Annotated in this window: 42 protein-coding genes; 18 read left to right on the top strand and 24 right to left on the bottom strand. The window is 64.9% G+C overall.

What is annotated here, in order from left to right; translation table 11 throughout:
- A partial coding sequence (locus tag Q0S71_RS02445; RefSeq protein WP_295990806.1) for an aminotransferase class III-fold pyridoxal phosphate-dependent enzyme occupies window positions 1–975 on the bottom strand: 975 nt, incomplete at its 3' end.
- A 200-nt stretch (window positions 976–1,175) separates the two neighbouring features.
- Here Q0S71_RS02445 and Q0S71_RS02440 point away from each other — a divergent pair.
- The 7 genes from Q0S71_RS02440 to Q0S71_RS02410 all read left to right on the top strand — a co-directional run bounded on the left by Q0S71_RS02440 (window position 1,176) and on the right by Q0S71_RS02410 (window position 6,707).
- Entirely contained in the window at window positions 1,176–2,645 is a 1,470-nt protein-coding gene (locus tag Q0S71_RS02440; RefSeq protein WP_295990803.1) for a PLP-dependent aminotransferase family protein, read from the top strand.
- A gap of 10 nt (window positions 2,646–2,655) precedes the next feature.
- Entirely contained in the window at window positions 2,656–3,327 is a 672-nt protein-coding gene (locus Q0S71_RS02435) for a TetR/AcrR family transcriptional regulator (RefSeq protein WP_295990800.1), read from the top strand.
- A 161-nt stretch (window positions 3,328–3,488) separates the two neighbouring features.
- Entirely contained in the window at window positions 3,489–4,052 is a 564-nt protein-coding gene (locus tag Q0S71_RS02430) for a GNAT family protein (RefSeq protein ID WP_295990797.1), read from the top strand.
- 141 nt (window positions 4,053–4,193) lie between these two features.
- Window positions 4,194–4,469, top strand: coding sequence for a hypothetical protein (locus Q0S71_RS02425; RefSeq protein ID WP_295990794.1), 276 nt, complete (start codon window positions 4,194–4,196; stop codon window positions 4,467–4,469).
- On the top strand, window positions 4,466–5,425 hold the full coding sequence (locus Q0S71_RS02420; protein WP_295990792.1) for a sensor histidine kinase: 960 nt from the start codon (window positions 4,466–4,468) through the stop codon (window positions 5,423–5,425). Before Q0S71_RS02425 ends, Q0S71_RS02420 begins: the two co-directional genes overlap by 4 nt.
- On the top strand, window positions 5,422–6,192 hold the full coding sequence (locus Q0S71_RS02415; protein ID WP_295990790.1) for a LytTR family DNA-binding domain-containing protein: 771 nt from the start codon (window positions 5,422–5,424) through the stop codon (window positions 6,190–6,192). The genes Q0S71_RS02420 and Q0S71_RS02415 overlap by 4 nt, the downstream gene beginning before the upstream one ends.
- A gap of 89 nt (window positions 6,193–6,281) precedes the next feature.
- Window positions 6,282–6,707 carry a VOC family protein gene (locus Q0S71_RS02410; protein ID WP_295990788.1) on the top strand — a complete coding sequence of 142 codons (426 nt, stop codon included), beginning with the start codon at window positions 6,282–6,284 and terminating at the stop codon, window positions 6,705–6,707.
- Window positions 6,708–6,779: 72 nt separating this feature from the next.
- On the opposite strand, the gene Q0S71_RS02405 is transcribed toward Q0S71_RS02410, so the two are convergent.
- The 7 genes from Q0S71_RS02405 to xapA form a co-directional block, all read right to left on the bottom strand.
- A complete protein-coding gene (locus Q0S71_RS02405) occupies window positions 6,780–8,012 on the bottom strand; it encodes a nucleoside deaminase (protein ID WP_295990785.1) in 1,233 nt (410 codons plus the stop codon).
- A 3-nt stretch (window positions 8,013–8,015) separates the two neighbouring features.
- On the bottom strand, window positions 8,016–8,423 hold the full coding sequence (locus Q0S71_RS02400) for a cytidine deaminase (protein ID WP_295990783.1): 408 nt from the start codon (window positions 8,421–8,423) through the stop codon (window positions 8,016–8,018).
- 21 nt (window positions 8,424–8,444) lie between these two features.
- Window positions 8,445–9,767, bottom strand: a complete 1,323-nt coding sequence (gene deoA, locus Q0S71_RS02395; RefSeq protein WP_295990780.1) for a thymidine phosphorylase — start codon at window positions 9,765–9,767, stop codon at window positions 8,445–8,447.
- A 144-nt stretch (window positions 9,768–9,911) separates the two neighbouring features.
- On the bottom strand, window positions 9,912–12,269 hold the full coding sequence (locus Q0S71_RS02390) for an aldehyde dehydrogenase family protein (RefSeq protein ID WP_295990808.1): 2,358 nt from the start codon (window positions 12,267–12,269) through the stop codon (window positions 9,912–9,914).
- Between the two features lie 49 nt (window positions 12,270–12,318).
- Window positions 12,319–13,281, bottom strand: a complete 963-nt coding sequence (gene deoC, locus Q0S71_RS02385; RefSeq protein ID WP_295990777.1) for a deoxyribose-phosphate aldolase — start codon at window positions 13,279–13,281, stop codon at window positions 12,319–12,321.
- Window positions 13,278–14,471 carry a phosphopentomutase gene (locus Q0S71_RS02380; RefSeq protein WP_295990776.1) on the bottom strand — a complete coding sequence of 398 codons (1,194 nt, stop codon included), beginning with the start codon at window positions 14,469–14,471 and terminating at the stop codon, window positions 13,278–13,280. Before Q0S71_RS02380 ends, deoC begins: the two co-directional genes overlap by 4 nt.
- An 85-nt stretch (window positions 14,472–14,556) precedes the next feature.
- Window positions 14,557–15,396, bottom strand: coding sequence for a xanthosine phosphorylase (gene xapA, locus Q0S71_RS02375; protein ID WP_295990772.1), 840 nt, complete (start codon window positions 15,394–15,396; stop codon window positions 14,557–14,559).
- A 390-nt stretch (window positions 15,397–15,786) separates the two neighbouring features.
- On the opposite strand from xapA, the gene Q0S71_RS02370 reads away from it, so the two are divergent.
- From Q0S71_RS02370 to Q0S71_RS02360, 3 genes are all read left to right on the top strand, one after another.
- Window positions 15,787–16,917 carry a carbohydrate kinase gene (locus tag Q0S71_RS02370; RefSeq protein ID WP_295990769.1) on the top strand — a complete coding sequence of 377 codons (1,131 nt, stop codon included), beginning with the start codon at window positions 15,787–15,789 and terminating at the stop codon, window positions 16,915–16,917.
- 17 nt (window positions 16,918–16,934) lie between these two features.
- Window positions 16,935–17,858, top strand: coding sequence for a pseudouridine-5'-phosphate glycosidase (locus Q0S71_RS02365; RefSeq protein WP_295990767.1), 924 nt, complete (start codon window positions 16,935–16,937; stop codon window positions 17,856–17,858).
- A gap of 73 nt (window positions 17,859–17,931) precedes the next feature.
- Window positions 17,932–18,840, top strand: coding sequence for a LysR family transcriptional regulator (locus Q0S71_RS02360; RefSeq protein WP_295990764.1), 909 nt, complete (start codon window positions 17,932–17,934; stop codon window positions 18,838–18,840).
- Window positions 18,841–18,903: 63 nt separating this feature from the next.
- Here Q0S71_RS02360 and pcp read toward each other — a convergent pair whose 3' ends face one another.
- The 4 genes from pcp to Q0S71_RS02340 form a co-directional block, all read right to left on the bottom strand.
- Complete coding sequence (gene pcp / locus Q0S71_RS02355) at window positions 18,904–19,572, bottom strand: pyroglutamyl-peptidase I (protein ID WP_295990763.1); 669 nt, start codon at window positions 19,570–19,572, stop codon at window positions 18,904–18,906.
- Window positions 19,573–19,584: 12 nt separating this feature from the next.
- Complete coding sequence (locus Q0S71_RS02350; protein WP_295990761.1) at window positions 19,585–20,541, bottom strand: DUF979 domain-containing protein; 957 nt, start codon at window positions 20,539–20,541, stop codon at window positions 19,585–19,587.
- Window positions 20,538–21,263 carry a DUF969 domain-containing protein gene (locus Q0S71_RS02345; RefSeq protein ID WP_295990760.1) on the bottom strand — a complete coding sequence of 242 codons (726 nt, stop codon included), beginning with the start codon at window positions 21,261–21,263 and terminating at the stop codon, window positions 20,538–20,540. The genes Q0S71_RS02350 and Q0S71_RS02345 overlap by 4 nt, the downstream gene beginning before the upstream one ends.
- A 215-nt stretch (window positions 21,264–21,478) precedes the next feature.
- Window positions 21,479–23,833 carry a TonB-dependent receptor gene (locus Q0S71_RS02340; protein WP_295990757.1) on the bottom strand — a complete coding sequence of 785 codons (2,355 nt, stop codon included), beginning with the start codon at window positions 23,831–23,833 and terminating at the stop codon, window positions 21,479–21,481.
- Between the two features lie 879 nt (window positions 23,834–24,712).
- Between Q0S71_RS02340 and Q0S71_RS02335 the strand changes: the two genes are divergently transcribed.
- The 4 genes from Q0S71_RS02335 (at window position 24,713) to Q0S71_RS02320 (ending at window position 29,401) form a co-directional block, all read left to right on the top strand.
- Window positions 24,713–25,708 (top strand): BMP family ABC transporter substrate-binding protein, encoded by a 996-nt coding sequence (locus Q0S71_RS02335; protein ID WP_295990753.1) that lies wholly within the window; start codon window positions 24,713–24,715, stop codon window positions 25,706–25,708.
- Between the two features lie 96 nt (window positions 25,709–25,804).
- Window positions 25,805–27,346 carry an ABC transporter ATP-binding protein gene (locus Q0S71_RS02330; protein ID WP_295990752.1) on the top strand — a complete coding sequence of 514 codons (1,542 nt, stop codon included), beginning with the start codon at window positions 25,805–25,807 and terminating at the stop codon, window positions 27,344–27,346.
- A complete protein-coding gene (locus Q0S71_RS02325) occupies window positions 27,343–28,425 on the top strand; it encodes an ABC transporter permease (RefSeq protein ID WP_295990749.1) in 1,083 nt (360 codons plus the stop codon). The genes Q0S71_RS02330 and Q0S71_RS02325 overlap by 4 nt, the downstream gene beginning before the upstream one ends.
- 4 nt (window positions 28,426–28,429) lie before the next feature.
- Entirely contained in the window at window positions 28,430–29,401 is a 972-nt protein-coding gene (locus Q0S71_RS02320) for an ABC transporter permease (protein WP_295990746.1), read from the top strand.
- Between the two features lie 45 nt (window positions 29,402–29,446).
- Here Q0S71_RS02320 and Q0S71_RS02315 read toward each other — a convergent pair whose 3' ends face one another.
- From Q0S71_RS02315 to Q0S71_RS02305, 3 genes are all read right to left on the bottom strand, one after another.
- Window positions 29,447–29,887: a hypothetical protein gene (locus tag Q0S71_RS02315; protein WP_295990742.1), complete on the bottom strand. Its 441-nt coding sequence runs from the start codon at window positions 29,885–29,887 to the stop codon at window positions 29,447–29,449.
- Window positions 29,887–30,192, bottom strand: coding sequence for a type II toxin-antitoxin system HigB family toxin (locus tag Q0S71_RS02310; protein WP_295990740.1), 306 nt, complete (start codon window positions 30,190–30,192; stop codon window positions 29,887–29,889). The genes Q0S71_RS02315 and Q0S71_RS02310 overlap by 1 nt, the downstream gene beginning before the upstream one ends.
- A gap of 143 nt (window positions 30,193–30,335) precedes the next feature.
- A complete protein-coding gene (locus Q0S71_RS02305; protein ID WP_295990737.1) occupies window positions 30,336–30,941 on the bottom strand; it encodes a LysE/ArgO family amino acid transporter in 606 nt (201 codons plus the stop codon).
- Window positions 30,942–31,027: 86 nt separating this feature from the next.
- On the opposite strand from Q0S71_RS02305, the gene Q0S71_RS02300 reads away from it, so the two are divergent.
- The 4 genes from Q0S71_RS02300 (at window position 31,028) to Q0S71_RS02285 (ending at window position 33,907) form a co-directional block, all read left to right on the top strand.
- Window positions 31,028–31,936, top strand: coding sequence for a LysR family transcriptional regulator ArgP (locus Q0S71_RS02300; protein ID WP_295990734.1), 909 nt, complete (start codon window positions 31,028–31,030; stop codon window positions 31,934–31,936).
- Between the two features lie 123 nt (window positions 31,937–32,059).
- Window positions 32,060–32,293: a hypothetical protein gene (locus tag Q0S71_RS02295; protein WP_295990732.1), complete on the top strand. Its 234-nt coding sequence runs from the start codon at window positions 32,060–32,062 to the stop codon at window positions 32,291–32,293.
- A 78-nt stretch (window positions 32,294–32,371) separates the two neighbouring features.
- Entirely contained in the window at window positions 32,372–32,614 is a 243-nt protein-coding gene (locus tag Q0S71_RS02290; RefSeq protein WP_295990729.1) for a hypothetical protein, read from the top strand.
- A 111-nt stretch (window positions 32,615–32,725) separates the two neighbouring features.
- Complete coding sequence (locus Q0S71_RS02285) at window positions 32,726–33,907, top strand: M28 family peptidase (RefSeq protein ID WP_295990726.1); 1,182 nt, start codon at window positions 32,726–32,728, stop codon at window positions 33,905–33,907.
- A gap of 39 nt (window positions 33,908–33,946) precedes the next feature.
- Here the strand turns inward: Q0S71_RS02285 and Q0S71_RS02280 are convergent, their stop codons facing one another.
- The 9 genes from Q0S71_RS02280 to xdhA form a co-directional block, all read right to left on the bottom strand.
- Entirely contained in the window at window positions 33,947–35,020 is a 1,074-nt protein-coding gene (locus tag Q0S71_RS02280; protein ID WP_295990723.1) for a S1/P1 nuclease, read from the bottom strand.
- Window positions 35,017–36,231 (bottom strand): phospholipase D-like domain-containing protein, encoded by a 1,215-nt coding sequence (locus Q0S71_RS02275; RefSeq protein ID WP_295990720.1) that lies wholly within the window; start codon window positions 36,229–36,231, stop codon window positions 35,017–35,019. The genes Q0S71_RS02280 and Q0S71_RS02275 overlap by 4 nt, the downstream gene beginning before the upstream one ends.
- A 7-nt stretch (window positions 36,232–36,238) precedes the next feature.
- Window positions 36,239–37,951: a bifunctional metallophosphatase/5'-nucleotidase gene (locus tag Q0S71_RS02270; RefSeq protein ID WP_295990717.1), complete on the bottom strand. Its 1,713-nt coding sequence runs from the start codon at window positions 37,949–37,951 to the stop codon at window positions 36,239–36,241.
- A 211-nt stretch (window positions 37,952–38,162) separates the two neighbouring features.
- A complete protein-coding gene (locus tag Q0S71_RS02265) occupies window positions 38,163–40,604 on the bottom strand; it encodes a TonB-dependent receptor (protein ID WP_295990710.1) in 2,442 nt (813 codons plus the stop codon).
- A 559-nt stretch (window positions 40,605–41,163) separates the two neighbouring features.
- A complete protein-coding gene (locus Q0S71_RS02260) occupies window positions 41,164–42,588 on the bottom strand; it encodes an adenosine deaminase (protein WP_295990706.1) in 1,425 nt (474 codons plus the stop codon).
- A 37-nt stretch (window positions 42,589–42,625) separates the two neighbouring features.
- The gene (gene guaD / locus Q0S71_RS02255; RefSeq protein WP_295990704.1) at window positions 42,626–43,933 is read right to left on the bottom strand and encodes a guanine deaminase; all 1,308 of its coding nucleotides are present in this window, start codon (window positions 43,931–43,933) and stop codon (window positions 42,626–42,628) included.
- Between the two features lie 64 nt (window positions 43,934–43,997).
- Window positions 43,998–45,044 carry a xanthine dehydrogenase accessory protein XdhC gene (xdhC, locus tag Q0S71_RS02250; RefSeq protein WP_295990701.1) on the bottom strand — a complete coding sequence of 349 codons (1,047 nt, stop codon included), beginning with the start codon at window positions 45,042–45,044 and terminating at the stop codon, window positions 43,998–44,000.
- Window positions 45,045–45,054: 10 nt separating this feature from the next.
- Entirely contained in the window at window positions 45,055–47,409 is a 2,355-nt protein-coding gene (xdhB, locus tag Q0S71_RS02245) for a xanthine dehydrogenase molybdopterin binding subunit (RefSeq protein ID WP_295990699.1), read from the bottom strand.
- A gap of 10 nt (window positions 47,410–47,419) precedes the next feature.
- The gene (xdhA, locus tag Q0S71_RS02240) at window positions 47,420–48,886 is read right to left on the bottom strand and encodes a xanthine dehydrogenase small subunit (protein WP_295990697.1); all 1,467 of its coding nucleotides are present in this window, start codon (window positions 48,884–48,886) and stop codon (window positions 47,420–47,422) included.
- Window positions 48,887–49,091 lie beyond the last annotated feature (205 nt).

Here is a 49,091-nt window from a genome sequence, read left to right as displayed (position 1 = left end):
GCAGGCCAGCGGGTGGCCGGAGTAGGTGTAGCCGTGGAATAGCTCGATGCCCGGCGGCGCGTCCATGAAGGCGTCGTGGATGAATTTTTTCGAGAACACGGCGCCCATCGGCACGGTGCCGTTGGTCAGGCCCTTGGCGGTCGTCATCAGGTCCGGCTCGACGTCGAAATAGTCGGCCGCGAACGGCGTCGTCAACCGTCCGAAGCCGGTGATGACTTCATCGAAGATCAGCAGGATGCCGTGCTTGGTGCACAACTCGCGCAGCCGTTTCAGATAGCCTTTCGGCGGGATCAGCACCCCGGTCGATCCGGCCACCGGTTCGACGATGACGGCGGCGATGGTCGAGGCGTCGTGCAGCGCGACGATGCGTTCCAGTTCGTCGGCCAGGTGGCTGCCGTATTCCGGCTCGCCGCGCGTGTAGGCGTTCTTTTCCAGGTTGTGCGTGTGCGGCAGGTGGTCGACGCCGGGCAGCATCACGCCGTAGGGCTTGCGGTTGCCGGCGATGCCGCCGACCGAAATGCCGCCGAAGCCGACGCCGTGGTAACCGCGCTCGCGGCCGATGAAGCGGGTGCGCGCCGCCTCGCCGCGCGCCTTGTGGTAGGCCAGCGCCATCTTCAGCGCCGTGTCGACCGACTCGGAACCGGAGTTGGTGTAGAAGACGTGGCCGAATTTGTGGCCGGTGTAGTCCATCAGTTTTTCGGCCAGGTCGAAGGCGGCCGGATGGCCCATCTGGAAGGTCGGCGCGAAGTCGAGCTGGCCGACCATTTCGCGCACGGCGGCGACGATCTTCGGCTGCGCATGGCCGCAGGGGACGCACCACAGGCCGGCCGTGCCGTCCAAAATAGCGTTGCCGTCGACGTCCTTGTAGTACATGCCTTCGGCCGAAACGAGCAGCCGTGGATGCATCTTGAAGTCGCGGTTATTCGTGAAGGGCATCCAAAACGCGGACATCGATGCTGGTCGGGATTGGTTCATGCGTCGCTCCTGTGATGTGGCTACAACGGCCTCTATCGCTTTTTTGACGGACCGTCAAATAATTTACCAGTTGGCAAAATGATGATGCAATAATAGACAGCGCATCAACTATGGCACAGATACACAAATATCAAAACCAGCCAACCGTACAGGCGGCAAAAACGATACAGTTAGTTTCAGACAGCGTGGAGAGCGTGCAGATGGAGCGAGGCAATCCGGCACCCGAATTGAGCGACTGCGCCGCTTCCGGCGTGGGCTGGCCGGTGCTGGCCATCGAGCGCGCCAAAAAGGGCAGCCTGGTCGAACAGATCGTCGCCGCCATCAGCGCCATGGTGGCCGCGCGCGAGTTGCGCGTCGGCACCAGGATGCCCTCGGTGCGCCAGTTCGCGAAGTGTAATGGCGTGAGCACCTTTACAGTTGTCGAGTCCTACGACAGGCTGGTGACGCTGGGATTGCTGTCCTCGCGGCGCGGCTCGGGCTATTTCGTGGCGCGCCAGGACCTGCCGGCGGCGGCGCTGGCGCCGGCCACGCAGGCGGCGGCCAGCGCCATCGACGCGCTCACGCCGGAGCTGTATTCGGGCGTGTCCGACGCGCTACCGGTGGGCGCCGGCTGGCTGCCGCCCGAGTGGTATGGCGAGGACACCATCCTCGACGCCGTGCGCCAGGCCATGCGCATTCCGGCCAACCGCCTGCGCGGCTACGGCCACCCGCTCGGCTTCCCGACGCTGCGCCAGCACCTGGCGGCGACGCTGTCGGACGATTTGTTCCCGGTCGAGGCGGAGCAGATCCTGCTGACCCACGGCGCCACCCACGCCTTCGACCTGATCCTGCGCACGCTGACCAAGCCGGGCGACACGGTGCTGGTGGAAGATCCCGGCTACAGCAATCTGCTGTCGCTGATACGCCACCACGGCTGCGTCGCCGTCGGCATCGCGCGCGGCGAGAACGGCCTCGATATGGAGGCGCTGGCGGCGGCCGCGAAAGCGAGCCAGCCCAAGCTCATGTTCGTCAACACGGTGCTGCAAAATCCGCTCGGCACCTCGCTGTCGCAGGCGCAGGCGCACCGGCTGCTGGGCCTCGCCGAGCAGTTCGATTTCTGGCTGGTGGAGGACGATATCTACCGCGAACTGGCGCCGCGCGGCGACGCCTCGCTGGCGGCGATGGATGGATTGCGGCGCGTGATCCGGGTCGGCAGTTTCTCGAAGACGCTGTCGCCGGTGCTGCGGGTCGGCTCGATCTGCGCCTCGGCCTCGCTGCTGCCCGAGCTGCTGCGCGTGAAGATGCTGGCCGGCCTGACCACGTCCGAAATCAACGAGCGCGCCGTCTACCACGCGATCACCGCGCGGCCCTACCGGCGCATGGTCGACAAGCTGGTGGCGCAGCTCGACGGCGGCCGCGAACGCACCATCGACCGCCTGCGCGAAGCGGGCCTGGCGCCGGTGGCGCGGCCGCGCGGCGGCATGTTCGTCAGCGCCGGCTGGGCCGACGCCCCCACGCCCGAATGGAACGGCAAGGTCATCGCCGACCTGGCGCTGAAGGCCGGCATGCTGCTGTCCCCGAATGATTTTTTCATGCTGCGCGCGCCGGAGTCGGTCTGGTTCCGCTTCAACGTCGCCTACACCGACCACCCGCTGCTGCTGCAGTTCCTGCAATCGATACGACCACGCTGAAAGAGACCACATGAGCACCATCGCCAGAGCAAGCGCGGAACCCGTCGCCAAGATCAGCCGGCGCGTACTCAATCGCGACAAGCTCGAAGCGGATATCGCCGCCGTCGCCGTGCGCGTGTTCGCCGAATGCGGCTACGAAGGCACGTCCATCGCCGACGTCGCCGAACGGGCCGGATTGTCGAAGCAGAATCTGATGTACTACTATCCGAGCAAGCAGGCCCTGTACCAGCGCGTGCTCGATGAAGTGCTCGACGAGTGGCTGGCGCGCATGGAGAGCCTGGCCGACGCCACCCAGGAGCCGGCCGACATGCTGCGCGCCTATGTGCAGGCCAAGCTGCGCTTTTCGCGCGAGCAGCCGTGGGCTTCGCGCGTGTATGCGATGGAGGTCATCAGCGGCGCGCAGCTGTACGGCGCCCAGATCCAGAGCCGCGTGGTGCCGCTGCTGCGCAAGGATATCGAGGTGTTCGAGCAGTGGATCGCTGCCGGCAAGGTGGCGCCGATCAACGCCACCCATCTGCTGTTCGCGATCTGGGCGATGACGCAGTCGTATGCCGATTTTTCGACCCAGATGGTGCTGGTGTTGAACCGCAAGCAGCTGACCAAAAAGGATTTCGACGACGCCGAAAAAGTCATCGTCAACATGGTGCTGGCGGCGATACAGGTGCCGCAGCCATGCCCGTGACGGCGCGCCGGAGTCGCCGCGCGTGACATCGGGGTCAGATCCCGCTACAGTGCGGTGGCCGCAGTCGACGCCGTCCACGGCGGGGCCAGCCCCAGGTCCCGGTACGTGGATGAGCAGGCGCGATTGCCATCGCTTACTTAACTTAACCGCACGCCCCCACCATGCCCGCCTTTGAACCCACCCACCTGAACACCGAGCGCCTGGCGCTGCGCCCCATCATCGCGGCCGACGCGCCGGCGCTGCTGGCCATCTTCTCCGACCCGCAGGCGATGCGCTACTGGAGCAGCGAGCCGTGGACCGTCCTGCTCCAGGCCGAGGCCTACGTCGACTACATCACGCTCGGCCGCCAGGACGGCAGCGCGCTATGCTTCGGCGTGACGCTGGCCGCCGGCGGCGCCCTGATCGGCACCTGCACGCTGTACGCCTTCGACCACCGCAACCGCCGCTGCGAAATGGGTTATATGCTGTCGCGCGCGCACTGGGGCCACGGCTACATGCCCGAAGCGCTGGCCGCGATGCTGGACCACGGCTTCGACACGCTGGACCTGCACCGCGTCGAAGCCGACATCCACCCCGACAACGCCGCCTCCGAACGCGTGCTCGAACGCCTGCGCTTCCAGCGCGAAGGCCGGCTGCGTGAGCGCTGGTTCGTCGGCGGCGAGTTGTCCGACAGCGTCATCTACGGCCTGCTGCGGGCCGACTGGCACGCCGCCCGGCCGCGCTGAAAGCGCCGCCGGGCGCGCCATTCATCGCCCATCGCGACAGGTGATCCCGCCAAAACGGCAATTGATCGCAATCCCCTACCGCCGCCGCCGCGCGCTTGCTAAAGTGATGCCATCAACCAGATCATCCGACGGAGACGCGCCATGAAAAACCTCAACAGCCAGACCGTGCTCGACCTGCTCGAAGACGTCGCGCAGGCGCTGATGCAGACCTTGCGCGCCGGCGCCCGCACGCTGCGGCGCATGTCGTGGCCGGCGCTGATGCTGGCTTGCGTGCTGCTGGCCTTCGTGCTGACGATACTGCCGCTGGCGCTGTTCCTGTTCGCTTGCTTCCTGCTGCTCAAAGTGATCGTCGGCGTGACCGTCGTCGGCAAGCAGCGCGACCGCCGCGACCAGGAACCGTCGGAGCGCGAACAATGACGCGCGAGCGCAGCGACCGGAATTTCGACAACCTGCGCGGCCAAGTGCGCGACGCCGGCGCCACCAGCGGCAACCGGCTGCTCGGCTTTGTGCGCGAAGTGGGCGACACCGCCAGCACGCTGTGGTGGCGCTTCTTCGACTGGCTGGCCCAGGTCCCTTGGCGCAAGCTGTTCGTGATCTGGTTCCTGCTGCTGCTCCTGAGCGCGACGCCGTTCGGCATGCACAAGCAGGCCGTCGCCTTCATCCTGATGTCCTTCGGCCTGAAGGTGCTGGCCGGCGGCAAGCGCAAGGCCGAAATCGAAGCGCACCAGGCGTCGGCGCAGGCCGGCGAAGAGAGCCTGGAACGGCGCCTGGTCGAAGCGCAGATGGCGGCCCTGCAAGCCCAGGTCGAGCCGCATTTTTTATTCAACACGCTGGCCCTGATCGGCCAGTTGATCGAAACCGACCCGCCCCAGGCGGCCCGCATCCACACCCATTTGATCGAGTACCTGCGCGCCACGCTGCCGCAGATGCGCGCGCGCAGCAGCGGCACGCTGGGACGCCAGCTCGACATGTCGCGCGCCTACCTGGCTATCATGCAGGCGCGCATGCGCTCGCGGCTGGCCGTGTCGATCGACGTGCCGCACGAAATGCTGAGCGCGACCTTCCCGCCGATGATGCTGCAGATCCTGATCGAGAACGCCATCAAGCACGGGCTGGAACCGAAAATCGAGGGCGGCCGCATCGACATCCACGCCCGCGTCGAAGGCCAGACGCTGGTGGTCGAAGTGCACGACGACGGCGTCGGTTTCAATGTGCACGCCGGCGACGGCGTGGGCCTCAACAATGTGCGCGAACGGCTGCGCATCCTGTACGGCAATCGGGCCCAGTTGCTGATCGAGGCGCCGCTCGACGGCGGCGCCCGCGCCACCATCCGGCTGCCCTACGCGCCCGACATCTTCGCGGGCACGCCATGAGCGCGGCCCCGTGCGCCCGCGCCCTGATCGCCGACGACGAGGACGCGATGCGCGCCCAGCTGCGCAGCCGCCTGCGCGAAGCGTGGCCGGAGCTCGACATCGTCGCCGAGGCGGCCAACGGCATCGAGGCCGTCGCGCTGGCCGGCCAGCACCAGCCCGACATCGTCTTCCTCGACATCCGCATGCCCGGCCTGTCCGGCATCGAGGCGGCGCGCATGTTGTTCAACCGCTGCCACCTGGTGTTCGTCACCGCCTACGACCAGTATGCGATCGAAGCGTTCGAACAGGGCGCGCTCGATTACCTGCTCAAGCCGGCCAGCGCCGAGCGCCTGAAAACCACCTGCGCGCGGCTGCAATCGCTGATCGGCAAGGCGCCGGCCAATATCGAGCGCCAGCTCAGCGCCCTGCTGCTGGGCCAACCCGGCGCCGGCGCCAAGCGGGAATACCTGCGCTGGATCCAGGCCGTGGTGGGCAACAGCCTGCGCATGATCAGCACGCGCGAAGTGCTGTTCTTCCGCGCCGATGAAAAATATACGCGGGTGCAGACGGAGCAATCCGAAGTCCTGATCCGCAAGACGCTCAAGGAACTGGCCGACGAACTCGATCCCGACGAGTTCTGGCGCATCCACCGCTCGACGCTGGTGCGGGTGGACGCCATCGCCGAAGTCACGCGCGACCTGCGCGGCCGGCAAATGGTCAGCATCCGCAATTTCGGCGAGCAATTGGAAGTGAGCCGTGGCCACGCCCATCTGTTCCAGCAGATGTAGGCCGGCGCGCGCGCACGCGCCAGCGGCCGCTTGCACGCGCCGCGGCGCTGGACTATATTAACTCCACGCTTATCTTCAGGGAGAACACCATGTCCGGCATACCCAAGAACACGCGCGCCACCATCATCCCTTGCATGCGCTACCGCGATGCGCCGGCCGCCATCGAGTGGCTGTGCTCCACCTTCGGCTTCGAGCGGCAGCTGGTGGTGCCGAACGAGGACGGCACCATCGCCCACGCCCAGCTCTCCTACGGCAACGGCATGATTATGCTGGGGTCCATCTTCGACACGGAATTCGGCCGACTGATGAAACAGCCCGGCGACATCGGCAAGGCCGTCACGCAGAGCGCCTACCTGGTCGTCAACGACGCCGACAAGGTCTACGGCCGCGCGCTCGAAGCGGGCGCCCAGATCGTGCTGGAGATTAAAGACGAGGATTACGGCGGGCGCGGTTTCACCTGCCGCGATCCCGAGGGACATATCTGGAGCATCGGCACTTACGATCCGTGGCAGTGATGCGATGCGGTGATGGGTGATGGGGAAGCGGCGCCAAACTAAATCGGGGTCAGGCCGACGCCAAGCCCGACTTCATCCCTCGCCGCCCGCCATCGCCTCGGCCAGCGCGCGGTCGGCCACCAGCACCGGGCGGATCTGGATCACGTCGCGGTACAGCGGCGGCAGCTGCGCGCACAAGCGCGCCAACGCCTCCGGTTCCAGGCGCGGCTGCACATACTGCAACTGCGCCGGATTATTCGGCGGCAGCGGTCCTTCCATCGTCGAGCCGTAGGCGCCGAGGTTCATGAAGCTGAGCGCATCGTCGGACGGCCCGCGCGCGAACACGAAGGTGCCGTCCTTGGGATGGCCCAGATACCGCCGCAATTGGGCCTGCTGCGCGGCGTCGGCGCCGGCCATCAGCTGATAGCGCAGCTGCGCGTAGGCGCGCGTGACTTCCATGAACGCGGTGCGGATGCCCGACTGCGCCAGCCGGCCCGGCATGCAGAGCAGCAGGTTGCCGAAGAAGTCCAGCAGCGCCACCGCGTCGCCCTCGCCGCCGCCGGCCACGTCTCGCTCCACCGCCAGCTTCAGGAACGGCGCCAGGCCGACGTCGGGCCGCTGCGGCGCGCAGCGATACGTCAGCGCGGCGGGGTAGAATTTTTTCAGCGCCAGCACGATGGCATGGTCGGGCGCCAGCGTGGCGATATCCTGCAATTGCGGCTGCGGCAGGTCGGTGCTGAACAGCTCCATCACATTGCCGGACGTGGCCTCGAACACCAGCGAACATAAGGCCTGCGTCGGTTCGGCGATCGTTTTACCGATGAAGAAAGACTTCGGCGCCGCGCCGCTGCCGGCCCGCGCATACGATGAGGAACCCAGCACCGCCGGGTAGCTGAAGCTGGCGCCGGCGCGCGGCCGCAAGGCCGGCGGCAGCGCGGAAAAGCTCGCGCTGGCGTCGTAATTGATGCCGGCGTTGCGGTCCGGCGCCGCCGCCACCACATTGAAACCGGCCGCCAGGATCGCGCCGCTGCACATGCAGCAGGGATCGAGCGAGGTGACGATGGTGATGTCCTCCGGCGCCGGCAGCGCCATGCCCTTGGCCCGTTCGGCGAAATACCAGTCGATCAGCTGGCGCTCGCCGTGCGCGGTCGGATCGAAAATCAGGCCGTTTTTGACGACGTTGTTGTGCAGCGATTGCAGCACCGTGCCATGCTGGTCCAGCATCACGCCGCCGACGCCGAAGGTGCCCTGCGTTTTGGCGGCGATGGCTTCGCCGGCCGCGATCGCAACGGCGGCCTGCACGTCGATGGTTTTCTTGAAGACCAAGGCTTACTTCTTTTTCAGGTCGGCGCCGCCGAAGGCGTTCGGCAACTGCGCGCTGGCGGTGGTCTCGTAGATGTCGCCGTTCAGGTTCGTCAGCAGCACCGGCAGCTCGTTGCCGCCCAATTCCAGGATCACCTGGCGGCAGGCGCCGCACGGCGCGATCGGGCCATCGGTCTCGCCGATGACGACCAGCTGCGCAAAGTCGCCCGGCTGGTAGCCGTGCGCGACGGCGCTGAAGAAGGCGGTGCGCTCGGCGCAGTTGCACAAGCCGTAGGACGCGTTTTCCACGTTACAGCCGTGGAAGACCCGGCCGTCGTTGCACAGCAGCGCGGCGCCGACCTTGAAGTTGGAGTAAGGAGTGTAAGCCTTCAGGCGCGCGGCGGCGGCTTCGGCGATCAGCTGGTCTTTGTTCATGGGATTCCCTGGATTGGTTTTTTAAGGACGGATCGAGCGGTAGACGACTGGATTGATGACCGGCGCGATGTCGCTGATCTGGTACGCGGCCTGGATTTCGCGCACCGCCTGCTGCGCCGCTTCCTGCGTGCGCGCGTGGACCATCGCCAGCGGCTGGCCGACGGCGACCTGCTCGCCCAGACCCACCAGCTCCGTCAGTCCGACCGCGAAATCGATCGCGTCGGCCGGACGGCGACGGCCGCCACCGAGGCTGACCACGGCCAGTCCCACGCCACGGCAATCGCAGCCGGCCGCGTACCCGGCCTTCAACGCCGGCGCCGGCACCACGACCGGCGCGCGCTCCAGGTGACGATCCGGCTGCTCCATCAAATCGGCCGGACCGCCCAGCGCCGCCACCATGCGCGAGAAGCGCTCCGCGGCCTGGCCCGAATCCAGCGCCGTTTGCAGCTTGGCGCGCGCCTCGGTTTCGGTCGCGGCCAGTTTGCCGAGAACCAGCATTTCGGCGCACAGCGCCATCGTCACTTCGTGCAAACGCGCCGGACGCGAACGGCCGCTCAGGTAATCCATCGCGCCGCGCACTTCCAGCGCATTGCCGGCGTACGGCGCCAGCGATTCGTTCATGTCGGTCAGGATGGCCGACGTCATCATGCCCGCGCCGTTGCCGACGCCGACGATGCTCTCGGCCAGCTCCACCGATTTATCGTAGGTCGGCATGAAGGCGCCGGTGCCGACTTTCACGTCCATCACCAGCGCATCGAGGCCGGCCGACAGCTTCTTCGACAGGATGGAACCGGTAATCATGGCCACCGATTCCACCGTCGCCGTGGTGTCGCGGATGCTGTAGAAGCGCTTGTCCGACGGCGCCAGCGACGCGGTCTGGCCGATGATGGCGACGCCCACTTCCCGCACCACCTTGCGGAACAAGGCATTGTCCGGCGTGGTGACGTAACCGGGAATGGCGTCGAATTTATCGAGCGTGCCGCCGGTGTGGCCGAGGCCACGGCCGGAGATCATCGGCACGAAACCGCCGCAGGCCGCGATCATCGGCCCAAGCAGCAGCGAGACGACATCGCCGACGCCGCCGGTGGAGTGCTTGTCGACGACGGGGCCGGGCAGGTTGAGCGAGCGCCAGTCCAGCACTTCGCCAGAATCGCGCATCGCCAGCGTGAAGGCGACGCGTTCATCCATCGTCATGTCGTTGAAGAAGACGGCCATCGCGAAGGCGGCGATCTGGCCTTCGGTGACGCTGTTGTCGGTGATGCCGTGCACGAAGAACTGGATCTCTTCGGCGGTCATGACGCCGCCGTCGCGTTTTTTACGGATGATCTCTTGAGGTAAAAACATGGATGGCTCCCGCTTTGAATGAGGTATTGAAGTGATGCGGGCCGAAGCTCCGCGAGGAGCTCCGGCCCTGATGTTCTGGTCAGCCGCGCTGAAATCGGAATTGCACCAGCGCCGCCGCAATCGGGGTCAGACCCCGACCGTTGATCACACGCCGTAAGGTATCCACACGTTCTTCACTTGCGTGGCGTGCGCCAGCACCGCGCGGCCGCCGCTTTGCGCCGTACTATACCAGTCGCGTCCCTTGGCGCCGCCGACCCAGGTGCGCTTGAGCGAACCGGCCGACAGCCGCTCGACTTCCGCGCAGCCCTCCGCCGAGCCGTCGTGGCGCCACACCGCGTCGATGTCCGAGTGCGTCGCCAGCGTGCGCGCCAGTTCGTCCGCGCCGCCGGTGATGATGTTGACCACCCCGCCCGGCAAATCCGACGTGTCGAGCACCTGATACAGATCGGTCGCCGAGAACGGATGCGCTTCCGACGGCACCACCACCACGCGGTTGCCCATCGCGATGGCCGGCGCCACCAGCGAAATAAAGCCCAGCAGCGGCGCCTCGTTCGGGCACACGATGCCGATCACGCCCACCGGTTCGTTGAGCGCCACGGTGATGCCGTGCATCGGCGGCTGGTGCACCTGGCCGTCGTACTTGTCGGCCCAGGCGGCGTAGTAGAACAGGCGTTCGATGGACGCCTGCACTTCTTTTTCCGCGTTCTTGGAACCGGTCATAGCGGCGATGCGCGCGGCGAATTCGTCGGCGCGCGCCGCCAGATTCTCGGCGATGTAGTACAGCACCTGCGCCCGATTGTGCGACGTGGCCTTGGCCCAGCCGCCAGCCTTGTGCGCCGCTTCGACGGCGTTGCGGATATCCTTGCGGCTGCCCTCGCCGATCTCGCCGATGAAGGCGCCGGAAGCGCCATGGATCGCGCGGCTATAACCGCTGTCCGGGCGCGCCTGCTTGCCGCCGACGTACAGCTTGGCCGTGCGGTCGATGGCGAAGGGGTCGCCGCTGCCGCCGGCCATCGCCAATTTCGGCTGGGCCTTCGCTTCCATCACCGGCGCGGCCGGACGCGCGTCCTCCGACAGCGCGGTCATATATTCATACATGCCTTCGCGCCCGCCTTCGCGGCCGTAGCCCGATTCGCGGTAACCGCCGAAGCCGCAGGCGGCGTCGAACTGGTTGGCGGTGTTAATCCACACCACGCCGGCCTTGATCTGCGGCGCGACGTCCAGCGCGAGGCTGATGTTTTCGCTCCACACGCAGGCCGCCAGTCCGTACACGGTGTTGTTCGCCAGTTGCACCGCTTCGGGCGGCGTGCGGAAGCTCATCGCCACCAGCACCGGTCCGAAGATTTCGGCCTGCGCGACGGCGGCCGAGGTGGAGGCGCCGGTAATGAGCGTCGGTGGGAACCACGAGCCCTCGGCCGGCAGTTCGCACGCGCTCTGGTACACGGTGCAGCCTTCGGCGCGCGCCGATTCCACCAGCGCGGCGATGCGCTGCCGCTGCACTGGATCGACCAGCGCGCCGATGTCGACCGACTTGTCGAGCGGCGAGCCGAGGGTCAGCTTGTCCATGCGGGCGCGCAGCTTGGCGAGGAATTTTTCCTCAACCGATTCCTGCACCAGCAAGCGCGAACCGGCGCAGCAGACCTGCCCTTGGTTGAACCAGATCGAATCGACCAGGCCTTCGACGGCGGCGTCGAGGTCGGCGTCCTCAAACACGATGAACGGCGATTTTCCGCCCAATTCCAGCGACAACTTCTTGCCGCTGCCGGCGGTGGCCACGCGGATCAAACGACCGACTTCGGTCGAGCCGGTGAAGGCCAGCTTGTCGATGCCCGCATGGTTGACGATGGCTTCGCCGACGCGGCCATCGCCGGTGACGATGTTGACGACGCCGGCCGGCACGCCGGCCTGCACGCAGATTTCGGCGAACAGCATGGCCGTCAGCGACGTGAATTCGGCCGGCTTGAAGACGACCGTGTTACCGGCGGCCAGCGCCGGCGCGATTTTCCAGGACAGCATCAGCAGCGGGAAATTCCACGGCACGATCTGGCCGACCACGCCGACGGCGCGGTAGTCGGCGAATTCCTCGGCCTGCAATTGGGCCCAGCCGGCGTGGTAGTAGAAGTGGCGCGCCGCCAGCGGCATGTCGATGTCGCGCGTTTCGCGGATGGTCTTGCCGTTGTCCAGCGTCTCGAGCACGGCGAACAGGCGCGCATGCTTTTGCAGCAGGCGCGCCAGCGCGTACAGCACGCGCGCGCGTCCGTGGCCGCCCAGCGCCTGCCAGCCCGGCTGCGCGCGGCGCGCCGCTTCGACGGCGCGGTCGACGTCGGCGCCGCTCGCCTGCGTCAGGTCGGCCAGCTTCGATGCGTCAGCCGGATTGGTCGAGGCGAACAACTCGCCCGGCGCGCTCCACGCATTGTCGATGAACAGGCCGAAGGCGCGGTCGTGGCGCTCCAGCCAGGCCTGCGCTTCTTTTTGACTTTCGGGTGCTGGGCCGTAGTCCATGGTCGTGAGGATCTCTTTAATTGTTGGCATGACGTGTCCGATTTTTTCTTTAGGGTTGAGCGTGACGGTGCGCGGCCGAGTAATTGCCGGTGACGTAGTGCTCAAGCTGACGCTCGATGTCGGTCAGCAGGCTCGATGCGCCGATGCGGAACAGGTGCGGCTCCAGCCACTCGTTGCCCAGTTCCTCCTTCATCAGCGACAGGTATTGCAGCGCCGCCTTGGCCGTGCCGACGCCGCCGGCCGGCTTGTAGCCGATCTTGAAACCGGTCTGCTCGTGATATTCGCGGATCGCGCGCACCATCGTCAGCGACACGGGAATCGTCGCGTTGACCGGCTCCTTGCCGGTCGAGGTCTTGATGAAATCGGCGCCCGCCATCATGCAGACCCACGAAGCCTTGGCCACGTTTTCCAGCGTGACCAGTTCACCGGTGGCCAGAATGGCCTTCACGTGGGCCTCGCCGCAAGCCTTGCGGTAGGCGACCATTTCGTCGTACAGCGCCTGCCAGTTACCGGTCAACACATGCTGGCGCGTGATGACGATGTCGATTTCGGAGGCGCCGGCGGCGACCGACAATTCGATCTCGCGCACCTTCGTTTCCATGCTGGTCAAGCCGGCCGGGAAGCCGGTCGACACGGCCGCTATCGGCAAACGCCCTTGCAGCACGCGGGTGGCCGGCGCGATCATCTCGTGGTACACGCAGACCGCGCCGGTGGTCAGCACATGGCCATCGAGGCCGAGCGCCGAGACCAAATCCGAACGCAGCGGACGCATGGCCTTCATGCACAGGCGCTCGACGCGGCCCGGCGTGTCGTCGCCCGACAGTGTGGTCAGGTCGATCAGGCCGATGGCCTTCACCAGCCACGCGGCCTGGTATTCTTTTTTCACCGTGCGGCGGTTCGCCAGGCTGGCGGCGCGGCGGTCGGCGGCGGCCTTGTTGACGTGGATATGGTTGATCCAGCCCAGGTCCAGCGGGACTGCTTCGTTGCGTTTGAAATCAGTGATGATGCTCATAACAGATTGCTTCCGTTCGAGAGGGGTTTGACGCCGAGGTGGTGGGCCAGCGTCTGGCCGATGTCGGAGAAGGTGTCGGAGATGCCGAGCGCCTGCGGCTTCACGCCGGGGCCGAAGAAGATCATCGGGATATGCTCGCGCGTGTGGTCGGAGCCGGGCCAGGTCGGGTCGCAGCCGTGATCGGCGGTGATGACCACCAGGTCGCCCTCTTTCAATTTGGCGATGAACTCGGGCAGGCGCGCGTCCATCTCGTGCAGCGCGTTCGAGTAGCCGGCCACGTTGCGGCGGTGGCCGAAGGCCTGGTCGAAGTCGACGAAGTTGACGAACGTGAGCGAGCCGTCGCCGGCTTCTTCTTCGGTCTTCATCAGCGCGTCGAACAGCGCCATGTTGTCGACGCCCTTGACCATGCGCGACACGCCCTGGGTGGCGAAGATGTCGCTGATCTTACCGAGCGCGATCACTTCGCCGCCGCCGTTCTTGACATGGTCCAGCAGCGTCGGCGCCGGCGGCGCGACGGCGTAGTCGTGGCGGTTGGTGGTGCGGGTGTACTTGCCGTTGGCGCCCTTGAACGGGCGGGCGATGACGCGGCCGATGTTGTACGGCGCGACCAGCTTGAAGGCCATCTCGCACACTTCATACAGGCGCTCAAGGCCGAACGATTCCTCGTGCGCGGCGATCTGCATGACCGAGTCGCCGGAGGTGTAGATAATCAGCTTGCCGCTGGCGACATGCTCGTCGCCGTGCTTGTCGATGATGTCCGTGCCGGAGGCGTGGCAGTCGCCGAGGAAGCCGGGCACGCCGGCCAGTTCCTGCAATTTGGCGGTCAGCTCGGCGGGGAACGACGGCGTCGTCTTGGGGAAGTAACCCCAGTCGAAATCGACCGGCACACCGGCGATTTCCCAGTGGCCGCTCTGGGTGTCCTTGCCGGTCGAGCGCTCGCGCGCGGCGCCGTAGGCGCCCGTGAAGCCGTCGCGCTGCGAGAAGCCTTCGGCCCACTCGCCGCTGGCGGTGTGGGCGGCGGCGGCCAGGCCCAGTTTTTCCATCGTCGGCAGCGCCATCGGCGTGCCGCTCCTGGCGGCCCACGCGGCGATGTGGCCGAAGGTGTTGGCGCCGACGTCGTTGTATTTGGCGGCGTCCGGCGTGGCACCGAGGCCGAAGGAATCCAGCAGGAGAATAAATGCGCGTTTCATGTTTGCTCCGATCAGGCCCGGACCACGATGCGATCGCGGCCCGACCCTCAAATGACTGAAGGGCGGACCAGCCGCCCCTCCGGGATTACGCCTGCGGCGTTTTGGCCACGGTGGCGAGGAAGCCGAGTATCAGTTCGATCAGCGACGTGGCGCCGATGGCGGCGTACTTCAGCGTCTGTTCGTGCGACAGCGGGAACGGCGACAGGCCCTCGGCCAGGTTGGTGATGACGGACACGCCGACCACCTTCAAACCGCAGTGGCGGGCCGACACCACTTCCGGCACCACCGACATGCCGACGGTGTCGGCGCCGAGGCGGCCAAAGGCGCGGATTTCGGCCGGGGTCTCGAAGTTCGGGCCGGCGTAGGCGATGAAGACGCCTTCGTGCAGCGTGATGCTTTTGGCGGCGGCCGTTTCCATGACCAGCTTGCGCAGGTCGGCGTCGTAGGCGTTGGCCATGCTGAAGAAGCGCGGGCCGAAGCGGTCGTCGTTGGGGCCGACCATCGGCGTCCCCGGCAGGAAGTTGATATGGTCGGTGATCGCCACCAGCGCGCCGGCGTCCACTTCGGGGCGCAGCGAGCCGGCGGCGTTGGTCACGAACAGCATCTCGCAGCCGAGCAGCTTCATGGTGCGCACGGCCGACGTCATCACGCCCATGCCGTAGCCTTCGTAGAAGTGGCCGCGGCCCTTCATGCACACCACCGACACGCCCGACAGGGTGCCGATCACCAGTTCGCCGGCGTGGCCGTGCACGGTGCTGATCGGGAAGCCCGGCAATTCGTCGAAGCCGATGGTGACGGCGTCGCTCATCTGCTCGGCCAGCACGCCCAGGCCGGAGCCGAGGATCATCGCGATACGCGGTTTGAAATCGGCCGGCAGGCGGGCGCGGATCAGGGCGGCGGCTTGGAATGGGGAATTGTTAGACATGGTTATCCTCGTTTTTATAAGTAATTTTAGACGATGCTGGTGTTGACTATGCTGGTTCGATGGCCGCGCATCGTAGCGACGGCGGCCCGGCGCGCTGCGCCAAAAATCGTGAAAAGCTTGAAAAATAGTGTGACTGCGTGGAAGCTGAATGTGCGTAAAACTGTCTGACCGTCACTATGCATCATCCTCTATATGTATGGCAAATACCATTTTTCTTCCGCATTTATACAAAACCCATATAAATATCGCCTATTATAAAACATGGCGCTAGCCCCGCAAACCGTGGCCGCCGCGAATGTGGCGATGAAATTGACAGGAAATTGACACGCGATTGACAATATGTCGAACATAAGTTTATCATCAGAGACAAATGTTTATACGGACCTCGCCGTGACCGACACTTCCAAAAAAGATCAGCTTTACGAGCTGATCCGCGCCAACCCCTTCATATCCCAGCAAGACCTGGCGATCGAGCTGCGCCTGTCGCGCTCCGCCGTGGCCGGCCACATCGCCGGCCTGATACGCGAACGCCGCCTGCTGGGCCGCGCCTATGTGCTGCCCGACAAGCGCCCCGTGATGTGCATAGGCGCCGCCAACCTGGACCGCAAGCTGCGCACGCTGGCGCCGCTGCAAATGGGCACCTCGAATCCGGCCGGCGCCGAAGAAGTCTATGGCGGCGTGGCCCGTAACATCGCCGAAAACCTGGCGCGCCTGAACCTGCCGGCCGCGCTGCTCACGGCCCTGGGCGACGACGCCGCCGGCCGCGCGCTGCAAGACCACGCCGAATCGGCCGGCATCGACACGCGCGGCTCGCTGCGCCTGTTTGAAACGGCCAGCGGCACCTACACGGCGGTGCTCGACGACCTCGGCGAACTGGTGTTGGCCCTGGCCGACATGGCGCTGTACGAGCAGCTCACGCCGGCCTTCCTCGGCAACCGCGCGCCGCAACGGGCGGCGGCCGCGCTCACCGTGGCCGACCTGAACCTGCCGCTGGCCAGCGTGGCCCAGCTGCTGGCCGACGCGCGGCGCGATGCCATCCCGCTGGTGATCGTCGCCGTGTCGCAGCCGAAGATGGACCGCCTGCCGCAGGATTTGAACGGCCTGCGCCTGCTGATCCTCAATCGCGGCGAACTCGAAACGCGCGCCGGCCGCAAGCTGCCGACCCAGGCCGACGTGCGCGCCGCCTGCCGCGACGTGCGGGCCCAGGGCGCGCAGGACGTCATCGTCACCTGCGGCGGCGAAGGCGTGTTCCACACCCAGGCCGACGTGCTGGCCTGGCTGCCGGCGCGGCGCGTGGACGTGGTCGACGTCACCGGCGCCGGCGACGCCTTCGCGGCCGCCGTCTGCTGGTCGCTATACCAGGGCAGCGACGACTTGACGCTGGCCTGCCGCCGCGGCCTGAAGGTGGCCGCGATGACGCTCGAAAGCCCGGACACGGTGTCGCCGATGCTGGCCGCCGACGTCCTCGACGAAATCCATAACTTCGACATGAACGCGCCGCTGTTCACCGCTCCGGCTTAAACAAAAGGACGCCCACCATGCACCAATTCCTCCTCTACTCGGCCGAAGTGGCCGCCGCGCGCGCCGCCGGCAAAGCCATCGTCGCCCTCGAATCGACCATCATCTCGCACGGCATGCCGTATCCACAGAACGTGCGGATGGCGAACGAAGTCGAACAGATCATCCGCGACGCCGGCGCCGTGCCGGCCACCATCGCCGTCATGGACGGCAAAATCTGCATCGGCCTGTCGCCGCGCCAGCTCGAACTGCTGGCGACGTCGCCGGACGCGATGAAGGTCAGCCGGCGCGACCTGCCCTACGTGCTGTCGCAGTCCAAACTGGGCGCGACCACGGTGGCGGCGACCATGATCTGCGCCGAACTGGCCGGCATCAGCGTGTTCGTCACCGGCGGCATCGGCGGCGTCCATCGCGGCGCCGCCACCAGCTTCGACATCTCGGCCGACTTGCAGGAACTGGCGCGGACCTCGGTGGCGGTGGTGTGCGCGGGCGTCAAGTCCATCCTCGACATCGGCCTGACGCTGGAATACCTGGAAACGCACGGCGTGCCCGTGGTGAGCATGGGCCAGCGCGGCTTCCCGGCCTTCTTCACGCGCGAGAGCGGCTACAACGCCGACTTCCAGCTCGACACGGCGGCCGAACAGGCGGCCTTCATCCAGACCAAATGGCAGCTCGGCCTGAAGGGCGGCATCGTCATCAGCAACCCGGTGCCGGCCGTCGACGCCATGCCGCAGGTGGAAATCGACATGATTACCGCGCAGGCCTTGCAGGAAGCGGCCGACGACGCCATCGCCGGCAAGCAGGTCACGCCCTTCCTGCTGGCGCGCATCAAGCAGCTGACCGAGGGCCGCAGCCTGGCCACCAATATCGCGCTGGTGAAGAACAACGCCCGCGCCGGCGCCGCGCTGGCGCGCGCCATGCTCGATCACAAGGCGATCCAGTAGGCGCGGATATTGTTTATATTGTTTATGTCGTTTCCGATTTGCGCCGTCCCTTTTTGAAGAGCCACCGAACGCCATGTCCATCGACCTGAAACAGTTAAAGTATTTTCTCGCCGTCGCCGAAGAGAAAAGCTTCAGCCGCGCGGCCGAGCGCCTGCACATCTCGCAGCCGCCGCTCAGCCAGCAGATCATGAAACTGGAAAGCGAACTCGGAGTGCGCCTGTTCGCGCGCACCACGCGCACCTTCGAGCTGACGGTGGCCGGCAAGGCGCTGATGACGGAAGCGGCCGACCTGCTGGGCAAGATGCGCATGACGATAGACACCATTCGCCAGATCGACCGTGGCGAAGTGGGACGGCTGCGGGTCGGCATCGTCGGCTCGGCGATGTGGGGCCCGATACCGAGTTTGCTCGAAGAGTTCCAGACCAAGTATCCGCGCGTGACGTGGACGCTGCACGAATTCGGCCCCACGGTGCAGTACGAGGCGCTGCGCGCCAAGCAGATCGACGTCGGCTTCTGGCGCGAACCCAAGCTCGATAACGACGACCTGCGCAACGACAATCTGCGCCAGGAGCTGTGCTTCCGCGAAAACGTGTGCGTGGCCGTCAACGAGCACCATCGGCTGGCCAAGCAGGACGCGATCGAATTGATCGACATCGCGCAGGAACCGATGCTGACGCTGGCGCTCGACAAGTCGGCCTTCCCGCGCTATCTGATTCAATGCTGCGTGAAGGCCGGTTTTCAGCCGGAGATATTCCAGGAAGCGACCGAGCCGCAGACCTTGCTGGCCATGGTGGGCGCGGGCCTGGGCGTGGCGCTGCTGCCGGAGACGACCAGCCGCATCGGCTGGCCGGGCGTGGTGTTCCTGCCGATCCGCAGCAATCCGCCGTCGGCCAACCTCTACATCACCTACACCGTGCTCGATGACGCGCCGGTGGTGCGGGCCTTCCTGAACATACTGAACCCGCCGGCGCACGCGGATTGATTTTCAGCGGGCGGCCGGCAAAGCACGGCGGGACGACTGCGCCACGCTATCGAACAGCCAATCCTAGTGCGTGCGGCCGCCCGCTACGCTGACATCGACGTCCACCGTCAGCGCGGTGCGCACGGCGATGCGCAGCCCTTCGATCATGTCCGCCAGCGACATGCTGGCCGCGCCCGGATGCGCCGCCGCCTGCTGTGGCAGATAGGGGATGTGGATAAAGCCGGCGCGCATGGTCGCCGCCGCCTGCGACGCCTGCGCGTTTTTGGCCGCGTGATGCATCAAGCCATAGAACACGTGATTGCACACGAACGTCCCCGCCGTCTGCGACACCGACGCCGGCAAGCCGCCGGCCCGCAGGTCCCGCACGATGGCCTTGATCGGCAGCGTAGAAAAATACGCGGCCGGACCGCCGGCGACGATGGGCTGGTCCAGCAGCTGTCGCTGATCGTTGTCGGGTATCGGCGCATCGTCGACGTTGATGGCCACGCGCTCGATCGATAAATCATTGCGCCCGCCGGCCTGGCCCACCGCGATCACGAGCGCCGGACCCAGTTCATCGACGGCGGCGACGATGGCGGCGATGGCGGCGCCGAACACGCAGGGCAGCTGGCGCACCCGCACCGTACAATCCTCCACGCTCCAGCCATCGAGCGCGCGCACCGCTTCCCACGCCGGGTTGATGGTCTCTTGGTTGAACGGCTCGAAGCCGGTTAACAATACTGTCCTGGCCATGCTAAAAATCCTTCACCGGTACATCAAAAAATACAGCAGCGCGATATTCACCGCCAGCAGCGGCAGCGCGGTCGGAATCTGCGCCTTGATGACGCCGTTCTTGTCCGGCAGTTCCAGCAGCGCCGCCGGCACGATGTTGAAATTGGCCGCCATCGGCGTCATCAAGGTGCCGCAATAGGCGCTGAACATGCCGATGGCCGCCATCATGGCCGGATTCGCATGGTACACCCCGATCAGCACCGGGATGCCGACGCCGCCCGTCATCACCGGGAAGGCGGCGAAGCCGTTGCCCATGATGACGGTGAACAGCGCCATGCCGGCGCAGTAGACGACGACGGCCACCAGCCGCGTGTCCATGTCGATGTAGGAGGTGGCCAGATAGGCGACCGCCTTGCCGACGCCGACTTCGGAAAACAATAAGCCCAGCACCGCCAGCAAGTGCGGCAACACCACCGACCAGCCCAGGTAGTCGATCAGGCGGCGGCCTTCGCGGATCGCTTGCAGCGGCGAGGCGCGTGTCAGCCGGCACGCCGCGATCACGGCCAGCACGCAGCCGCAACCCAGGCTGACCAGCGTGGTGTTTTTCGGGTCGAGTAAAAACAGGCCGTCGATCTTGACGTCCTTGAGCAGCGTCGAACCTATCATCGTCGTGAAGGGAATCAGCAGCGCGGGGATCAGCAGGCGGTGACCGAGCTTGCCCGCGCTGGCGCGCCGTTCGTCCGGCGTGCGGCTGCCGTAGCGGCCCAGCGTGACGCCGCCGAAGCCGGCGATCAGCGCCATCGCCACCATCAGCACGCCGGCGGCGACCGCCGGCATCCGTTCGCCGGCCAGATAGATGGATGCATACATGGCCCAGAACAGCGCGCTCGAATAACGCCTCGGATTGTGGCGGTCGCGCAGCGCCATCAGCGCCACCATCAGCAGCACGACGCCGAGCAGCACGTAAAAATAATCGGGCTTGAGTATCATGCGGCGCCCCGCGCCTGCGCGGCGGCGACGGTTTGCGCGGCCAGTTCGCGTTCGATTTGCGCGTCGAGCCGGGTCAGGCGCCAGGCGTGGATAATGAAGGCGCTGACCGCCGTCGGCATGCCCCACAGCGCCATCGCCAGCGGATCGACCTCCAGGCCTTCGCCGCGCAAGATGGTTTGCATCAGCACGATGGCGCCGAAGGCGACGAATATGTCTTCGCCGAAGAACAGGCCGACGTTGTCGGTGGCCGAGGCCATCGCGCGCACGCGGTAGCGCAGCCTGTCGCTCAGGCGCGGGTGGCGCGCCTCGGCCGCCGCCTCGGCCATCGGCGCGATCAGCGGCCGCACCATCGTCGGGTGGCCGCCGATGCTGGTCAGGCCGAAGGCGGCGCTCACTTCGCGGATCAGCAGGTAGACGATCAGCAGGCGGCCGGCGGTGGCCGATTTGATGCGGGCGATGGTGGCCTGCGCGTGCTCCTTCAGGCCATAGCGTTCGAGCAGGCCGATGGCCGCCAGCGGCAGCAACAGCAGCAGCGGCAGGTTGCGGGTCTTGATGAAGGCGGCGCCGAGCGTGGCCAGGATCTGTTCGACCGGCATGGCGGCGGCCAGGCCGGTGACGATGCAGGAGACGATCACCACCAGCACGGGGTGGGCGCGCAGCGCGAAGCCGGCGATGATGACGGCGACGCCGATCAGCGGCCAGAGGTTGACGGCGGTGTGCATGGGGCGCGGACTCCGGTGATTTTGGATCGCTGCATCTTACCGGGTTTGGCCGGCGCTGTAACGGGCACTGAAACGTAAAACGGGGTCAGACCACAGTTTCGAATGAATCTCTCGAAACTGTGGTCTGACCCAGATGGAATGAGCGCCATCCGTCCAAAAAAAACCCGGGCATCGCGGGATGCCCGGGTTTCTGTGCCAGCTATCTAATCAAACAATCAGAACGCGACCTTGAACGTGGCGCCGTAGGTGCGCGGCTCGTTCAACATGCCGGTCAGATTGTCGAAGTCGATGGCGCCGACGATCTGGATCTTGTTGAGCAGGTTGCGGGCGTAGCCGGCCACTTCGTATTTGCCGTTGGCCCATTTGTAGCCTGCGCGCAGACCGCCTTCAACCAGCGGCTTGGCCGTGTATTCCGGCGCCGAGTACAGGAAGAAGTTGTACTTGGTGCGGTAGCTCCAGTCGGTGTAGGCGTAGAACTCGCCGTCATACACGGGACGCGAATAGCGCAGCGTGAAGTTGGTCTGCCACTTCGGCGCGCGCGGCAACGGGTTGCCGTTGATGTTGGAGGTGCCGGCGAACGGGCCCGGCGCGTTGCTCGGGGTGCAGCCGCTGGCCGCGTTGTTTTGCACGTTGCCGCAGTAGTCGACGAACAGGCTAGGATCCTTGATCTCGGTCTTGTTGTAGCTGCCGCCCAAAGTCATGCTGAATTCGTCGCTCAAATTGGCCTGGAAGTCCAGCTCGGCGCCCTGTCCCGTGACCTTGGCGGCGTTGATCAGCTGGTTCAGGTTGACGGCGCCGTCGCCGGCCGTCAGCTGCATGTCCTTGATGCGGTACTGGTAGATGCTGGCGCTGAGGCGGGCGCGCTTGTTGAACAAGTCCTGCTTCACGCCCAGTTCATACGACAGCGCCCGTTCGGCGCCGGCTTCGGATGGACGGTCGGCCGCTCCGCTCAGGCGACCCTGCATGCTGGGCGCCAGGTAACCGGTGGCGATGCGGCTGAACAGATTGGTGTTCTTGTCGATCTCATAGGTGCCGCTCAGGTCCCAGCTGACGTTGTGGGTGTGCGCGTCCAGGTAGAACGGGCCGGAGACCGGGGTCTCGTAGCGCGTCGCGTGGAAGTTCTTGCTGTCGTCGGTGTAGCGCAGGCCGCCGCGCACTTTCAGCTTGTCGCTGACGGTGTAGTTGAGCGAGCCGAAGGTGGCCCAGGAACGGGCGTCCTGGAATTGCTGCGTGTAGTCGGGGGTCTGCGGATTGCCTGGCGACAGCGAGTCGAAGGCGATGCTGTCGATCTGGATGTGTTCCTTGAAGTAGAACAGGCCGCCGATCCACTGCAGCGGGCCGGCCGTGTTCGAGGCGGCGCGGAACTCTTGCGTGAACTGGTGGTGGTTAGGCATCACGTCGGCGGTCTCGACCGAGAACGGGATGAAGCCCGGACCCGATGGTGGCGCGTAGACGGCGCCGTAGCCACCGTCGACGTCGGCGCGGCTGTAGAAGCTCAGCGATTCCCAGCCGGTGATCGAGTTGTAGGTGATGCCGTCGTGGTCCCACTTCAGGCGCACGCTGGCGCCGTTGGTTTTCAGGTGCTGGTAGTTGACGCCGTCCGAGGGATAGCTGTCGTAGTCGAAGCCCGGCACCAGGTTGTTGGTGCCCTTTTCCTGGATGTTGGCGCGGAACAGGGTGGCGGTGCCATGGTAGTCGCGCTCGTGGTAGTTGAACAGCGCGCTCAGGTCGCTGGTCGGCTTGACCAGCACTTGCAGGCGGGCCGCCTGGTCGCCGTAGCCTTCGAAGTCCTGGGTGCCGGTCGGCTCGGGATTGTGGACGCGGTCGTCGCGGTGCTGGCTGGTGGCCGAGAAGCGCGCCGCCACGGTGTCGCTGATCGGCACGTTGAACACGCCTTCGGCGGTCTTGGCGCCGTAGTTGCCCAGGCCCAGGGTCAGATAGCCTTCGGTCTTGAAGGTCGGCTTGGCCGAGTCGAACTTGACGACGCCGGCCGGCGAGTTGCGGCCGAACAGCGTGCCCTGCGGGCCGCGCGCCACTTCGATCTGGTCGGTGTCGAAAACGGGGAAGCCTTTCAGCATGGCGTTTTCCTGGATCACATCATCGACCACCAGACCGACCGGCTGCGCCGAGTTCAAGTCGAAGTCGATATTGCCCAGGCCGCGCACGTAGAAGCGCGGGAAGGTGCGGCCGTAGTCCGATTCCACGTTCAGCGACGGCACGCGGCCGGCCAGGAAGCGGATGTCGGCGGCGCCGGAAGTGAGCACGTCGAGCTTGTCGCCTTTGAGCGTGGAGATCGCCATCGGCACGTCTTTGATGTTTTCCGAGCGGCGCTGGGCCGTCACGATAACGGTTTCGAGCTGGCCGGCCTCGCCTTTGACGGGCGCGGCGTCGGCCGCTGGCGCGTCGGCGGCGGCCGCATCGCTTGCGGCGGCCACGGCGCCGGCGGCGACCATCGTTGCGGCCTGGGCCGCAGCCGCCTCTTCCGCCATCGCCGAGTGCAGCGGGAAAGCACCCGCCACAGCCAGCGCGATCAGCGTGCGCGCCGCGTAAGCACTACTTTTCTTCATCATGAGCCAACTCCCTAGATTGAACGGTTATTTGAATTCAGGTGATTATTTCAGCCACGGGGACGTGTGCGTCCCTCTATGTATCCGTATGCCGCCCCGCCGCGATAGCGCTGGCGCGGTGTCTCAGTTTGTGTCATTTCCATGCCTGGAAACTTTGCAATATGCAAAGCAAAGGTCATGCTAGCATGAAAAAAATTGACAGGAAATTACTTGCTGGACATTTTGATTAATATGATAAACGTATAAATAACGAAATAAAATCGTATTTGTCGTACATATTCAGGCTGATGCATAGTGGGGGACGACCGATTTCCCCGCCCTGTCCGCCGTCCAATATCCCCATACACATAATAAAAACAGCCCAGGCGCTGCGACGAGGCGCCGCAGCAGCGATCCGTGGCACAGGCAATCGCCACCGCCGCCACTATGGATATGGCGGTTTTTTGAGCGCCGCTGCGGCTTGCACGGGAGCAAGCTCACGTCGGCGGCGCGGCGGGAACGGTGACGCGGCCGGCGTCGGAATGGCAACGCCACCCTGGTCTGCGCCGGCCTGCCGGCGCCGTCATGGGGCGTGATTTTTGTCCAAACGGACAAAAAGGCAACATAAAAAAGAAATCATGGCGAATAAAAACTGTTGTGGCAACGCTACACTTTGTCACCACACCGTGTGACCGCCGGCATGGCCGGACCGACGTTTTGACGCGCCGCAATACTTTCAAGCCGTGGCCAGGATTTCGGCGGCGGTCGCGTTGACAGCCGGCGCCCAGGCGACGTTTTCCGCCGCCACGCCCGGCGAAGCAGGCTGGCGGCCGATTATGGGCGGGCAAATTAGATGTTTGAGCCAATAAAAATATACAATATCGATCTTCCAGGAGCCAACTCATGAAACTTAAACAATTTAGTTTGACGATAGCCGCATTGTTCGTGGCAGCGACTGCGTCCGCGGCCGACCCGAAATTGGGCATCGTGTATGACGCTGGCGGCAAGTTTGACAAGTCATTCAACCAGTCCGCTTTTGAAGGCGCCACGCGCTTCAAGAAGGACACCGGCATCGGCTTCATCGAGGTGCAAGCGTCCAGCGACACCCAGGCCGAGCAGGTTCTGCGCGCATTGGCGCGTAAAAACCTCGATCTGATCGCATCGATAGGCTTCGCCCAGACCCAGGCCGTACAAAAGGTTGCCAAGGAATTCCCCAAGGTCCACTTCGTGCTGATCGACGGCGTGGCCCAGGGCGCCAACGTCAGTTCCATCCTGTTCAAGGAAGAAGAAGGTTCTTACCTGGTCGGCGTGGCGGCTGCGATGGCCAGCAAGTCGAAAAAGATCGGTTTCGTCGGCGGCATCGACATCCCGCTGATCCGCACCTTCGAGTGCGGCTACGCCCAGGGCGCCAAGGCCGTCAACGCCAAGGTCGACGTGACCCAGAACATGGTCGGCACCACCGCCAGCGCCTGGAACGATCCGGCCAAGGGCGGCGAGCTGGCCCGTTCGCAGTTCGAGCGCGGCGTCGACGTCATCTTCGCCGTCGCCGGCGGTTCCGGCATGGGTACGCTGCAAACGGCCAAGGAAAAAGGCCAGCTGGCCATCGGCGTCGATTCCAATCAAAACCATTTGTATCCGGGCACCATGCTGACCTCGATGGTCAAGCGCGTCGACAACGCCATCTATGATTCCTACATGGAAATGAAGAATGGCAGCTGGAAGGCCGGCGTCGTTTCCAAGGGATTGAAAGAAGGCGGCGTCGACTGGGCGCTCGATGAGTACAACCGCAAGCTGATTACGCCGGACATCGAAAAACGCGTGCTGGGCGCGCGCAAGGATATTATCGACGGCAAGGTCAAGGTCATCGACTACCGCGCCGCGAATAGCTGCCCGGTTTAATTCCCGATCGTCATACAGAGCGCGCCGCCGGGGTCCGACCCCGCGCGGCGCGTTTTCAGTCGGGGACCGTCCCTCCACACCATGAATAATCATCCTATGCAGCCAGCTGTAGAATTTCGCAACATCTCTAAGCACTTCGGGGCGGTGAAAGCGAACACGGACGTCAACTTCACCATCGCCAAGGGCTCGATCCACGGCCTGGTCGGGGAAAACGGCGCCGGCAAATCGACCTTGATGAGCATCCTCTACGGCTACTACAAGGCCGACGGCGGCGACATCCTGCTCGACGGCCACGTGCAGCCCATCCGCAACAGCCAGGAAGCGATACGGCTCGGCATCGGCATGGTGCACCAGCACTTCATGCTGGTCGAAAACATGACCGTGCTCGACAACGTCATGCTGGGCACCGAGGGCGGCTTCAAGCTGTCGGCCCACCGCGCCGCCACCGAAGCGAAGCTGCGCGACATCTGCAGCCGCTACCAGCTCGACGTCGATCCGCTGGCCACTATCCACCACCTGTCGGTGGGCGCGCAGCAGCGTGTGGAAATTCTCAAGCAGATCTACCGCAGCGCCAACATCCTGATCCTCGACGAGCCGACGGCCGTGCTGACGGCGCAGGAAACGGCGTCGCTGTTCGAGATCCTGCGGCTGTTCAAGGAACAGGGCAAGACCATCGTCCTCATCACGCACAAGCTGCAGGAAATCCTCGACATCACCGACACCGTCACCGTCATGCGCGGCGGCCGCGTGATCGGCGCCGTGCCGACGGCCGCCACCACGAAAGAGGAACTGGCCAATATGATGGTCGGCCGGCCGATTGAAAACAACCTGCCGCGCGCGCCCTACAATCCGGGCGCGCCGGTGCTGCACGTGCGGGAACTGCAATTGCAGGATGGCCAGCAAGTCAAGCTGCTGCGCGATATCGGCTTCACGCTGCGCGCCGGCGAGATCGTGGCCATCGCCGGCGTGTCCGGCAACGGCCAGAGCGAGTTGATGGAGATTTTGTCCGGCATGCGGCTGCCGACGTCGGGCAAGGTCGAATTCCTCGGCAAGGAACTGCCGTACGGGCATGGCAAAGGCAAGCGCCACGACGCCGACGGCTTGCCGCGCACCTTCCGCGAACTGGGCATCGCCCACATTCCCGAAGACCGCTTGCGCAATGGCGTCGTCAAGAATTTCTCGGTCATGCACAACACCATACTCGGTTACCAGGACAAGCTGAAAAACCGCTGGGGCCTGTTCGACTTCAAGGCCATCGCGGCCCGCTGCGCCGACTTGATGAAGGCCTTCGACGTGCGGCCCGCCAATGGCGACCTGCGTATCGGCCTGCTCTCGGGCGGCAACCAGCAAAAGGTGGTGATCGCGCGCGAAGTGCTGGCCCAGCCCAAGCTGATGCTGGTCGGCCAGCCGACGCGCGGCGTCGACATCGGCACCATCGAAAGCATCCACAAGCAGTTGCTGGCCCTGCGCGATTCCGGCGTCGCCATCTTGCTGGTGTCGGTCGAACTAGAGGAAGTGCGGGCGCTGGCCGACCGTATCCTGGTCATGTGCGGCGGCATCATCACCGGTGAATTAAACATTGAAGAATTCGATACCACTCGCATCGGCTTGCTGATGGGCGGGATGCACAAATCATGAACAACAACGATCTGCCACGCTGGGCCACGGCGTTTGTCCTGCCCGTTCTGAATCTGCTGTCGGCCATGCTGGTCGCGGCGCTGGTGATTTACCTGCTCGGCGAAAGCCCGTCCGAGTCGCTCGGCATTCTGGTCAACAGCGCCATCCTCAATCCGGAGGGCTTGAGCTACACGCTGTTCTACGCGTCGACCTTCATCTTCACCGGCCTGTCCGTGTCGATCGCGATGCAGGCCGGCCTGTTCAACATCGGCTCCGAAGGCCAGATGTATATCGGCGGCCTCGGTCTGACGCTGGCCATGCTGGCCTTCGACAGTTCGCTGCCGGGATGGGCGATGATCCCCGTCGCCGTCGGCGGCGCGGCCTTGTTCGGCGGCCTGTGGGCGCTGCTGCCCGGCTACCTGCAAGCGAAACGCGGCAGCCATATCGTCGTCACGACCATTATGTTCAACTTCATCGCGGCCTCGCTGATGAACTTCATCATCGTCAAATACCTGATCCCGGCCGGCCAGGAAAGCACGTCGAGCCGTGCCTTCGCCGACCTCGCCGCGATGCCGCGCCTGAACACCTGGTTCCCGATACTGGGCGAGACGCCGCTCAACGTCAGCTTCCTGCTGGCCATCGTCGCGCTGGCGATTTACGGCGTGATGGTGTGGCGTTCGTCGTGGGGCTTCAAGCTGCGCGCGACCGGCATGAACCAGCACGCGGCGCATTACGCCGGCATCCGCATCAGCAAAATGATTATCACCGTGATGCTCATTTCGGGCGCGCTGGCCGGCCTCGGCTCGGTCAATTCCATCATGGGCTCGACGCACTACCTGAGCATGAATTTCGTCGGCGGCGCCGGCTTCGTCGGCATCGCCATCGCGCTGATGGGACGCCAGCACCCGGTCGGCATCTTCCTGTCGGCCGTGCTGTTCGGCGCCCTGATCCAGGGCGGCTTCGACCTGTCGCTGGAAAAACCCAACATCCCCACCGAGACCTTCATCTTCATCCAGGGCCTGATTATCCTGTTCTGCGGCGCGATGGAAAACTTCTACGCGCCGGCGATTTCGGCCCTGCTCAAACGGCGCAAAGGATAAGCTCATGACATTCGACGACCTCCATCTCGCCAGCATCCTGGTGTCGACCGTGCGCAACGCGCCGGTGCTGATCTTCGCCGCCATGGCCGGCCTGTTCGCGGAGCGCAGCGGCGTGATCGACATCGGCCTCGAAGGCAAAATCCTGGCCAGTGCCTTTGCTTCGGCGGCGGTGGCCTTCGCCACGCAGAACCCGTGGTACGGGGTCGGCGCCGGCATGCTGGTGTCGATCGCGCTGGCGACGCTGCAAGCCTATGTCGCCATCACGCAAAAAGGCAACCAGCTGGTGGCCGGCATCGCCATCAACATCGCCATGAGCGGCTTGACCTTCGTGCTGGCGCAGTTCTTCTTCCAGCAGGGCGGACGCACGCCGGACCTGGGCCAGGCGCGCCTGTTCGACGTGGTGCTACCCGGCTCGGCGGCCGTGGAAGGCATACCGTTCCTGGGCTGGTTCTACGCGCACCTGATCGGCGGCCATTCGGTGCTGGTGTATCTGGCGTTCGCGCTGGTGCCGGTCGTGCACTGGGTGATTTACCACAGCCGCTTCGGCCTGCGCCTGCGCGCCTGCGGCGAGAATCCGCACGCGGCCGACGCGGCCGGCGTCAGCGTCGAGCGCCAGCGCTACATCGCGATGCTGATCGCCGGCACGCTGTGCTCTTTCTCGGGCGCCTATCTGGCCATCGTGCAGAGCGGCTTCTTCTTGCGCGACATGTCGGCCGGCGCCGGCTATCTGGCGCTGACGGCGATGGTGTTCGGGAACTGGCGTCCCGTGTACACCTTCCTCGGCTGTCTGATGTTCGGCTTCTTCGGCGCCGTGCAAATTCAGATTGAAGGCGTTGATTTGCCGGTGATCGGCCGCATACCCGGCTCGCTGATCCAGATGGTGCCGTATGTGGTGACGGTGATCGTGCTGGCCGGCCTGATGGCCAAGTCGGTCGCGCCAAAAGCGCTCGGCACGCCGTTCGTCAAGTCGCGCTGACGCGCGCGGCGGGGGTGGGTATGGTCGCCACGCTGGCGACCGGGTTCACTCCTGCTTTAAAAAAACCTGTGGCGTCACTTTGAAAAAAGCAGCGAGTTGGATCGCGGTTTTTTCGTCGATGTCCCGGCGTCCCGCCAGAATTTCTTCCAGCTCGGCCGGTTCCAGTATGCCCGCGAAATCGGCGGATGCCCGCTCTCCTTGCTCAATCATGAACTCCAGCAGTTCGTGAGGCTCAGAATGGACCGCAGGATAATGTATCTCCTCATACGCCATCACCATGCTGTCGAGCAGCATGCGTAATGTCAGCAAGGGATGCTGCTCACTTTCACCTATCTCTTCCCATATTTTCGTCAACAACGATATCGTGTAATCGTAATCGACTGGCGTTTCCAAAGGCCGCAAATGAGCCAAGCCATCAAACTGCAGCCACGCGGCCGCCAACGCATCGATATTCAGCTCATCGGTCTTGTCGGTCAGTGCATTCATTATTTGACCTTTCCTTGACGGTACTGCCGACTCCATTTGTCGTACTCAGGATGCGTCATCACCGCTCGGACCAGAACCCGGCCTATGGCGTAGTCGACGATGGCAACGATCCGATACCGGTTACCGCCAATGTTAAATATAGTAAAAGGCGCAGCGTAATCAGCGCTGGGATATGTGGCACGCAACGCATTGTAGTTTGCTGGCGTCAGTTGACGCATCATCGTCTCCCAGCGTTCAACAGCAGCACGCGCCATCGGGCGATGCCTGCAAAACACTCTGAGCTTCTCGGTGGCGATGAGGTCCATGCGCCACTGTATGACTCTAGCCCCTTTGGCGATTGAGCGCACGCAAAGAGTGCGGCCGGGCCTGCGAAAATACGGCGGCGTCCATGGTTCAAACGGTTTCGGCAGGCATCGGAATCTTGTTGACCGGAAACTGAGCGCACCATTTACAGCAGCAGCGATACGGCAATCGCCCAAATGACGATGGCGATCAGCGCGTCCAGTATCTGCCATGCCAGCGGCCGCGCGAACACCGGCGCCAGATAGCGCGCGCCCAGTCCCAGGCCGCTGAACCAGACGGTCGACGCCAGCATCGCGCCAATCGCGAAATAGAACCGCCCGTTGCCCGGCTGCTGGCCGCCGATGGAGCCAAGCAGGATCACGGTGTCGAGATAAACGTGCGGATTTAATAAACTGAACGCCAGCATGGCGGCGATCACGGCGCCATGGCCGGCGGCCGTCGCGCCGTCGCTGGCGACCAGCGCGGCCGGCTTCAACGCCGAGCGCGCGGCCCGCAAGCCGTAGGCGAACAGGAAAATGGCGCCGCCGATTTTCAGCCAAAGCAACAGCATCGGCATCGCGACGATCAGCTGTCCCATGCCGGCCACGCCGGCCGCGATCAGCGCCACGTCGCAGACGATGCAGATGATGACGCAGGTCGGCACGAACTGGCGCTTCAAGGCCTGCCGCAGCAGGTAGGCGTTCTGCGAGCCGATCGCGATAATCAGGCTGCCGCCCAGTCCCGCGCCCTTCAACAATGCCGTCGCATCCATCGCCGCTCCTTCAAAAAAGAAGCAATCATAAGTGCGCCCGCTGGATAAGTATAATTAATAATATTGAACAAACATTAGAGGCGCTAATGAGTGAAATGGACTATCGCGGCCTCGCGGCGCTCGACGCGGTGATCGACTACGGCAGCTTCGACAAGGCCGCCGACAAGCTGGCCATCACGCAATCGGCGGTGTCGCAGCGTATCCGCATCCTGGAAAACGGCAGCGGCGAGCTGCTGATCGTGCGCTGCCAGCCGCCGCAGGCCACCGCCGCCGGCCAGCGCCTGATCGCCCACTACCGCCAGGTCAAGCTGCTGGAGGCGGCGCTGAAGCGGCGTGCCGGCCCGCAGGACGAGGTGCCCGAAATCGCCATCGCCGCCAACGCCGACAGCGCCGCCACCTGGCTGCAGGAAGCGGTGGCGCCGCTGATGCGGTCCGGCGACTGCCTGCTCGATATCCGCCTCGACGACCAGGACCACACCCTGAGCCAGCTGCGCGAAGGCCGCGTGTTCGCCTGCGTCACCGCCGAAAGCAGTCGCGTGCCCGGCACCACCGCCACGCCGCTGGGCACCATGCGCTATCTGTGCGTGGCCTCACCGGGTTTCGCCAAACGCTGGTTCGCCGACGGCTTCACGGCCGACGCGGTGCGCCGGGCGCCGGCACTGCTGTTCGACCGCAAGGACGCGATCCTGGAACGCTACGTCACGCAGAGGCTGGGCCGCATCCAGCGCATTCCTCACCATTCGCTATCGAGCTCGGACGGCTTCGTGCGTTTTATCGAGGCCGGACTGGCCTACGGCATGATCCCCGTGCAGCAGTGCGAAGCCAGTTTGAAGCGCGGCCGCCTGGTCGACCTGACGCCGGGCGATGGGCTCGACGTGGCGCTGATCTGGCACGCCTGGGACATCCAGACGCCGCTCACCCGCCGCCTGTCGGAGCAGGTCGTGGCGACGGCGCGCAAGTGGCTGCGACAGCCGCCGGCCGCGCGCCGCCGCTGATCGCGCCTCGCACCGCTAACGGCGCGGTAACGGCGCGGCGACGGCGGCCGCGAAACAACTTGATCCAGCGCCGCCGCACTGGCAAACTTGAAGCTGTTTTTGATGAACCAACGGCGACCCACAATGAAAATCAGGGCGGAACACGCAACTTCGATCAAGCGCATGATGGCCGCCGCGCCGATGCTGCTGTGGACCGCCTGCGCCTGCGCCAGCGCCGCCACCATCGTCGTGCGCGACATCATCGAACGCGCCGGCTTGAGGCAGCGGCGCGTGCTGACGATACCGAATCCCGGCCTGTCGCCGGAAACGCCGCTGGCGCGCAGCGAATTGTGGTACAACCAGCTGCAAGAAAAATAATTATCGCCGCTGTCGCCGGCACCCGCATCACCACCACCACCACCACCACCACCACCACCACACAGACAGGAACACCGCATGAAGAGATTACTCGCCCTCGCCGTCACGGCGGCACTGGCCACGGGCAGCGCCGGCGCGGCATCGGCCGCGGCCCCCGCGCTCACGCCGGACATCGGCGCGGCGCTCGAGCGCATTTCAGCCGATTCCATGCGCGGCCACCTGTCGTTCATCGCCTCCGACCTGCTCGAGGGACGCGGCACGCCGTCGCGCGGACAGGACCTGGCGGCCGAATACATCGCCGCGCAATATCGCCGCGCCTGACTGGAGGCGGTCGGCGACGACGGCTATTTCCAGACCGCGCAATGGAAGTTCGCGGAACCGGATCTGCAAGGCTTCGCGTTCCGGCTCGATATCGGCAAGCAGCAGCTGGACGTGCCGGCCAAGTTGCTGAGTTTTAGCCTGGTGCAAGGCCTGGCGTTGAACGACGTCGCCATCGTCAAGATCGACGCCGTCAATCCGGCCGGGTTGGACGCGCACAGCGAGGCCACACTGGCCGGCAAGGTCGCCGTCGTCAACCTGCCCGACTTCCAGGCCATGCCGCAAACCGAGGGTATGCACGCGTACGAGCAGTGGCAAGCCCTGGTGACCAAGCTGGCGACCTACAAACCGGCGCTGCTGCTGCTGATCGACCGCGCTCACCCGGCCGGCAACGCCGGCGGCAGCGGGCGGCTGGTCGATCCCGACAACAGCAAGGAGACCACGGCCGCCATGCTGCGCATCACCGTCCATTCGCCGCAAGCCATACAGGCGCTGGACGCGTTGGGCGCCGACGGCGGCGCGGCGCGCGTGAAGATCAACCTGGCGGCGCCGCACGAGCGCGACGTCAAGCTGCGCAACGTGATCGGCCTGCTGCGCGGCTCGGACCCGGTGCTGAAGAACACCTACGTGATGGTGACGGCGCATTACGACCATCTCGGCGTCAAGGGCGGCGCGATCTACAACGGCGCCAATGACGACGGCAGCGGCACCGTATCGGTGATGGAGATCGCCGCGGCGCTGGCCGGCATGAAGCAGCGGCCCGCGCGCAGCATCGTGTTCATGACCGTGTTCGGCGAGGAGCTGGGCCTGTTGGGGTCGCGCTACTACGGCCGCCATCCTGTCTTCCCCATCAAGCAGACCGTGGCCGACGTCAACCTCGAACAGGTCGGACGCACGGACAGCTCGGAGGGCCCGCAACTGAACAACGCGTCGATGACCGGCTTCGATTTTTCGGACATCGGCCCGGTGTTCCAGCGCGCCGGCAAACTCACCGGCATCAAGGTCTACAAGAACGAGGCCAATAGCGATTTCTATTTCAACAAAAGCGACAACCAGGCGCTGGCCGACCAGGGCGTGCCGGCGCATACCTTGTGCGTGGCGTACGAATACCCGGACTATCACGCGCCGGGCGATCACTGGGAAAAAGTCGATTACGCCAACATGGCCAAGGTGGACCGCATGGTGGCGCTGGGCGTGCTGATGATCGCCAACGATCCGGTGGCGCCGAAATGGAACGCGGCCAATGCCAATACGACGCCGTATGTCGAAGCCATGAAAAAACAGGCCGCTCAATAGCGACTAGCGCGCGCTTCCCGCAGCGGGACGCGCGTTTTTTTACTTCCAGATGGTTTGCAGCAGCTCGGCCAGATGGTAGCCGCCCTTGATGAGCTGCGTCTTCGCGGCGGCCGAACTGGGCACCGGATAATTGTCCGGAATCGCCAGCGCCCACAGGTTGTAGCTCTCGCCATTGCGGCCAATCTGCTTGGAGACCTGCCCCACCGTCACGCCATCGAAGGCCAGCTTGGAGACGACCAGCGCGTCGTCGGCCCACTGGTAGGGCCAGCCGATCGGATCACCGATGTTCATCGCCACCTCAGGCTTGCTGGCGATGACCGCCTGCGCGAACTGCTCCGGCGTGCGCACGCCGGTGCGGCGGAAGGCGTAATCGACCACCGTCGTGTCCCAGTAAGAGTGGAATGGCTTGGTGGCCGATTTCGCGGGAACGTAGGTGGATGCTGGCTTGCTTTCATCGGCTGGCGCCGGCGGCGGCGGCGGAATCAGCGGGGCGGCGGCGGTGTTCAGCTTCGCGTCATCGAGCAGCAGGTCGTTGCCGCCGCGCGTATCGAACATGGTCACGGAGTCGATCTGGCCCTGGCGGTCCGGCAGCAAGAAGCCGCCGTCCTTGCCGACGTAGGCCGCGCCGACGTGCAGCGGCTGGTGGATGTCGCCGGTCAGGTGGACCAGCAGCAGCAAGGCCTGGCGCTTGGTGAAGTGATGCGGATTGGAGACGTCGTCGCCCTTGTCCTCCAGCACGGCGATGGCCTGCTTCAGCGTCTGCACCACGTCGTCGGTGGCGGTGCCGACTTCGCCGTCATGATAATGCGCGTCCTGGTACGGCACGTCCGTGTAGTGGTATTCGCCATGTTTGGGATTGGCGGCGACGTAGTCTTTCATCTCCTGCGTTTGCGGGCCGCAGTACGTGCCCTTGACGCAGTCGGCCCAGTTGGCGATGCTTTCCAGGCTCTCGCCCGGCAGCAGCAAGGCCGCGACCTGCTTCTGCGCGTTGCTGCCTTTGATAAGCAGGTCGGCGATGGCGCCGACGGCGCGGTGGCCGTCATTGCCCCACGCGGCCGCGTTGAGGGAGACGAAGGCGCCGCTGAGCGCGACGATGCATGCGAGTTTTTTCATTCCGGTTTGGCCTTGGCGGGTTGGGGATAGTTCTTGTTGATGTCGAGCGGCTGCGCGTACGGCGAGTCCCAGGTCTGCTGATGCAGGGCGGCGACGCGCTGCGCCATTTTCTCGCTGCGCATCACCACTTCCAGGTTGCGCGACTTGTCCATATAGCCGCCGCTCCAGTTGCTGGTGCCGACCCACGCGACCTTGCCGTCGATGCTCATGGTCTTGCTGTGGATGACGCGCGCGAACGGTATGAAGCCGGTCGACATGGTGGGCAGCGTGACGACGCGGATTTCCACGTTCGGCAGCACGGCCAGGCTTTTCAGGTAGGCCAGCGCCGGCGCTTCCACGTTCCAGTTCGAGACCATCAGCTTGATCTTCACGCCGCGCGCGGCGGCGGCCCGCAGCGTGTTGTCGATGACGGCGTAGTAGGGCCGCGTGCCGTTCGGGCCGTAGCTGAGCGGCGCGTAGTCGAGCAGCTGCACCCGCACTTCGCTCCGGGCGGCGGCCAGCAGCGCCGGCAGGCCGCTCTCGGAATCGCCGACGCCGGCCGGATTGTAGGCGTTCGGGCTGGTCAGCAAAAACGCGTCCTGCGCGTAGTCGGCGCCGACGGTGGACTGGTTCAGCGCCGGCACGGTCAGTCCCTGCGCCATCAGCGCCTGGGCGCGCCAGTCCTGGTCGAACACGGCCTGCACCTGGCCGGCGATTTTCGCGTCGCCGATGCGCAAGCCCGTTTCGTGGATGTGGCTCAGCGAGCGCCAGTCGAAATTCTGGCTGCCGACGTAGGCGGTGCGGCCGTCGATCACCATGTACTTGGCGTGCAGGATGCCGTTGCCGGTCATGCCGCCGACGTTGATGACGCGCAGTTCCAAATTCGGGATCGCGCGCAGTTGCGCGATGGTGGCGGCGTCCGAAATCTTCACGCCCGACTGGTCCAGCAGGAAGCGGATCTTGACGCCGCGCCGTCCGGCCGCCGTCAAATGCGCCATCACCTGGTCGAAGCTGCTGCGGGCGTGGCCGACCACGTAGAACTCGCCCAGCACGATCTGGCTGCGGGCGCCGTCGAACAGTTCGCACCAGACCGTGGCCGGGTCGCGCAGGTCGCTGTTCGACAAGCTCGTTTCCAGCGGCGCGGTCTGCACCAGTTCAAAGCCGGGTGTCGAGAACTCGGCGCGGGCGAAATTGGCCGCACCCAGCAGCGCGCATAAAAGTAGTTTTCGCATGCAGTCCTTATGGTTGATCGGCGTGGGCCTGGTCGACGCGCGTGATGCGGCCGGCCGGGGCGGCGGCGCCGGCCGGCTTGCCGGCCTGCTCGCACGCCAGCAGATAGGCCGACAGCATGTCGATGTCGCGCAGGTCGGTGCGGGCGCGGTTGCCGCCCTGCTTGAAGACGGGGAAGTAGTCGCCGCCCTCGGCCAGGAAGTTATTGGTGGCGACGCGGTAGCTGCTGTCGTCCACCAGCGGCGCGCCGTTCAGCGTCACGCTGTCGGGCAGCACCTTCTGGCCTTCGGGGCGGCTGTCGTCCCAGGCGTAACGGAAGCCGTTGGACACTTGCAGCAGGCCGCGCGTTTCGCCGCGGCCATCCAGCCACTGCTGTTCCAGCAGCGCGCGGATTTGCGCGCCGGTCAAATTCATCACCACCAGCGTGTTCGCGAACGGCAGCACCTTTTGCAGCTGGCCGATGGTGGCGGTGCGGTCGGCGTTCACTTCCAGGTCGCCGCGCACGCCGCCACGGTTCTGGAACGCGATCTGCGCGCCGAACGGCCGGCCCGCCCTCAGCATGCCGTCGGCCACCAGCTCGCCGAGCGCCGATTCGATCGGCAAGTCCTTGCCGCGTTCCACCTTGTTCACCGCCAGATGCGCGATCGGCCGCGTCAGCACGGCGTCGCTGCGCGCGCGCACCGACGCCAGATAGGCGTCGAGCTCCGGCGCCGGCGCGTACACGCCCGGCACCATGACCACATTGCGCGCGCTGATGTCGCGCACCGCGTGGGTCGCGTTGTCGACGCTGACCGTGATGCGGCCCAGCAGGTGGCCTTCCTTCTCGGACTGCGTGACGACGCGGCCGTCGACCTTGCACAGATAGCCTTTGTGCGAGTGGCCGCTGATGACGAGGCGGATGGCCGGGTCGAGCCGCTTGACGATGTCGACGATGTCGCCGGTCAGGTGCGCGCAGTCGGGCTGGTCGAACTGGTCGACGGTGCGGCCGCCCTGGTGGATCAGCACCACGAACACGTCCACGCCCTGCCGGTGCAGCTCCGGCAGCACACGGTTGATGGAATCGGCTTCGTCGGCGAAACGCAGGCCGGCGATGCCGGAGGCGAGCGACATGTCGGCCGTGTCTTTCAGCACCGCGCCGATGAAGCCGACCTTGATGCCGTGGACTTCCTCGATGCTGTAGGCCGGCAGGAAGGGTTGGTTGGTGACCATGTCGAACACATTGGCGGCCAGGTAGCTGAACTGCGCGCCGCCGAAGGTCGGTTCCAGCTTGCAGGCTTTTTCCGGCCGCGGCGACGCGCAACCGCCTTTTTGCTGGCGCATCAATTCGGCGCGGCCGCCGTCGAATTCGTGGTTGCCGACGGCGCTGACGCGCAGGCCGAGGCGGTTCATGGCGCCTATGGTCGGCTCGTCGGCCCACATCGACGACATGGCCGGACTACCGCCCACGAGATCGCCGGCGCCGACCACCAGCAGCTGATCGTCCTCCTTGCGCCAGGCCTGCAATGCGGCGCCCAGCGTGTCGATGCCGCCGGCCGTCACGCTGAGTTCCTCCGTCTGGCCGGCCGGGGTATATTTGAATTTGCTCGCTTCCAGATTGCCGTGGAAGTCGTTGAGCGCGACCAGGTGGATGTCGGTCACGCCGCTGTGCTGCCAGCTGGCGCAGGAGGCCAGCGCGAACGTGGCGGCGAGGACGGCGGCGCGCCGGGTCAGTGAAAATATCATCAGATGCTCAACTCCGGGTTCGGGCGCCGCGCCGGATGGCGGTGCCAGTCTTGAACGTCCCGCCGTGTTTCAGGGCGATGCGAGGCGCTCAAGGCTGGCCAACATTATAGATAAAAAAACAGGCCCGAAGGCCTGTTCTGTGTGCGGACATCCCGTCTGGATTTGCGGCTGCGCGGCGCCGATGTCAGCCACCGCGCAGCCGCAGCCGGACTTAGAAGTCGACGCGCAGGGTGGCCGACGCGAAGCGCGGCGCACCGAGGTTGTAGAACACGTTGGCGGCCTTGATGACGCCGTAGGCGACGGCGTTCGTGGCCTGGCTGGTCGGGTTGCGGTACTGCTTGTTGGTCAGGTTCGACACGTTCAGCGTCAGCTTCGGGGTCTTGAAGGCGCCCCAGCTTGGGAACTGATAGCCGGCGTCCAGATCGAACAGGGTGTAGCCCGGCACTTCTTCATCGTTCGCCAGCGTCGCTTGCTGATGGTCGGTGTACTTGCCTTTGAGGCGGACATACCACGCGTCGGTCTCGTAGGAAGCGCTCAGACCGGTTTTCCATTTAGGCGACAGCGGATATTCGTTGCCGGCCGTCGGCAGATAGACCAGGGCCTTGGTCACTGGATCGAGACCGCCGACCAGATTGCTGCCGACCTTGGTGTTCAGGTAACCAACCGAAGCGTAGACGGAGAAACCGTTCACTGGCGTGTTGCCCAGTTCCAGCTCGAAGCCCTTGTTCTTGACGTTGCCGACGTTGGTCAGCGTGCTGGTCAAGGTGTTCGGGTCGATCGCGGTGGCCTGGCGGTTCTTGAAGTTCGTGTAGAACATGGTCGCCGACGTCGTGATCGCCTGGGTCTGGTGACGGTAGCCGACGTCCAGATCCCACGAGGTTTCAGGGCGCACGGCGCTGGCCAGAACCGGCTGGCCGGCGGCGTTGATGACGACGTTGTTGCCGGTGGTGGCGTAGACGAAGTTAGGCGGCGCCTTGAAGTTCTTGGCCAGGCTGGCGAAGATCTGGTCGTCGTTGGTGATGCGGTAACGGGCGCCCAGCTGCGGCAGCGTGTCCGAGTATTCCTTGGTGATGTTGTAGGTCGTACCCGAAGCGAAACCTTCGTTGGCGTAGTTGGTGAAGTCGCGCTTGACGTGCGGATTGCGCACGCCGATGTTGACCAGCAGCTTGTCGCCCAACAGCGAGATGGTGTCTTGCAGGAAGACCTGGTAGGCGGTGCTGATGGTCAGCCAGTCGCGCGACTCGTACGGCGTGCCGTCCGGACGCAGGATGGGATTGTCATGCAGCCAGGCGTCGGCCGGATTGCCCGATGCGTCGATCAGCTCCATCGGACCGGTCTGGCGGTGATGGGCGCGTTCGTACCACACGCCGGCCAGGATTTGATGGTCGCCCAGGGTTTCGATGACCGAGGTGGTCACGCCCGGACGCTGGGTGCGGGTGACGCTGCCGTTGTAGATCAGGACTTTGTCCTTGGTGTCGCCGTCGCCGTTCAAGTCGACGCCCGCCGTCAGCTTGCCGGTGGCCGGATTGAGGAAGCCCGATTCCGACATCAGCTTTTCTTCCACGCCGCCGGTGCCGTAGCCGTACCAGTAGTAAGGCGTGATCTTGATGTCGGTGGTGTCGTTCAGGCGGAACTTGGCGGTGGCCGAAGCGACCACGTTCTCGAACGGGTTCAGCGCCAGCTTGTAGTAGGAATCGGCGTTGGCGGGCAGCACGTCGTTGCCGGCCGTGCCGGGGCTCGCCGGCGCGCGGCCGGTGAAGGTGGTCGCGTAATCGTAGTAGTAACCGTGCTTGTTCAGATCCGACAGATTGAAGGTGCTGATGTTGTTGTTGACGGCGTGGTTGTACAGGAAGGTGCCGTGGATGTAGTTGAAACGGTCCCAGTCGTAGTTGAAACCGATGTCCATGTGGTCGCGCTTGGCCTTGCCTACGCCTTTCCACTTGTCGGTTTCCGCGTGCGACAGCGAGACGAACATCTTCGCTTTGCCGTCCCAGAACTTGCCGGTGTCGACGCGCAGATAGGACTTCCACATGTCGAGCTGGCCGCCGGTTTGCATGATGCGGAAGCGCTGCTTGTCTTCCGGATCGCAGGTGGTGATGCCGATGTTGCCGCCGGTCGCGCCCACTTGCGGGGAGTCGACGTCGGTCGAACCCTGGGTCACGTATTCCTGGCAGGTGTTTTCTTCATCGACGAATTCCTGTGGGAAGACCGAGAAGCTGCCCGAGTCGTTGACGGGCACGCCGTTGATGGTGACGCCGATCTGGTCGCTGTTGAAACCGCGCAGGGTCAGGCCGCCACCGAACAGGCCGGTGCCGTCGTAGCTGTAGCTGTTGACCGCAGGCATCAGGGCGAGCGCGTCGTAGATGTTGCCGGTCGGACGCTGCTTGGCCAGCTCTTCGGCGGTCACGGTGCTGCGTGCCTTAGGCACTTCTTCTTGCACCATCAAGCCCATACCGACTTTTTTGCCGGTGATGGTGACGACTTCCTTGGCTGGCGCCGCTGGCGTGGTGTCGGCGGCGGACGCGGCGACTTGCGCGTCGGCGGCGGCGGCCACGTCGGCCGCCATGGCCGGCAGGCCCAGGCAGGCCATCTGGCAGGCCAGAGCGATCATGCTCAGGCGCAGCTTTGGATGTTGTTTCAGAACAGCTTGCATTCAATACTCCCTAGAGTGTTATTGTGAATTCGTTGGGCGAGTTGGCACTCGCGTAATGCTATTAATGGGGACCAGCGTTCCCGACGCAGCGGGGAAGTGTAAAGGTTGTTTATTTCAACACCATGACACTAATATGACAGTTTAATGACCATGCCAGACTGAAACATCGTTTCATCGCGGTACGAAAATATGACGGTATTGCATTTATTGCTTTGCTTTTGACTATGCATTAATGTCATGCCCAAATACAAATTCAATTTCCCTTAGAGATTTATACGAATCGGATATAAATCCGCCGGCGGATCGCATATCGCAGCCCGATGGGCGTCGCCTCATAGGGGAAGGGTCGGGCGGAATTATAAAATCCCGTCACGGCACATGAATCCCTTTCATGGAAATTCCCTGAAAAGCGCGATTTGTCGCGCGCAAGGTGTCGCTTGCAGGCCACACAAATATCAAAAAACCATGGAATTGAGCACGATCCAAGAAGATGGATCTGAGAAATATTGCAAAACCGGCAGCATTGCGCCGCCGGTGAGTTCGACTACTTTTTCGGGGCTCAGTGTTTCAATGTTACAACGTTCGATTTGGCGATTTCCGCCTCGAACGTGGCGAATTTGACATCCAAAGACTTCAACATGCGCTGTTTGTCATCTTTCGACAGGAAGGAATATTTAACACTGTTGTATGACAGTTTCTTGACTTCCGCATAATCGGGCTTGTAGCGGCTGGCGAACAGCACATACTCCTCGGACAGATTATTGCGCGACACGCCGGCGTCGTCGGTGGCGATGACGAAGGGCACGCCGTATTTTCGGTACAGGGTCACCGGATGGTTCTGGCCTTCGATGCCGAGGATGAAGGCATTGCTGGTCAAATTGATTTCAACGGCGATGTCCTTGTCGCGCATTTCCTTCATGATGGCCAGCGCGCCCGTTTCGTGCGCGATGTCGATGCCGTGGCCGATGCGCTTGGCGCCGGCGACATCGATGGCGTCGCGGATGTGGAAGGTCAGGCCTTCCGGCGGCACCGTGCCCAGCGCCAGTTCGCCCGCGTGCAGCGCCAGGTTCACCTGCGGATATTTGGTCTTGAGGAATTTGAACATGCGCATCTGCATCGCGTAATCCTGCATCGACACGGCCACGCTTTCCTGGCCGACGATGTTGACGCCGACGATCTGCGGGCTTTGCATGGCCATCTCGAAGCTCGACACCATGGACGAAAACACCAGCGACGGCGACAGGAAGCGCAGCACGAAGCCCTGGTAGCGCATGCTGAACTGGGCGTCGTCGATGCCGGCGCTTGCCGCCTTCAGGTCGCCGATGTAGCTGGCGATGCCCTGTTTAAAGCCGGCGTCCTGGTCCAGCTTGGCCATGAAGGCTTCCATGGCCGCGTCGCTCAGGCCGGCGCGGGCTTGCTGGTCGAAGCCGTCGTCGGGCTGCATCGGCGACAGCTGGTAGATGGTTTCGATATAACCGAGGTTTTCCTGGATGGCGCGCTGCTTCAGGCGCGCCAGGCCGTCGTGCGCGTTGGTCGCCGCGACGTCGTTGAAATAGGCGAAGGTATCGAAGAACTGGCGGTCCGGCGGCGATTGCAGCGCGCCGTGGTTATGAAAATCCTTGTCAGACCAGCGTTGCAGCAGCGCGGTCAGGGTGGTGTTGTCGAGCATGACGGCGGCGCCGGACAGGCAACTGCCGGACGGAACGTGGTGCACGATCTGGTAAGAGGCCTTGTCGACGCAGTAATTCTGCTTGTCGACCCATTCCAGATACTGCTCGGCGTACAGCGCGCCCGAATAGTGGTGGTGCAGGTCGCCGCCCTTGGGCATCATGGTCATGAACAGCGTCAGCTCGGCGCGTTTCGGTTCCGCGCCCGCCAGCAGGCCGGCGAAATAACGCTGGGTCGCGTCCTCGTTGCTGGCCGCGTGCGCAAGGCCGCCCGCCAGGGCCAGGCCCACCATCAGGGTCGCGATTTTCTTTTGCATGGAGTGTTCTCGTTGTTGGTTGAACGTCGGTGGTCGGTCAGCTTTCGCGCAGATGCACGCGCCGGCCCGCTGAATAGGTGGCCGCCACCGCGCGGTCGTCGCCCAGCAGCGCCAGCGCGAACAGCAGCTCTTCGAGACTTTCGCGGCGCGCCGTGCGCCGCGCCAGCAGCGGCGTGGCCTGCGGATCGAGCACGATGAAATCGGCTTCGGCGCCGGCGGCGAAACTGCCGATGGTCCCTTCGAGCTGCATGGCGCGCGCCGCGCCCAGCGTCGCCATATAAAACATGCGCAGGGCCGGCAGGTAACTGCCTTTCAGTCGCGCTACTTTATAGGCTTCATTCATCGTTTGCAACATCGAAAACGAGGTGCCGCCGCCGACGTCGGTGGCCAGCGACAGCAGCATGCCGGCGTCGTCGGCGCGCTCGAAGTCGAACAGGCCGCTGCCGAGGAACAGGTTGGAGGTCGGGCAGACCGCCGCCGCCGACCGGGTTTCGGCCATGCGCCGGCGGTCGCGCTCATCGAGCCAGATGCAGTGGCCGTACATGGCGCGCGGGCGCAGCATGCCGTAGCTGTCGTAGACGTCGATGTAGCTGCGCGAGTTGGGAAACAGCGATTTCACCCAGCGGCATTCGTCCTCGTTCTCGGAGACGTGGGTTTGCAGGAAGGTGTCCGGATAGGCGCGCGCCAGTTCGCCGGCCAGCTGCAACTGTTCTTCGGTCGACGTCGGCGCGAAGCGCGGCGTGATCGCGTACAGCGCGCGGCCGCGATGGTGCCAGCGCTGGATCAGGGCTTCGGTGTCGCGCGCGCTCGATTCGGCGGTGTCGCGTAAAAAGTCGGGGCAGTTCCGGTCCATCATGACCTTGCCGGCCACCATGCGCAGGTCGCGCTTTTCGCTGGCGGCGAAAAAGGCGTCCACCGATTCCGCATGCACGGTGCAGTAGACCATGGCCGTGGTGGTGCCGCAGCGTAGCAGCTCGTCGAGGAAGAATTCGGCCACCGCGCCGGCGTGTTCGGGATCGTCGAACTGGCGTTCGGTCGGGAAGGTATAGCGCTCCAGCCAGGGCAGCAGGCCGGGCGCCGGCGAGGCGATCATGTCCGACTGCGGATAGTGGACGTGGGTATCGATGAAGCCGGGCGTGATGATATGGCCGCCGTAGTCGTGCAGCGGGGTCCCGGCCGGCAGCGTCGCGTGCAGCGTGGCGTAGTCGCCGGCGGCCCGCACCTTGCCGTCGGCGACGATCAGCAAGCCGTCTTCATGCCAGTCGTGCGCGTGGGCGTCGAAGGCGGGATCGGCGTGAAAGTGCAGCAAGCTGGCACGATAGGCTTGCAGGGAAGCGGTGGACATGTAAGGCTTTCGGTTGCTGTAACTGGAACTGGAACTGGTGTGAAGCTGATGCCTACGCTGATACCTACGCCGACGCCGACGCCACCAACCGCAGCGGCGACGCGGCCGCCGCCTGCTGCGCCTCCCACACCATCAGCAGCTGGGCGCAGACGGCGGCCGCGATCACGGCCGGCTGCTTGCCGCTGATGCCGGCCACGCCGACCGGGCACACCATGGCGGCGATGCGCTCGGCCGGCAAGCCGCGCGCGTGCAGGCGATGCTCGAACTGCGCGCGCTTGGTCTTCGATCCGATCAGGCCGAACCAGCCGACCCGGTCACGCGCCAGTATAGCCTCGCTGAGGCGCTGGTCGAGCGCGTGGCTGTGCGTCATCACGAGGTAGCTGCTGCCGGGCCGCGCCGCGTCGACCAGCGCCTCCGGCGTGTCCGACGCTTCGACGGTGACGTTGTCCGGTATCGGCGACGGGAACATGGCGTCGCGCTCATCGATCCACGTGACCGTGCATGGCAGCCCGGCCAGCGCCCGCACGATGGCGGCGCCGACATGGCCGGCGCCGAACAGCAGCAGGTGCGCGCGCGGCGCCAGACAGGGATCGAGCAGCCAGCGCCGGCCCTGCGGATCGCGGATCACGCGGGTGCGGCGGTCCGCTTGATAGTCCGGCGTGTCGATGGCGGCGCCGCTCAGGGTGCGGCCGTCGGCATCGGACAGCGCCGTCATGCTGGGGCCATCGATGGCCGACAAGCGCCAGCTGTCCTGCTGGCGGCGCTGGCGCAGGCTGTCCAACACGGCCAGCAGATGAGCGTCGACGTATTCAAACACGAGATAGACCACGCCGCCGCAGCACTGCCCGAGGCCGGGGCCGAGCGCGAAGCGCTGGAGCTGGGTTTGCGCCCGCGCTTGCGATTGCGTGGCGCGGCCGTCGGCGCCGAGCATGGCGCGCGCGATCTCGCAGGCCTGCATTTCGAGATGGCCGCCGCCGATGGTGTCGAACTGCACGCCGCGCATGACCAGCATCTTGGCGCCGGGTTCGCGCGGGCCGGAACCCTCCACCATCGCCACCGTCACCAGCACGGACGGTTCGGATGATTCGGCGACTGTCAGCCAGTCTTTCATCGCGCGGTCCTCAACGCGCCGCCGCGGCAACGGCGGTGATGGCGCGCAGGATTTCCTCGCTGGTCGCGGGCGCGTTCAGCGGCGGATTGACCTTGTGGCCGCCGACGCTGGACACCGCGTCGCGGATCGCGAAGAACACCGAGAACGGCAGCAGCAGCGGCGGTTCGCCGACGGCCTTGGAGCGGTGGATGCTGTCCTCGACGTTGGCGTTATCGTACAGGCGCACACGGAAGTCTTCGGGACAGTCGGAGATGGCGGGGATTTTATACGTCGACGGCGCGTGCGTCATCAGCTTGCCGGCCGCGTTCCACCACAGCTGCTCGGTGGTCAGCCAGCCCATGCCCTGTATGAAAGCGCCTTCGACCTGGCCGATGTCGATGGCCGGATTGAGCGAGCGGCCGGCGTCGTACAGCGCGTCGGCGCGCAGCAGCTTCCATTCGCCGGTCAGCGTGTCGACCACGACCTCGGAGACGGCGGCGCCGTAGGCGTAGTAGGAAAACGGATGACCGTTCATCGTCTTCGGGTCCCAGTGCAGGTTCGGCGTCGCGTAAAAACCGTCGGACCACAGCTGCACCCGCGCCAGATAGGCCTTCATCACCAGCTCGGGGAAGGGCACAACGTGGCCGTTGACGTGGACCGCGTTGTCGAAGTAGCGCACCTGTTCCGCCGAGCCGCCATACTGGCGCACGGCGTAGGCGGACAGGCGGTCGCGGATCTGGCGCGCCGCGTCCTGAGCGGCCTTGCCGTTCAAGTCGGCGCCGGTCGACGCGGCGGTGGCCGAGGTGTTGGCGACCTTGCTGGTGTCGGTCGCGGTGACGCGCACGTGATCGACATCGAGACCCAGTTCATGCGCCACCACCTGGATCACCTTGGTGTTGATGCCCTGCCCCATCTCCGTGCCGCCGTGGTTGACCAGCACCGAGCCGTCCACATACACGTGCACCAGCGCGCCGGCCTGGTTCAAGTGCGTGACGTTGAAGGCGATGCCGAATTTGACCGGCGTGAGGGCGAGGCCTTTTTTCAGCACCGGACTGGCGGCGTTGAACGCGGCGACGGCCTCGCGGCGCGCGCGGTAGTCGCTGCTGCGCTCCAGCTCCGCCGTCAGTTCGGCGATGACGTTGTCGACGATCTCCTGGCCGTATGGCGTGACGTTACGCTCGGTGCGGCCGTAGAAATTGAGGCGGCGGATATCGAGCGCGTCGCGGCCCAGGTTGCGCGCGATGTCGTCGATGATGTATTCGATGGCGATGGCGCCCTGCGGTCCGCCGAAGCCGCGGAAGGCGGTGTTCGATTGCGTGTTGGTCTTGCCGCAGCCGGCGCCGATTTCCACGTCCGACAAATAATAGGTGTTATCGAAGTGGCAGACCGCGCGCGTGGCGACGGGGCCGGACAGGTCGGCCGAGAAGCCGGCGCGCAAGGTCATGTCGACTTTGGCGGCGAGGATTTTGCCGTCGGCATCGTAGCCGACTTCGTACTCATAATAGAAGCAGTGGCGCTTGCCGGTGACGAGCATGTCGTCGTCGCGGTCGGCGCGCAGCTTGACCGGCCGCTGCAGCTTTGAAGCGGCGATGCCGGCCGCCGCCGCCCACAAGGCGGACTGCGATTCCTTGCCGCCGAAGCCGCCGCCCATGCGCCGGCATTCGACCTGGATCTTGTGCGAATGGACGCCCAGCGCGTGCGCGACCACGTGCTGCATCTCGCTCGGGTGCTGGGTCGAGCATTGCACCAGCATGGCGTTGTCCTCTTTCGGAATCGCGTAGGCGATCTGGCCTTCGAGGTAGAATTGTTCCTGGCCGCCGACGAACAGCTGGCCCTTCACCACATTCGGCGCGGCCTCGAACGCGCTCTGGAAATCGCCGCGTTTGAGCTTCATCGGCGGCAGCACATACGATTGCGCGGCCTTGGCCGCTTGCGGCGTCAGGATCGCCGGCAGCTCCTCGTAGTCGACGACGGCGCGGCGGGCGGCGCGGCGGGCGTTGTCGTGCGTGTCGGCGACGACGACGAACATCGGCTGGCCGACGTACAGCACCACGCCGTCGGCGAAGATGGGATCGTCGTGGATGATAGGGCCGCAGTCGTTGGTGCCGACGATGTCGGCCGCCGTGTAGACGGCGACCACGCCGGGCGCCGCGCGTACCGCCGTCAAGTCCATGGCGCTGACGTTGGCGTGCGCTTTCGACGAAAGACCCAGCGCGGCGTGCAGCGTGCCTTGCAGCTCGGGGATGTCGTCGGTGTAGGTGGCCTGACCCAGCACGTGCAGCCGCGCCGATTCGTGCGGACGCGGTTTGCCGACGGCGGCCCACGCGGCCGCTCTCAGCTCCACGCTCAAATCGTTATTCAACTCGGGGTTACCGGGATGGTTCATGGTCATCCCCTCAGGCGCGGCAGGCGAAGGCGTTGACGGCGTCATTGGCCAGCGGCGCGTCGGCGCGGGTCTCAAACCAGTAGCGGCGCAGCAGGTTCTGCGCCGCCGTCATGCGGTACTCGCTGGAGGCGCGCATGTCCGACAGCGGCGCGTAATCCAGCGCCAGCATCGCCATCGCGGACGACAGGTTCGCTTCACTCCACGGCTTGCCGTTCAAGGCCGCTTCCGCTTGCGCGGCGCGCTTCGGCGTCGCGGCCATGCCGCCGAAGGCGATGCGGGCTTCCACGATCGTGTCGCCATCGAAGGTGAACGCGAAGGCGGCGCACACCGCCGAGATATCCTGGTCGAAGCGCTTGGTCAGTTTATAGGTGTGGAACCGCACGTCCGCGCGCGGCAGCGGCACGCGCACGGCTTCGACGAACTCGCCCTCCCGTATATCCTTGTTCTGATAACCGAGATAGAACGCTTCCAGCGGCAGCACGCGCTGCCCGCCCGCGCCGCGCAGCACGACGTCGGCGCCGAGCGCGATCAGCCACGGCATCGAGTCGCCGATGGGCGAGCCGTTGGCGACGTTGCCGCCCAAAGTGCCGGCGTTGCGGATCGGCAGGGAGGCGAAGCGCTGCCACATGTCGGTCAGCTGCCGCGGGTAGTGCCGGCACAGCGCGGCGTAGGCGTCGTTGAGCGTGACGCCGGCGCCGATTTCCAGTCTGCCGTCGGCTTCGACCATCGTCTTCAGCGCGGCGACCTGGCCCAGGTAGATGATGTCGCCAAGCTCGCGCATCTGTTTTGTGACCCACAGGCCGACGTCGGTGGAACCGGCCAGCAGCGTCGCCGCCGGATGGGCCGCGCGTAACTGAACCAGTTCGTCGACGGTGCGCGGCGCGTGGAAGTTCTGGCCGCGCGCGGAGTAGGTGGAAGCGGTGTCGCGCTCGATCGCCCGTAGTTGCAGGCTCAGTGCCGCGCGGTCGAATTCGACCTTGGGCAGTTCGGTCATGCGGCGGGCGGCCTCGATGATGGGACGGTAGCCGGTGCAGCGGCACAGATTCCCGGACAGGCAGTCGTCGATTTCCCGGCGCTGGGCGGGCTGGCCGTCTTTGTCCAGGTACATGCCCCACAGGGACATGACGAAACCGGGCGTGCAAAAGCCGCACTGGGAACCGTGGCATTCGACCATGGCCTGCTGCACCGGGTGCAGCGCGCCGTCGGCCTGCTGCAAGTCTTCGACCGAGAACAGGGCCTTGCCGTCGAGCGTGGGCGTGAGCTGGATGCAGGAGTTGACCGCCTTCAGTTCGAGCTTGCCGTGATTCAGGCTGCCGATGACGACCGTGCACGCGCCGCAGTCGCCCTCGGCGCAGCCTTCCTTGGTGCCGGTGCGGTGCAGCTCTTCGCGCAGGTGCTGCAACACGGTCTGCGTGGGCGACGCATCGGCCACTTCCCGCACCGCGCCACGGTAATAGAAACGTATCGGTTCTGACATTATTGCCTCGGCTTTATCCCAGTGTGCAGGTTAACATTGTCGCTAGCCGCGATACATAATTTGTCGATGATGCCGGGTATCGGCGCATGCGTATAGCGTGCGCCTATACCTCATTCTACATAGGGATGGGTCGAACGCCAGTGCTCCGCGATGTCGATGCGGCGCGTGATCCACACCCGGTCGTGGCGCTGCACGTAGTCGAGAA

Origin of the sequence: Rugamonas sp., from assembly GCF_025354735.1 — a bacterium.
In the GTDB taxonomy this organism is placed as follows: Bacteria; Pseudomonadota; Gammaproteobacteria; order Burkholderiales; family Burkholderiaceae_D; genus Rugamonas.
The sequence above is the reverse complement of the archived record's forward strand: the minus strand, read 5'-3'. Positions and strand labels throughout refer to the sequence as shown.

What these genes read in the sequence shown, in the direction of transcription:
- Q0S71_RS02310 (WP_295990740.1), bottom strand. Translation starts at nt 30,192, where the DNA reads ATGGACCTCATCGCCACCGAGAAGCTCAGAGTGTTTTGCAGGCATCGC.
- Q0S71_RS02440 (WP_295990803.1), top strand. Translation starts at nt 1,176, where the DNA reads ATGGAGCGAGGCAATCCGGCACCCGAATTGAGCGACTGCGCCGCTTCC.
- deoA (WP_295990780.1), bottom strand. Translation starts at nt 9,767, where the DNA reads ATGTTTTTACCTCAAGAGATCATCCGTAAAAAACGCGACGGCGGCGTC.
- xdhC (WP_295990701.1), bottom strand. Translation starts at nt 45,044, where the DNA reads ATGAAAGACTGGCTGACAGTCGCCGAATCATCCGAACCGTCCGTGCTG.
- Q0S71_RS02350 (WP_295990761.1), bottom strand. Translation starts at nt 20,541, where the DNA reads ATGATACTCAAGCCCGATTATTTTTACGTGCTGCTCGGCGTCGTGCTG.
- Q0S71_RS02325 (WP_295990749.1), top strand. Translation starts at nt 27,343, where the DNA reads ATGAACAACAACGATCTGCCACGCTGGGCCACGGCGTTTGTCCTGCCC.
- Q0S71_RS02300 (WP_295990734.1), top strand. Translation starts at nt 31,028, where the DNA reads ATGAGTGAAATGGACTATCGCGGCCTCGCGGCGCTCGACGCGGTGATC.
- Q0S71_RS02260 (WP_295990706.1), bottom strand. Translation starts at nt 42,588, where the DNA reads ATGCAAAAGAAAATCGCGACCCTGATGGTGGGCCTGGCCCTGGCGGGC.
- xdhB (WP_295990699.1), bottom strand. Translation starts at nt 47,409, where the DNA reads ATGAACCATCCCGGTAACCCCGAGTTGAATAACGATTTGAGCGTGGAG.
- Q0S71_RS02425 (WP_295990794.1), top strand. Translation starts at nt 4,194, where the DNA reads ATGAAAAACCTCAACAGCCAGACCGTGCTCGACCTGCTCGAAGACGTC.
- Q0S71_RS02315 (WP_295990742.1), bottom strand. Translation starts at nt 29,887, where the DNA reads ATGAATGCACTGACCGACAAGACCGATGAGCTGAATATCGATGCGTTG.
- xdhA (WP_295990697.1), bottom strand. Translation starts at nt 48,886, where the DNA reads ATGTCAGAACCGATACGTTTCTATTACCGTGGCGCGGTGCGGGAAGTG.
- Q0S71_RS02330 (WP_295990752.1), top strand. Translation starts at nt 25,805, where the DNA reads ATGCAGCCAGCTGTAGAATTTCGCAACATCTCTAAGCACTTCGGGGCG.
- Q0S71_RS02410 (WP_295990788.1), top strand. Translation starts at nt 6,282, where the DNA reads ATGTCCGGCATACCCAAGAACACGCGCGCCACCATCATCCCTTGCATG.
- Q0S71_RS02290 (WP_295990729.1), top strand. Translation starts at nt 32,372, where the DNA reads ATGAAGAGATTACTCGCCCTCGCCGTCACGGCGGCACTGGCCACGGGC.
- Q0S71_RS02400 (WP_295990783.1), bottom strand. Translation starts at nt 8,423, where the DNA reads ATGAACAAAGACCAGCTGATCGCCGAAGCCGCCGCCGCGCGCCTGAAG.
- Q0S71_RS02270 (WP_295990717.1), bottom strand. Translation starts at nt 37,951, where the DNA reads ATGATATTTTCACTGACCCGGCGCGCCGCCGTCCTCGCCGCCACGTTC.
- xapA (WP_295990772.1), bottom strand. Translation starts at nt 15,396, where the DNA reads ATGTCTAACAATTCCCCATTCCAAGCCGCCGCCCTGATCCGCGCCCGC.
- Q0S71_RS02345 (WP_295990760.1), bottom strand. Translation starts at nt 21,263, where the DNA reads ATGCACACCGCCGTCAACCTCTGGCCGCTGATCGGCGTCGCCGTCATC.
- Q0S71_RS02415 (WP_295990790.1), top strand. Translation starts at nt 5,422, where the DNA reads ATGAGCGCGGCCCCGTGCGCCCGCGCCCTGATCGCCGACGACGAGGAC.
- pcp (WP_295990763.1), bottom strand. Translation starts at nt 19,572, where the DNA reads ATGGCCAGGACAGTATTGTTAACCGGCTTCGAGCCGTTCAACCAAGAG.
- Q0S71_RS02430 (WP_295990797.1), top strand. Translation starts at nt 3,489, where the DNA reads ATGCCCGCCTTTGAACCCACCCACCTGAACACCGAGCGCCTGGCGCTG.
- Q0S71_RS02275 (WP_295990720.1), bottom strand. Translation starts at nt 36,231, where the DNA reads ATGCGAAAACTACTTTTATGCGCGCTGCTGGGTGCGGCCAATTTCGCC.
- Q0S71_RS02335 (WP_295990753.1), top strand. Translation starts at nt 24,713, where the DNA reads ATGAAACTTAAACAATTTAGTTTGACGATAGCCGCATTGTTCGTGGCA.
- Q0S71_RS02295 (WP_295990732.1), top strand. Translation starts at nt 32,060, where the DNA reads ATGAAAATCAGGGCGGAACACGCAACTTCGATCAAGCGCATGATGGCC.
- deoC (WP_295990777.1), bottom strand. Translation starts at nt 13,281, where the DNA reads ATGAGCATCATCACTGATTTCAAACGCAACGAAGCAGTCCCGCTGGAC.
- Q0S71_RS02340 (WP_295990757.1), bottom strand. Translation starts at nt 23,833, where the DNA reads ATGATGAAGAAAAGTAGTGCTTACGCGGCGCGCACGCTGATCGCGCTG.
- Q0S71_RS02380 (WP_295990776.1), bottom strand. Translation starts at nt 14,471, where the DNA reads ATGAAACGCGCATTTATTCTCCTGCTGGATTCCTTCGGCCTCGGTGCC.
- guaD (WP_295990704.1), bottom strand. Translation starts at nt 43,933, where the DNA reads ATGTCCACCGCTTCCCTGCAAGCCTATCGTGCCAGCTTGCTGCACTTT.
- Q0S71_RS02435 (WP_295990800.1), top strand. Translation starts at nt 2,656, where the DNA reads ATGAGCACCATCGCCAGAGCAAGCGCGGAACCCGTCGCCAAGATCAGC.
- Q0S71_RS02365 (WP_295990767.1), top strand. Translation starts at nt 16,935, where the DNA reads ATGCACCAATTCCTCCTCTACTCGGCCGAAGTGGCCGCCGCGCGCGCC.
- Q0S71_RS02420 (WP_295990792.1), top strand. Translation starts at nt 4,466, where the DNA reads ATGACGCGCGAGCGCAGCGACCGGAATTTCGACAACCTGCGCGGCCAA.
- Q0S71_RS02305 (WP_295990737.1), bottom strand. Translation starts at nt 30,941, where the DNA reads ATGGATGCGACGGCATTGTTGAAGGGCGCGGGACTGGGCGGCAGCCTG.
- Q0S71_RS02280 (WP_295990723.1), bottom strand. Translation starts at nt 35,020, where the DNA reads ATGAAAAAACTCGCATGCATCGTCGCGCTCAGCGGCGCCTTCGTCTCC.
- Q0S71_RS02360 (WP_295990764.1), top strand. Translation starts at nt 17,932, where the DNA reads ATGTCCATCGACCTGAAACAGTTAAAGTATTTTCTCGCCGTCGCCGAA.
- Q0S71_RS02265 (WP_295990710.1), bottom strand. Translation starts at nt 40,604, where the DNA reads ATGCAAGCTGTTCTGAAACAACATCCAAAGCTGCGCCTGAGCATGATC.
- Q0S71_RS02320 (WP_295990746.1), top strand. Translation starts at nt 28,430, where the DNA reads ATGACATTCGACGACCTCCATCTCGCCAGCATCCTGGTGTCGACCGTG.
- Q0S71_RS02390 (WP_295990808.1), bottom strand. Translation starts at nt 12,269, where the DNA reads ATGGACTACGGCCCAGCACCCGAAAGTCAAAAAGAAGCGCAGGCCTGG.